Annotated in this window: 53 protein-coding genes and 1 pseudogene (1 of these 54 only partly in view); 22 read left to right on the forward strand and 32 right to left on the reverse strand. The window is 62.7% G+C overall.

The features are described from left to right. The first annotated feature begins 116 nt into the window (after window positions 1–116). Window positions 117–893: an ABC transporter permease gene (locus NKI85_RS24635; protein WP_352528151.1), complete on the forward strand. Its 777-nt coding sequence runs from the start codon at window positions 117–119 to the stop codon at window positions 891–893. After that, window positions 890–1,675 (forward strand): ABC transporter ATP-binding protein, encoded by a 786-nt coding sequence (locus NKI85_RS24640; RefSeq protein ID WP_352528153.1) that lies wholly within the window; start codon window positions 890–892, stop codon window positions 1,673–1,675. The genes NKI85_RS24635 and NKI85_RS24640 overlap by 4 nt, the downstream gene beginning before the upstream one ends. A gap of 33 nt (window positions 1,676–1,708) precedes the next feature. Here the strand turns inward: NKI85_RS24640 and NKI85_RS24645 are convergent, their stop codons facing one another. From NKI85_RS24645 to NKI85_RS24655, 3 genes are all read right to left on the reverse strand, one after another. Then, entirely contained in the window at window positions 1,709–2,647 is a 939-nt protein-coding gene (locus NKI85_RS24645; RefSeq protein ID WP_352528211.1) for a GlxA family transcriptional regulator, read from the reverse strand. A gap of 349 nt (window positions 2,648–2,996) precedes the next feature. Further along, window positions 2,997–3,131 (reverse strand): hypothetical protein, encoded by a 135-nt coding sequence (locus tag NKI85_RS24650; RefSeq protein WP_013894968.1) that lies wholly within the window; start codon window positions 3,129–3,131, stop codon window positions 2,997–2,999. 332 nt (window positions 3,132–3,463) lie between these two features. After that, window positions 3,464–3,649 carry a hypothetical protein gene (locus tag NKI85_RS24655; RefSeq protein ID WP_352528155.1) on the reverse strand — a complete coding sequence of 62 codons (186 nt, stop codon included), beginning with the start codon at window positions 3,647–3,649 and terminating at the stop codon, window positions 3,464–3,466. A gap of 231 nt (window positions 3,650–3,880) precedes the next feature. Between NKI85_RS24655 and NKI85_RS24660 the strand changes: the two genes are divergently transcribed. Continuing rightward, window positions 3,881–4,780 (forward strand): LysR substrate-binding domain-containing protein, encoded by a 900-nt coding sequence (locus tag NKI85_RS24660; RefSeq protein WP_352778463.1) that lies wholly within the window; start codon window positions 3,881–3,883, stop codon window positions 4,778–4,780. Between the two features lie 6 nt (window positions 4,781–4,786). Here the strand turns inward: NKI85_RS24660 and NKI85_RS24665 are convergent, their stop codons facing one another. From NKI85_RS24665 to NKI85_RS24705, 9 genes and pseudogenes are all read right to left on the reverse strand, one after another. Next, on the reverse strand, window positions 4,787–5,770 hold the full coding sequence (locus NKI85_RS24665) for an alpha/beta hydrolase (protein WP_352528161.1): 984 nt from the start codon (window positions 5,768–5,770) through the stop codon (window positions 4,787–4,789). Window positions 5,771–6,002: 232 nt separating this feature from the next. Next, window positions 6,003–6,185 carry a hypothetical protein gene (locus NKI85_RS24670; RefSeq protein ID WP_352528163.1) on the reverse strand — a complete coding sequence of 61 codons (183 nt, stop codon included), beginning with the start codon at window positions 6,183–6,185 and terminating at the stop codon, window positions 6,003–6,005. A 302-nt stretch (window positions 6,186–6,487) separates the two neighbouring features. Further along, the gene (locus NKI85_RS24675) at window positions 6,488–8,557 is read right to left on the reverse strand and encodes an ASKHA domain-containing protein (protein ID WP_352778466.1); all 2,070 of its coding nucleotides are present in this window, start codon (window positions 8,555–8,557) and stop codon (window positions 6,488–6,490) included. Between the two features lie 113 nt (window positions 8,558–8,670). Continuing rightward, a complete protein-coding gene (locus tag NKI85_RS24680; RefSeq protein ID WP_023719929.1) occupies window positions 8,671–9,645 on the reverse strand; it encodes a methyltetrahydrofolate cobalamin methyltransferase in 975 nt (324 codons plus the stop codon). Window positions 9,646–9,725: 80 nt separating this feature from the next. Next, window positions 9,726–10,817: a methylenetetrahydrofolate reductase gene (locus NKI85_RS24685; RefSeq protein ID WP_352528167.1), complete on the reverse strand. Its 1,092-nt coding sequence runs from the start codon at window positions 10,815–10,817 to the stop codon at window positions 9,726–9,728. After that, window positions 10,814–11,437 carry a methylenetetrahydrofolate reductase C-terminal domain-containing protein gene (locus NKI85_RS24690; RefSeq protein WP_352528169.1) on the reverse strand — a complete coding sequence of 208 codons (624 nt, stop codon included), beginning with the start codon at window positions 11,435–11,437 and terminating at the stop codon, window positions 10,814–10,816. Before NKI85_RS24690 ends, NKI85_RS24685 begins: the two co-directional genes overlap by 4 nt. Continuing rightward, entirely contained in the window at window positions 11,430–11,732 is a 303-nt protein-coding gene (locus NKI85_RS24695; RefSeq protein ID WP_352528171.1) for a virulence factor, read from the reverse strand. Before NKI85_RS24695 ends, NKI85_RS24690 begins: the two co-directional genes overlap by 8 nt. Window positions 11,733–11,967: 235 nt before the next feature. Further along, window positions 11,968–12,879 (reverse strand): fatty acid desaturase family protein, encoded by a 912-nt coding sequence (locus NKI85_RS24700; protein WP_352778471.1) that lies wholly within the window; start codon window positions 12,877–12,879, stop codon window positions 11,968–11,970. A gap of 47 nt (window positions 12,880–12,926) precedes the next feature. Further along, a pseudogene (locus NKI85_RS24705) lies at window positions 12,927–13,648 on the reverse strand (formyl transferase). Here NKI85_RS24705 and NKI85_RS24710 point away from each other — a divergent pair. Next, a complete protein-coding gene (locus NKI85_RS24710) occupies window positions 13,596–13,754 on the forward strand; it encodes a hypothetical protein (protein WP_352778596.1) in 159 nt (52 codons plus the stop codon). The pseudogene NKI85_RS24705 and the gene NKI85_RS24710 sit on opposite strands and share 53 nt — an antisense overlap. 32 nt (window positions 13,755–13,786) lie before the next feature. Here the strand turns inward: NKI85_RS24710 and NKI85_RS24715 are convergent, their stop codons facing one another. Next, window positions 13,787–14,362, reverse strand: coding sequence for a DUF4893 domain-containing protein (locus NKI85_RS24715; RefSeq protein ID WP_352778474.1), 576 nt, complete (start codon window positions 14,360–14,362; stop codon window positions 13,787–13,789). Between the two features lie 123 nt (window positions 14,363–14,485). On the opposite strand from NKI85_RS24715, the gene NKI85_RS24720 reads away from it, so the two are divergent. Further along, window positions 14,486–15,409: an NAD-dependent epimerase/dehydratase family protein gene (locus tag NKI85_RS24720; RefSeq protein WP_352778476.1), complete on the forward strand. Its 924-nt coding sequence runs from the start codon at window positions 14,486–14,488 to the stop codon at window positions 15,407–15,409. Window positions 15,410–15,417: 8 nt separating this feature from the next. Here the strand turns inward: NKI85_RS24720 and NKI85_RS24725 are convergent, their stop codons facing one another. After that, entirely contained in the window at window positions 15,418–16,047 is a 630-nt protein-coding gene (locus tag NKI85_RS24725; RefSeq protein WP_352528179.1) for a DUF1638 domain-containing protein, read from the reverse strand. Window positions 16,048–16,111: 64 nt separating this feature from the next. Between NKI85_RS24725 and NKI85_RS24730 the strand changes: the two genes are divergently transcribed. Next, the gene (locus NKI85_RS24730) at window positions 16,112–16,252 is read left to right on the forward strand and encodes an EncA/B family entericidin (protein WP_292654758.1); all 141 of its coding nucleotides are present in this window, start codon (window positions 16,112–16,114) and stop codon (window positions 16,250–16,252) included. An 81-nt stretch (window positions 16,253–16,333) separates the two neighbouring features. Here the strand turns inward: NKI85_RS24730 and NKI85_RS24735 are convergent, their stop codons facing one another. Continuing rightward, entirely contained in the window at window positions 16,334–17,032 is a 699-nt protein-coding gene (locus tag NKI85_RS24735; RefSeq protein ID WP_023676506.1) for a cobalamin B12-binding domain-containing protein, read from the reverse strand. 308 nt (window positions 17,033–17,340) lie between these two features. Between NKI85_RS24735 and NKI85_RS24740 the strand changes: the two genes are divergently transcribed. From NKI85_RS24740 to NKI85_RS24760, 5 genes are all read left to right on the forward strand, one after another. After that, the gene (locus NKI85_RS24740; protein ID WP_352528181.1) at window positions 17,341–18,915 is read left to right on the forward strand and encodes a trimethylamine methyltransferase family protein; all 1,575 of its coding nucleotides are present in this window, start codon (window positions 17,341–17,343) and stop codon (window positions 18,913–18,915) included. A 107-nt stretch (window positions 18,916–19,022) separates the two neighbouring features. Further along, on the forward strand, window positions 19,023–19,694 hold the full coding sequence (locus tag NKI85_RS24745) for a hypothetical protein (protein ID WP_352778479.1): 672 nt from the start codon (window positions 19,023–19,025) through the stop codon (window positions 19,692–19,694). Window positions 19,695–19,798: 104 nt separating this feature from the next. After that, window positions 19,799–20,554 (forward strand): dienelactone hydrolase family protein, encoded by a 756-nt coding sequence (locus NKI85_RS24750; protein ID WP_352778481.1) that lies wholly within the window; start codon window positions 19,799–19,801, stop codon window positions 20,552–20,554. 67 nt (window positions 20,555–20,621) lie between these two features. Next, window positions 20,622–21,182 (forward strand): RNA polymerase sigma factor, encoded by a 561-nt coding sequence (locus tag NKI85_RS24755; RefSeq protein WP_352528215.1) that lies wholly within the window; start codon window positions 20,622–20,624, stop codon window positions 21,180–21,182. Between the two features lie 2 nt (window positions 21,183–21,184). Continuing rightward, window positions 21,185–23,305, forward strand: a complete 2,121-nt coding sequence (locus NKI85_RS24760) for a vWA domain-containing protein (RefSeq protein ID WP_352778483.1) — start codon at window positions 21,185–21,187, stop codon at window positions 23,303–23,305. Between the two features lie 149 nt (window positions 23,306–23,454). On the opposite strand, the gene bmt is transcribed toward NKI85_RS24760, so the two are convergent. Beyond that, entirely contained in the window at window positions 23,455–24,471 is a 1,017-nt protein-coding gene (gene bmt / locus NKI85_RS24765) for a betaine--homocysteine S-methyltransferase (protein ID WP_352528187.1), read from the reverse strand. A gap of 88 nt (window positions 24,472–24,559) precedes the next feature. Beyond that, on the reverse strand, window positions 24,560–25,402 hold the full coding sequence (locus tag NKI85_RS24770; RefSeq protein ID WP_352528189.1) for a helix-turn-helix domain-containing protein: 843 nt from the start codon (window positions 25,400–25,402) through the stop codon (window positions 24,560–24,562). Between the two features lie 228 nt (window positions 25,403–25,630). Here NKI85_RS24770 and NKI85_RS24775 point away from each other — a divergent pair, with 228 nt between their 5' ends. Both NKI85_RS24775 and NKI85_RS24780 read left to right on the forward strand, forming a co-directional pair. Beyond that, window positions 25,631–26,641, forward strand: coding sequence for a fatty acid desaturase (locus tag NKI85_RS24775; protein ID WP_352778487.1), 1,011 nt, complete (start codon window positions 25,631–25,633; stop codon window positions 26,639–26,641). A gap of 82 nt (window positions 26,642–26,723) precedes the next feature. Next, entirely contained in the window at window positions 26,724–27,524 is an 801-nt protein-coding gene (locus NKI85_RS24780) for a phosphate/phosphite/phosphonate ABC transporter substrate-binding protein (RefSeq protein ID WP_352528193.1), read from the forward strand. Between the two features lie 6 nt (window positions 27,525–27,530). Here NKI85_RS24780 and NKI85_RS24785 read toward each other — a convergent pair whose 3' ends face one another. From NKI85_RS24785 to NKI85_RS24800, 4 genes are all read right to left on the reverse strand, one after another. Further along, entirely contained in the window at window positions 27,531–28,844 is a 1,314-nt protein-coding gene (locus tag NKI85_RS24785; protein ID WP_352778582.1) for a M24 family metallopeptidase, read from the reverse strand. 22 nt (window positions 28,845–28,866) lie between these two features. Then, window positions 28,867–30,450 carry an ArnT family glycosyltransferase gene (locus NKI85_RS24790; RefSeq protein ID WP_352778490.1) on the reverse strand — a complete coding sequence of 528 codons (1,584 nt, stop codon included), beginning with the start codon at window positions 30,448–30,450 and terminating at the stop codon, window positions 28,867–28,869. A gap of 78 nt (window positions 30,451–30,528) precedes the next feature. Then, on the reverse strand, window positions 30,529–33,114 hold the full coding sequence (locus NKI85_RS24795; protein WP_352778492.1) for a GcvT family protein: 2,586 nt from the start codon (window positions 33,112–33,114) through the stop codon (window positions 30,529–30,531). Between the two features lie 205 nt (window positions 33,115–33,319). Beyond that, a complete protein-coding gene (locus NKI85_RS24800) occupies window positions 33,320–34,897 on the reverse strand; it encodes a trimethylamine methyltransferase family protein (RefSeq protein WP_352528199.1) in 1,578 nt (525 codons plus the stop codon). A 229-nt stretch (window positions 34,898–35,126) separates the two neighbouring features. Between NKI85_RS24800 and NKI85_RS24805 the strand changes: the two genes are divergently transcribed. The 4 genes from NKI85_RS24805 to NKI85_RS24820 all read left to right on the forward strand — a co-directional run bounded on the left by NKI85_RS24805 (window position 35,127) and on the right by NKI85_RS24820 (window position 40,060). Then, window positions 35,127–36,287 (forward strand): MFS transporter, encoded by a 1,161-nt coding sequence (locus NKI85_RS24805; protein WP_352778494.1) that lies wholly within the window; start codon window positions 35,127–35,129, stop codon window positions 36,285–36,287. Between the two features lie 96 nt (window positions 36,288–36,383). Beyond that, window positions 36,384–38,453, forward strand: a complete 2,070-nt coding sequence (locus NKI85_RS24810) for a prolyl oligopeptidase family serine peptidase (protein ID WP_352778496.1) — start codon at window positions 36,384–36,386, stop codon at window positions 38,451–38,453. 47 nt (window positions 38,454–38,500) lie between these two features. After that, on the forward strand, window positions 38,501–38,626 hold the full coding sequence (locus NKI85_RS24815; protein ID WP_352778497.1) for a capsid protein: 126 nt from the start codon (window positions 38,501–38,503) through the stop codon (window positions 38,624–38,626). Between the two features lie 54 nt (window positions 38,627–38,680). Next, window positions 38,681–40,060: an aspartate aminotransferase family protein gene (locus tag NKI85_RS24820; RefSeq protein ID WP_352778499.1), complete on the forward strand. Its 1,380-nt coding sequence runs from the start codon at window positions 38,681–38,683 to the stop codon at window positions 40,058–40,060. 1,149 nt (window positions 40,061–41,209) lie between these two features. Here the strand turns inward: NKI85_RS24820 and mmsB are convergent. Together mmsB and NKI85_RS24830 are read right to left on the reverse strand one after the other, a co-directional pair. After that, the gene (gene mmsB / locus NKI85_RS24825; RefSeq protein WP_352778502.1) at window positions 41,210–42,094 is read right to left on the reverse strand and encodes a 3-hydroxyisobutyrate dehydrogenase; all 885 of its coding nucleotides are present in this window, start codon (window positions 42,092–42,094) and stop codon (window positions 41,210–41,212) included. Window positions 42,095–42,119: 25 nt separating this feature from the next. Continuing rightward, window positions 42,120–43,286: an isobutyryl-CoA dehydrogenase gene (locus NKI85_RS24830; protein WP_352778504.1), complete on the reverse strand. Its 1,167-nt coding sequence runs from the start codon at window positions 43,284–43,286 to the stop codon at window positions 42,120–42,122. Window positions 43,287–43,423: 137 nt separating this feature from the next. On the opposite strand from NKI85_RS24830, the gene NKI85_RS24835 reads away from it, so the two are divergent. Next, the gene (locus tag NKI85_RS24835) at window positions 43,424–44,038 is read left to right on the forward strand and encodes a dimethylsulfonioproprionate lyase family protein (protein ID WP_352778506.1); all 615 of its coding nucleotides are present in this window, start codon (window positions 43,424–43,426) and stop codon (window positions 44,036–44,038) included. Continuing rightward, window positions 44,038–45,507: a cobyric acid synthase gene (locus NKI85_RS24840; RefSeq protein WP_352778509.1), complete on the forward strand. Its 1,470-nt coding sequence runs from the start codon at window positions 44,038–44,040 to the stop codon at window positions 45,505–45,507. The genes NKI85_RS24835 and NKI85_RS24840 overlap by 1 nt, the downstream gene beginning before the upstream one ends. On the opposite strand, the gene NKI85_RS24845 is transcribed toward NKI85_RS24840, so the two are convergent. The 3 genes from NKI85_RS24845 to NKI85_RS24855 all read right to left on the reverse strand — a co-directional run bounded on the left by NKI85_RS24845 (window position 45,504) and on the right by NKI85_RS24855 (window position 47,133). Next, window positions 45,504–45,926, reverse strand: coding sequence for a VOC family protein (locus NKI85_RS24845; protein WP_352778511.1), 423 nt, complete (start codon window positions 45,924–45,926; stop codon window positions 45,504–45,506). The genes NKI85_RS24840 and NKI85_RS24845 overlap by 4 nt on opposite strands. A gap of 73 nt (window positions 45,927–45,999) precedes the next feature. Then, entirely contained in the window at window positions 46,000–46,770 is a 771-nt protein-coding gene (locus tag NKI85_RS24850) for a helix-turn-helix domain-containing protein (RefSeq protein ID WP_352778584.1), read from the reverse strand. A 192-nt stretch (window positions 46,771–46,962) separates the two neighbouring features. Then, window positions 46,963–47,133 carry a hypothetical protein gene (locus NKI85_RS24855; RefSeq protein WP_352451984.1) on the reverse strand — a complete coding sequence of 57 codons (171 nt, stop codon included), beginning with the start codon at window positions 47,131–47,133 and terminating at the stop codon, window positions 46,963–46,965. A gap of 200 nt (window positions 47,134–47,333) precedes the next feature. On the opposite strand from NKI85_RS24855, the gene NKI85_RS24860 reads away from it, so the two are divergent. After that, window positions 47,334–47,765 carry a TerB family tellurite resistance protein gene (locus NKI85_RS24860; RefSeq protein ID WP_352778513.1) on the forward strand — a complete coding sequence of 144 codons (432 nt, stop codon included), beginning with the start codon at window positions 47,334–47,336 and terminating at the stop codon, window positions 47,763–47,765. Window positions 47,766–47,846: 81 nt separating this feature from the next. After that, entirely contained in the window at window positions 47,847–48,269 is a 423-nt protein-coding gene (locus tag NKI85_RS24865) for an NUDIX domain-containing protein (protein WP_352778586.1), read from the forward strand. Between the two features lie 57 nt (window positions 48,270–48,326). Here NKI85_RS24865 and NKI85_RS24870 read toward each other — a convergent pair whose 3' ends face one another. From NKI85_RS24870 to NKI85_RS24895, 6 genes are all read right to left on the reverse strand, one after another. Next, on the reverse strand, window positions 48,327–49,079 hold the full coding sequence (locus NKI85_RS24870) for a CPBP family intramembrane glutamic endopeptidase (RefSeq protein WP_352778515.1): 753 nt from the start codon (window positions 49,077–49,079) through the stop codon (window positions 48,327–48,329). Between the two features lie 52 nt (window positions 49,080–49,131). Continuing rightward, window positions 49,132–50,754 (reverse strand): ABC transporter ATP-binding protein, encoded by a 1,623-nt coding sequence (locus tag NKI85_RS24875; protein WP_352778517.1) that lies wholly within the window; start codon window positions 50,752–50,754, stop codon window positions 49,132–49,134. After that, entirely contained in the window at window positions 50,751–51,620 is an 870-nt protein-coding gene (locus NKI85_RS24880; protein WP_352529781.1) for an ABC transporter permease, read from the reverse strand. The genes NKI85_RS24875 and NKI85_RS24880 overlap by 4 nt, the downstream gene beginning before the upstream one ends. Further along, on the reverse strand, window positions 51,617–52,564 hold the full coding sequence (locus NKI85_RS24885; protein WP_352529779.1) for an ABC transporter permease: 948 nt from the start codon (window positions 52,562–52,564) through the stop codon (window positions 51,617–51,619). Before NKI85_RS24885 ends, NKI85_RS24880 begins: the two co-directional genes overlap by 4 nt. Window positions 52,565–52,988: 424 nt before the next feature. Then, window positions 52,989–54,467, reverse strand: a complete 1,479-nt coding sequence (locus NKI85_RS24890; protein ID WP_352778521.1) for an ABC transporter substrate-binding protein — start codon at window positions 54,465–54,467, stop codon at window positions 52,989–52,991. Between the two features lie 130 nt (window positions 54,468–54,597). Continuing rightward, complete coding sequence (locus NKI85_RS24895; protein WP_352778523.1) at window positions 54,598–55,887, reverse strand: acetylornithine deacetylase/succinyl-diaminopimelate desuccinylase family protein; 1,290 nt, start codon at window positions 55,885–55,887, stop codon at window positions 54,598–54,600. Between the two features lie 222 nt (window positions 55,888–56,109). Between NKI85_RS24895 and NKI85_RS24900 the strand changes: the two genes are divergently transcribed. Continuing rightward, window positions 56,110–56,187, forward strand: the 5' end (the start) of a protein-coding gene (locus tag NKI85_RS24900; protein WP_352778588.1) for a L,D-transpeptidase. It continues 351 nt past the right edge of the window; the window shows 78 of its 429 coding nt (coding positions 1–78); it begins with the start codon at window positions 56,110–56,112; its stop codon lies off the right edge, out of view.

Consider the following 56,187-nt stretch of genomic DNA (forward strand, 5'->3'; position numbering starts at 1 on the left):
TGCCGGCTCTCCGCTGGTCGACACCCGCGCGTGCGCGCACTCACCAGAAGTAAGTATCGCGCGGCGGGGGCGCCCCCGCGCCGCCGCTTTTCATTTAGATCAAAGGACGGTTGACGATGCCGCGCCCCTTGCATCCGGTCTCGCCGGGTCTCCGAACCGTGCTCGGCATCTCGTTCTTCGTGCTGTTCGTGGCGTTCTGGGCCTGGATCACGCTTGGCGGTCACGTCAATCGCATCTTCCTTGCCGATCCGCTGTCGATGGTGAGAGACGGCTGGCGGCTGCTGGTCGAGGACCGCTTCTGGCTGGACATCCTCATCACCATCTGGCGCGTCTTCGGCGGGTTCCTGATGGCGGCCATCGTTGCCGTGCCGCTCGGCATCGTGATGGGCGCCTGGAAGCCGGTGGAGGCGTTCCTGGAGCCGTTCGTCTCCTTCGCCCGCTATCTGCCGGCATCGGCCTTCATTCCGCTGCTCATCCTGTGGGCGGGCGTCGGCGAACTCGAGAAACTGCTGGTGATCTTCGTCGGCTCGGTATTCCAGATTATCCTGATCATCGCGGTCAAGGTCGGCGGCACACGGCGCGACCTGGTCGAGGCGGCCTATACGCTTGGCTCGTCCGACAACGGCATCGTGCGGCGGGTGATCATGCCGGCCAACGCGCCGGAGATTGCCGAGACGCTGCGGCTGGTGCTCGGCTGGGCGTGGACCTATGTCATCGTCGCCGAGCTGATCGGCTCGTCGTCGGGCATCGGTTACATGATCATCAACAGCCAGTCGCGGCTGGCGACGGGGCAGATCATCTTCGGCATAATCGTCATCGGCCTGATCGGTCTTTTGTCGGACTTCGCCTTCAAGGCGCTCAACCGCTGGCTGTTTCCGTGGAGCTTGGCGTGAGCAAGCTTCTCATCGAAGGCGTCTCGCGCACATTCGCCGGTGTCGGCGGCGGGCAGCCGGTCCAGGCGCTGATGCCGATCGATCTGGCGATCGCCGCCAACGACTTCATCACCATCCTCGGGCCGTCCGGCTGTGGAAAGTCGACGCTGCTCAGGATCGTCGCCGGCCTCGAAGCTCCAAGCCAGGGTCGCGTGTTGCTCGACGGCAGGGTAGTGGACCGGCCGGGTCCCGATCGCGGCATGGTTTTCCAGTCCTATACGCTGTTCCCGTGGCTGACGGTCGCCGAGAATATCGCCTTCGGCCTGCGCGAACGCGGAATGGCCGAACGCGAGCGCAGCGACATCGTCGCGTCCTATGTCGATCTCGTCGGGTTGAAAGGGTTTGAGAACCATTGGCCGAAGCAGCTTTCCGGCGGCATGCAGCAACGCACGGCGATTGCCCGGGCACTGGCCAACGATCCGGAGATCCTGCTGCTCGACGAGCCATTCGGCGCACTCGACAACCAGACCCGCGGGCTGATGCAGGAGCTGCTTCTCGGCATCTGGGAGCGCCGGCAAAAAACGGTGCTGTTCGTCACCCACGACATCGAGGAGGCGATCTTCATGGCGTCACGCGTGGTGGTGATGACGGCGCGGCCCGGCCGCATCAAGTCGGACGTTGCCGTCGACCTGCCGCATCCGCGCCATTACACGCTGAAGACCAGCCCGGAATTTTCGGCGCTGAAGGCGCGGCTGACGGAAGACATCCGCGTCGAGGCAATGCGCACGGCCGAAGCGCAATGACTCAATGCGCTCCTCCCTGCTGACTGTGCTGGATCAAGCCGCCAGAAGCTGCTTGCGGTCGACGCGTTCTTGTTGAGGTGAGCGGGCGTAGAGCTCGCGATAGCATTTGGAGAAATGTGAGGCGGAAACAAAGCCGCAGGCGACCGCCACCTCGACTACCGGCAAAGACGACTGGATCAACAGGTGCCGGGCGCGGTCAAGCCGGATCTCCAGATAATAGCGGGCAGGCGAGCGCCCCATCTCGGTGCGGAACAGGCGCTCGATCTGGCGGCGCGACAGGTCGACATGGTCGGCGATCTCGATCAGCGACAGCGGTTCGGAGAGATTGGCCTCCATCAGTTCGATGATGGTCAGCACCTTGGAATTCTGCACGCCAAGGCGCGCCCGCAGCGGCAGGCGCTGGCGGTCGGTCGGGCTGCGCACGCGATCGGTCAGCACCTGCTCGCACACACGGTTGACGAGGCTCTCGTCGAAATCGTCGCCGATCAGCTTCAGCATCATGTCGAGCGCGGCAGTGCCGCCGGCGCAGGTGTAGATGTTCTGGTCGATCTCGAAGAGGTCGGCGAAGACGTTGGCCTTGGGGAACGCCTCGGAAAACCCCGGCAGGTTCTCCCAATGGATGGCGCAGCGCTTGTTGGACAGCAGGCCGGCGGCGGCCAGGATATGCGCGCCGGTGCACAGGCCGCCAACGGCAACGCCGCGATTGTACTCCTCGCGCAGCCAGGCAAAGGCCGATTTGTTCTGGTAGCGCTCGACATTGATGCCGCTGCAGACGATGGCCATGCTCGGCCGGTCCGGTCCGGACATTTTCTTGCGCTCTTCCTCCAGCGAGGTGTTGACGGCGCATTCGACGCCGTTCGAGGCGCGCACCGGCTTGCCGTCTATGCTGGCGAGCCGCCAGCGATAGGCCTCATAGCCGAGCATGCGGTTGGCCGAACGCAACGGATCGAGCGCTGTCGCGAAGGCGATCATGGTGAAATCGGGGACCAGGAAGAATACAAACGATCGCCGAATCGGATGTTTTACGACGTTCACGGGTAGATCCTTACGCTGCAATGGCGCGAACAGGATGTCGCGATCAGCATAGCGACATCAGGAAAAACGTTTCCTGTCAATTGGCTAGACGGCAGCGGAAAGACTTTATTTGCGACATGGGTCGCAAATGGGCAATCGCTATGCGGCGAAGGACACGACATGCCGCCGGATTGACCAGACGTGGCGGATACGGTCGTCGCACACGAAAACGCCGCCTCGGCAAAACCGAAGCGGCACTGGATCGACTTCGAAGCAGCGTTAGGCTGCTTCCGTCAAGATTGCTGTCTCAGGCGACGAAGCCGAGGCGCGCGGCGGCCATGGCGCCGGTCTGGCCGGGCATGGTGTTGGCGAGGCGCTGGCGCTCGAGCGCGGTCGTCAGGTTCATTTCGCGGCGGGCAAAGAGGCGGGCAAAAAGCTTCATGATCATCTCCATTCGGTTGCTCAGACGGGTCGCCTTCGCTTGATGGAGTGGGGCAGCTCGTTTGTTGATGATGATATAGGCTTACGTGAGGGGAAACTAAATCGCAAAAGCGAAGCACTTGATATGAAAAGCGACACGGAATGCGACATATTTGAGCATTCTGACCAGGATTTACGTTTATTTACAACGTGTTGATTGCCGGCGCGGCCTTCTATGCAACTTGCTCATATGCGTCATGCTGCGGCGACATGGCTCGGGAAATCATTTGAATACAAAAAAAGGCCTGCCGGGCTGATCTGCGCGGCAGGCCTTCAGCTGTTGATACACACGGTTTACTTTGCTCCAGCCCACGATCCCACACCATGGCGACTGCCGGTCTTGGCATCGGCAGCTTCGGGCCAGCCGATATCCTTCTGCAGTTCGATCGGCAGCGCGCGGATGGCGCGTTCCGTCTGGTAGCGCGCGCGGGCCTCGCTGAATTCGGTCGCGATCCGACCGATGGATGACAGGATAGACATCTCATTCTCCTTCGCGTTGGGCCGGGATTGTCCCGGCGCTTGCAGCGTCAGGCGGTACACCGGGTTTGTTTCAGCTTCATTTCGTGTCGATTGCAGGTCCGTGTCATGGTTGTTTCGGGACCAACTTCGATGCAGCCTGCCTTCGATGGAGTTGACTATCCAGCCAATCTGATGTTCAATCAAACGAAATGGAATGATGGTTTGCATCAGAAAAATTGAAGGTCGGTTCCGATGAACGCCCCACTCAATCATCCACTGCCGCTGCTCGATCTGGATGTTCTGCGCACTTTCGTTGCAATCGCCGAGACCGGCAGCTTCACCACTGCGGCCAACGCGGTCTTCCGCACGCCATCGGCCGTCTCCATGCAGATCAAGAAGTTGGAGGACATTCTCGGCCGCTCGGTGTTCGCGCGCGACGCGCGTTCGGTGACGCTGACCACCGATGGCGAGATGCTGCTCGGCTATGCGCGCCGGCTGCTGTCGATCAATCGCGAGGTGGTGTCGAAGTTCATCATTCCAGACATTGTCGGGGTGGTGCGGCTCGGCTCGCCGGACGATTACGGCGAACGTGTGCTGCCGCATGTGCTGAAGCGGTTTGCACAGTCGCACCCATCGATCGCGGTCGACGTGACCATCGACCAGAGCAGCAACCTGCGCCGGCGCATGGACGACCGGGCACTCGACATCACGCTGCTCACCAACTCCTACAAGACAAGCGCGCTCGGCGCCGAAGTGCTGCTGACCGAGCCGATCGTCTGGGCCGGTGCCAAGGGTGGCTGTGCGCATCTGCGCGAGCCGCTGCCGGTTTCATTGTGGGAAGAGGGTTGCGCCTGGCGGGCCGGGGCACTCGAAGCGCTCGGCCGTGAGGGCCGCAACTACCGTATCGCCTATATGAGCGCGCACACGGCCGGCCAGCGCGCCGCGATTATGGCGGATCTTGCGGTGGCGCCGCTGCCAAAGTCGTTCCTCGGCAACGATATGGTCGAGCTGTGCCCGAAGGACGGCATGCCTGACATCGGCACCTATAACCTCGCCATGGTGGTGACGCCGGATGCCAGCGCACCGGTGAAGGCGGTCGCCGACCACATCCGCGCGACGTTCGAGGTGTTCAGGGAAACTGGGAAGTTCTGAGCTGAACTACGACCGGAGCGGCGCGACCATGTCGCGAGCGGGCAGGTCGCGCGCTGTCCTTTGCAAAGACAACTCGCCAGCCTTGATTTGATATCCATCGGTGTCGCTGGTCAAGAACGCCACGATGCTGTCTCGCGCGCGCCGTGCCTCGGGCATGTCGATCAACGGCCAGACATGGAACATGCCTTGCTCGTGAACGACCTCCATTTCGACGCCAGCCGCACGTGCTTTTTCCGCGAAGATCAGATTGTCGGGTGTCAGCAGATCGCGCGAGCCGGTCAGGAGCAGCGTTTTGGGCAACACCGACAGGTCGCCGTAAAGCGGGCTGATGCGCCAGTCGGTGGGATCCATGCCGGCGCTGTAAAGCCGGATCGCCTCGCGCCCGCCGGCAATGCCCAGCCAAGGATCGTTGCGTTCAGCCTCGAACATTTCGGGGTTGGCGAGCGACACGTCGAGGCCGGGCGAAATCAGCACGTGGCGTGACGGCAAGGGCAGGCCGTCTTGCGCAGCCATCATGGTCAGCACGACGGCCATGTTGCCGCCGGCGGAATCACCCATGAAGATGATGTCATTCGCCCTGGTTTCGCCGAACATCTGGCGGTAGACGGCACCGACCATACCGAACATGGCGTGGAAATCGTGTTCAGGAGCAATGGGATAGATCGGCACGGTGATACCGAACCCGAGACGGTCGGCCATGTCGGCGATCAGCCGCCAATGATAGGGCGTTATTTCAAAGACGTAGGCGCCGCCATGCAGGTAGAGTATCCGCCTTCGTTCACCTGCCTTGGGCGCGATCTCGTAGACGGGAAAGCCGTCGACGGCGCGGGTCGTGATTTCCAAGCGCGACCGCAGCGATGCGGGCGGCTGGTGGTTTTCCGTCTTGCGCGCATAGGCAATCCAGCGCTGCAGGTTTTCCGGACTGGAAAACGCCTTCTTGCGGCTGTACCTGAGGACGAAAGACACCACGTGGCTTTTGAAACTGGGCATGCGGATACACGGACTCGGCTGAGCCGACTAAGAGAACCCCTACTACCTTCGAAGATTGTGTCTTCGTCCAAAATGTCAAGATTTGCGCAGTCTCAACACGCTGGTGTGATCCCGGCTTATGTTGAAAGAGGCAAGTTCTTTTGGCGTCTCAGGTGCACCGCTGCACTGCTCAGCGCCGCGGCAGCAATGCGGCCCCGGCGAATGCCAAGCAGCTTGCATTTGTCGGCGAATTTCATCCGCGCCGCATGCCCCAGCCAACCGAAAGCTTCTTTTCGCTCGACCGCGGCGACACCGGCCAGCCAATGTCCTTCTGGATCTCAGGCGGCAGGCTGTTCAGGATGCGCAGCGACTTGCGCGCTTCGCGTGTTTTCATGAAGGCCGCACCATAGCGGCCGAGGGTTTCGAACATCGACATCGTGCTCTCCCTTGAGTGTTGCGGCGGGACAAGAGATGTTCTCTAACTGCCGTCGATGCGGTTAAATGCGCCGCGTATGTATCTGGCGGATTTCACGAAAACGCATTTTCGTTTCCAGATCTGGTTGATCTGGAAACATTTGCATACAAATGAAAATGCATGGGCGCTGCCTGGCATCTGGCAGCCTTCGGCACTGGTGTTGGTGGAAGCCGAGCGACATCCAATCTCCCCAGCCCGGGTCGGCAAGGGTGAGATCGACTTCGCCGACGGCACCTATTCCGGAATGGTTGAGGGTGTTCGCACTACCCTCGGCCGCGCCGCGCGGCGTGGCCTTCGCGCGAACGCCGCCGCGGGGCGGCGTCGCCGGCAATACCGTCTTCGCTCACCGTCTTGCGCGGCGGCAGTTTCACCGCCGCCGACAGCTTCGGGAACGGGTCGATCTTATTCGGCAGCGCCATGGCGTAGACGAAGTGCTCCTGGAATTTCGGCTCCAGCGCCGTCTCGATCTTTTCGATCTTGCTGACGGTTTCCTCGATCTCGCGGCGGTATCCGCGGTTCAACAGCGCCATGCGGGCGCCGGCACCGGCGGCATTGCCGACGGCCGAGACCTTGTCGAGATCGCAATCGGGGATCAGGCCCAGCACCATGGCATATTTCGGATCGATGAAGGAGCCGAAGGCGCCGGCGAAGTGGATGCGGTCGACATGATCGGTGTGCTGCTTTTCCATCAAAAGCTTGGTGCCGGCATAAAGGGCGGCCTTGGCAAGCTGGATGGCGCGCACGTCGGTCTGGGTGATGGTGATCTTGGGCTCGCCTTCCTTCAGCACATAGGAGAAGGTGCGGCCGTTGGCGACGACGCGAGAAGAGTGGGCGCTCAGCGATCCATCGACGACACCGTCCTCGGAGATGATGCCGGCGAGATACATCTCGGCGACCACTTCGATGATGCCGGAGCCGCAAATGCCGGTGACGCCAGTCGCCTGGACGCTGTCGAGAAAGCCTGGCTCGTCGGACCATAGTTCCGATCCGATGACGCGATATTTCGGCTCCAGCGTCTCAGGGTCGATGCGGACGCGCTCGATGGCACCCGGAGCGGCGCGCTGGCCGCCGGAGATTTCGGCACCCTCGAAGGCCGGGCCGGTAGGCGACGAGGCCGCCACGACCCGCGTGCGATTGCCGAGCACGATCTCGGCATTGGTGCCGACATCGACGATCAGCATCATCTCGTCCTGGCGGTGCGGGCCTTCCGACAGCGTCACGGCGGCCGCGTCGGCGCCGACATGGCCGGCAATGCAAGGCAGCATATAAAGCCTGGCGCCCTGGTTGAGCTTCAGGCCGATGTCCGATGCCTTGATGTGCACGGCACCCGAGACCGCCAGCGCGAAAGGTGCGCCGCCGAGTTCGGTCGGGTCGATGCCGAGGAACAGATGGTGCATGATCGGATTGCCGACGAAGACGGAATCCAGAATGTCATTGCGCTGGACGTTGCCCTCCGCGCAGACCTTGTCGACGAGACCCGAGATCGCCTCGCGCACCGCGACTGTCATGCCTTCGCGGCCGTCCGGGTTCATCATCACGTAGGAGACGCGGCTCATCAGATCCTCGCCGAAGCGGATCTGCGGGTTCGACGTGCCCGACGAGGCGGCGACACGGCCCGACAGCAGCGACACCAGATGCATGGCGATGGTGGTCGAGCCGATATCGCAGGCAAGCCCGTACGCCTCGTTCTTGAGGCCGGGCCACAAAGCGATGACCCGTGCGGTCTCGCTGTCGGCGTCCTTGTAGATGGCGGCGGTCGCTGTCCAGTTGCCCTTGCGCAAGATGCCTTGCACCTGCGGTAACAGATGGAAATCGAAATCGAGGCTCTTGAGGCCCCAGTCCTTCATCAGCGCGATCTTCAGGCGATCGAGATCGCCGAGCGGCTTGTGCATGTCGGGCTCTTCGATCTCGACATAGCACATGTGGATTGCCGAATCGCGGGCGATGACCCTGGTGTCGGCATCCTTGCGGATGGTCTGGGCGTTGATGACGGTGTCCTGCGGGACGTCGACAACGAGGTCGCCGAGGATCTGCGCCGAGCAGGACAGGCGGCGCCGTTCGGGAAGGCCGCGCACGCGTTCGTAGCGCTCTTCCTTGGCGCCCTTGGGCGAGATGTGGTCGTTGGAAGAGACGATCTTGTGCTTGGCGAAATTGCCTTCCTGCACCTCGATCTGACAGCGCCCGCAGGTGGCGCGTCCGCCGCACACGCTCTCGACATAGACGCCGAGCTGGCGCGCGGCATCCAGCACCGGTGTGCCCACCGGAAACCGCCCGCGCTTGCCGGACGGCATGAACAGCACGAGCGGATCGGTGATGTTGACGGGAGAGTTCATGCGTTCCAGACTTTACTTTCTACGCCGTTCGGGTCTTGGGCCACGGCAGCGATGCCGCTACGGTTCGGTTCTCCCCACTTCTAGGCCCCATATCGTGTCGGCCAAGCCATGGCTCAACCCCGGGCCATCCGCGCTTCGCGGCCGCCGCGGCGGCGTCCGCCATTGCCGTTGCCGTCGCCCGGCGCGTTGACCTGCGTCCGGGCGGCAACGGCCTGGCCGCCTTCGGCAGGCTTGTAGTCCTTGTAGGTCCTGATCCAGTTGGTGCAGTTCTCATCGGTGCCGTTCAGCACGTTGGCGCCGCGCACGGCTTCCATTTCCTGCGGCCGCACCGGGTTCATGATCGCCGAAGTCATGCCGGCGCCGATCACCATCGGAATGAAGGCGGCGTTGATGCCGTGGCGGTGCGGCAGGCCGAAGGAGATGTTGGAGAGGCCGCAAGTGGTGTTGACCTTGAGCTCTTCACGCAGCCGGCGCAGCAGTGCAAACACCTGGCGGCCGGCATCGCCCAGCGCGCCGATCGGCATGACCAGCGGGTCGACGACCACGTCATGCGCCGGAATGCCGAAGTCGGCGCAGCGCTGAACGATCTTCTTGGCGACGGCGAAGCGCACGTCGGGGTCCATCGAAATACCGGTCTCGTCGTTGGAAATGGCGACCACCGGAACGTTGTATTTCTTGACCAGCGGCAGGATGGCCTCGAGCTTTTCCTCCTCGCCGGTGACGGAATTGACCAGCGGCCGGCCCTTGGCAACCTTGAGCGCCGCTTCGATCGCCGCGGTCACCGAGGAGTCGATCGACAGCGGCAGGTCGACCAGGCCCTGCACGATCTCCAGCGTCTGCACCAGCAGGCCGGGTTCGGTCTCGTTCGGGTTGACCGAGGTGACGCCGGCATTGACGTCGAGCATGGTTGCGCCGCAGGCGGCCTGCTCCAGCGCATCCCGGATGACGGTCTCAAAATTGCCCGCGATCATTTCGGCCGCCAGTTTTTTGCGGCCGGTCGGGTTGATGCGCTCGCCGATCACGCAGAAGGGCTGATCGAAGCCGATGATGATTTCTCGTGTCGCCGAGGCGACGATGGTCCGGGTCATGAAATCTCTCCGTCGTGATATAAAGATTTCTTTATATCGTTATCTGTTTCTGATCAAGCGAATGCTGACAATTCGCGCCGTCAATGCGCGGTCTTGACCATGTCGACCTGGGTTTCGGTGAGGTCGTCATGCAGTATGTGGTCGAGCCGGTCGGCAACGAGCTGGTCGTCGCGGCGGATTTCGCGCTTCCACGGCTGGCGGCCCTTCAGCACGCCGGATTCGTCGACGATCTCGGCGACATATTCTTCCTGGCGATAGGCCATCACATGGACGCCGGACACACCGGGAATTTCCTTCACCTCATTGATTATGTCGATGCAGAGCTGCTTGCCTTCCTTCTTCTGATCCTGGGCGCCTTCCAGGCGCTTGATGATCGAGTCGGGAATGTGGATGCCCGGCACGTTGGAGCGGATCCATTTGGCCGTCTTGGCCGAGGCGAGCGGCCCAACGCCGCACAGGATGAAGCATTTCTCGGTGTAGCCGAGATCGCGGACCTTCTGCATGTAGGTGCGGAACATCGGCACGTCGAAACAGTACTGGCTCTGCACGAATTGCGCTCCGGCGGCGATCTTCTTACCCAGCCGATGGGGACGGAAATCGATCGGCGGCGCGAACGGATTGATCGCCGCGCCAAGGAAAAGCTGCGGCGGCGTCGTCAATTTGCGGCCGGACAGGAACTTGCCATTGTCGCGCATGATGCGGCAGGTTTCGAGCAGCGACATGCAGTCGAGATCGAACACCGGCTTGGCACCGGGCTGATCGCCGGCCTGCACGCCGTCGCCGGTCAAGCAGAGCATGTTGGCAACACCCATCGCCGCGCCGCCCAGCACATCGCCCTGGATAGCGATGCGGTTCCGGTCGCGGCAGGCGATCTGCATGATCGGGGCATAGCCCATGCGGGTCAGCAGCGCGCAGATGCCGACCGACGACATGTGGCAGTTGGCGCCGGAAGCATCGACGGCATTGATGGCGTCGACCCAGCCGTTGAAGATCCTGGCGCGGTTGTAGACGTCCTCGGGATCGGCGCTATCGGGCGGGTTGAGCTCGGTCGTCACGGCGAACTCGCCGCGCCGCAGGACCCGCTCCAGCCGGCCGCGCGAGGTGTGGCCGGGCAGGGGATCGAGCGGCAGATGGATGCCGGCCGGATTCTCGTCTGGCTGGCGGCCGATCATGCCGACGCTCCGGTGTTCGTAGTATTCTGGGCCGCATTGCGGGCGGCTGCGGCCTGCGCGGTGACCCGCAGCCAGGCGGAGGTTTCGCGCAAGGACTGGTCCACCGGCTTCTGCACGTCAAAAATCTTGTCGCCATGCACCATGTTTTGCGAGCCTTCCCAGGCCTTGACCCAGACGCAAGGCATATCAGGCTCGACCTCGCAATTGCCGTTGGCGCGGACACCGCCGCAAGGGCCGTTGCGCAATTGCTTGGGGCAATTCATCGGACACGACATGCCGGTCGAGGAAAGGACGCACTGGCCGCACATGCGGCAGTCGAACATGAAACCCTTGACGCGCTTTTCGACGAATTTCACCGGCCCTTCGACACGGCTGTAGCCGATGCCCTTCCATAGCGGGTGGAGAGCCAGGAACATGTCGGCGAATTTGGCGTAGAACCATTCAAGCAGCCGCGAATGCCGCACCGACCAAAGCCGCACCGCAAACGAGCGCTGCACGCGCCGCTGCGGCGACACGTCGGCCGGCTTGTAGTCGGATTTCGGCGCCGCCTTCTTGACGATGGTCGCTTGGGTCAGGCCGGTTTGAGCCGTCGTCACCGGCGTTGGCTGGAGATCAGACATTTTCTTTGCCGCCCGCCTTGACCAGAGCGACCAGCCGCTCGCGGTCGTATGTGGTATCGATCTCCTGAAGAGCCTTCTCGGCCTCGGCTTCAAGATCGTCACTGACTGGGATGGGCTCTGCCTTGCGCCATTCGGCAAGATAGTCGTCGGTGCCGCCGGCGCCGGTGCGCATGGCGCACATGTCGATCGCCTCGGTGAAGCGCAGCGGCAGTTCGCGCTTGGCGTTCTGCCGGCCCTTCTTGACGATGACTTGGGCGGGGATGTCGCGCCAGTAGACGACGATCAGATCGGCCATGAATTCCTGCTCCTGTAGAGCCCCGCGCGTCCAATCGAACGCACAAACGACGCTCTACCACTTAACTCCGCTGTATCGTGCCCTCCGAAGATCGATTCCGATCTTTAGGCCGATGCAGTGGTTTCGAGCATTGCCGAAAGCGCTGTTCGGCTGCTTGTTATGGGACGACGCGGGCGCCTTCAAAAGCGACGCAATCGACGACCGCCGATGAAAGCGATGTCTGTTTCAGCGCAGGTCAGCCGGCGCGACCATCGAAGCTGCCGACAAGTTTCCGGTGAAAGCGCACGTAACCCCGTTCCGTCGTGCGCAAATGCTCCGCGACAATCTGGTGGAAGCGCGGCAGGCGGTGGAAGGGAACGGCCGGATAGGAATGGTGCTCGGAATGGTACGGCATGTTCCAAGCCACGAAGCGCACCAGCCTTGTGGTGAAGGTGGTGCGGGTGTTCTCGAGCATGTTGGCGACATGCGGGCACAACGCGTGCTCGGCCAGCAGGTAGGCCCGCAAAAACGGCTGCCCGACCAGCACCGGCACGATCCAGATCCACAACAGCAGTGCCGACTGTACGGCGAGTGATGCGGTCAGCAACACCGCATAGCCGATCAGGAACAGCCGTGCTTCCGCAACCACCTTACTGCGGCCCTTTTCCGGTACGAAGCCGTCGCGGTTGCGGCCCGCCGCATTGGTTGCGACTACGCGGGCCATGCCTATCCAATAGGGGCCGCCGGACAGATAGCGCAGATATTGGCCGATGGTTTCCGGCTTCGGGGCCATCAGTTCGGGATCGTTGTCCGGGTCGTGCGTGTGACGGTGATGGGCGAAATGGAAATAGCGGAACCATGCCGGCGGCAGCAGGATCAGGAAGCCGGTCACGGTGGCGATAGCGCGATTGAGCGACGCCGTCCTGAACGCCGTTTCATGGATGGTCTCGTGCAGCAGCGTGAAGAAGAAGACGATCAAGATGCCCTGCGGCAAGACGAGAAGCGGCCAGAACGGAATGCGGGCGGCGATCAGCGCGCCCAGCACGATAACCAGCCCGCCATGGACGGCCAGCCGGACAATGCCTGGCCCGTCAAGCCTGGCGGTGAGGTCGCGACGTTCCTCGACCGAAAGGCCGGCAATGATGGTGCGGTGGTCGATGTCGCTCATGATGCAATGTTAGCGGCGGGTGGGTGTCCGGTAAATCGGCGCGCGTGTCACCAGACGCCGTTTCTTATCCCGGTCCAGAGATAGAACCAGATCGTTGGATGATACCATTGTTTCGAAGGCAGGCCGGGATCGACCGTACCGAGCTTGCCGGCCAGCACATCCCTGACCACCTCGACGCAGATGTCGCGCGAGAACGCCGCCTGCCGCAACGCGTAGCTTGAAATGGTATCGCCCGGCTGCGGTTTGCCGCGCGCCTGCCGTAGCACGCCGCCGGTGTCGACACCGGCGTCAACCAGATGCACGGTGGTGCCGAAGTTTTCCGCATCATCTGAAGCCAGCGCCCAGTAGCCGCCGTTCATGCCACGATATTTCGGGGCGATGCCGGCATGGTAGTTGAGGACCGGGCAACGGATTTTCGCCAGCGTCTGCCGCGACAGCAAGCGGCAGCCGGCGAGCAGTACGACACCCGGCTGGATTTCGTCGATCGCCTGCAGGCACTCCGGCGCGTTGGCCGACGGGACATGGATGATCTTTTGCCCAGGCTTGGGTTCGGTTTGCAGCTTCTGCTCGGCGCGAGCCGTGCTGCGTGGCCGGCGAAGAAGCGCTTGCCGAGCCGGGTCGGCATCATCGTGCCGAGTTGACCGATGGCCGAGGTCCAGCCTTGCCGCCGCGCCCGCCCGAGCAGCAATTGCTTTTTGGATTCAGGGGCTTCGAGGATGACGCTGACAGGCCCGAGTTGGTCGGCGATGGCGTTGACGATCGCCCAGATATGCGGACCGCCTTCGGTGACGACGACGATCGGCCGCTGGTTTGTTTTCGACCGTGCCATGCTTCGCGCCCCCCGCAAAGACCTGTTCTTTGCGCGCGAATGCTAGGCTGGCCGGGTTAATCCTTGGTGATCGGGGGCTCAGCGCTTGAATTCGAGGATGTCGAGCTTCGATTCGTAGTGGGGCGCCGGGAACTCGATGCGCCATTCGCTGGCGCTGTTGCGGAAGGCATAGCCGACCTGATCGCTTTCCGGGCCGCTGCCGTAGGGCTTTGCCGGATCGTCGTTGACGTAGAAGGAACCAAGATAGATCGCGCGTTTCTCGCCATCATCGAAGAAGCGGCCCTTGGTGCGCTGCGAACCGGTGATCTTTTCCAATCTCCAGCCGGAACCGTCGTCGCTCACCTTGCATTTGAACCAGCCATAGATGACCAGCGGGTTGAGCCCGCCGGCCTTGATGGTGCGGCATTGCCAATTGCCAGTCAGGTCCTTGTCGGAGAAGGAAACCAGGGGCTTTGCCAGCAATGCATCGAGTTGCTTGACCTCGGCGGGGTCGCCGGCCTTCGCCTCGTCAAGCGCTGCCTTGCGCGTCTCGCCATATTTGTCGAGCCGCGCCTTGTCGGCAGTCGTGATCAGCTTCTGCACTTCGCCGTCGGCGAACGCGGGCAGGGTCAAGCAGAGGACAGCTGCTGCGGCAAACATGAGGCGAGCGATCATTGGTGGCGTTTCCCGTTTAATGGCTGGAGCAGCCTGTTTTCTTGTCTGGCGCATACCTTAATGTCTCGCAGCGCTCTGTCATCCATGCTTGACAGCATCAACAGCAGAAACGAGGCGGAATGAATGCGGATCTTGCTGACGGGATCATCGGGTTGGCTGGGCAGCGCCTTGGCGCCGCGCCTGCGGGCCCTCGGCCATGATGTCACCGGCCTCGATCCCGTCTCATCCTCGGAAACGCGAATCGTCGGCTCAGTCGCCGATCGCGATCTGGTCATGCGGGCCGTCGAGGAGAATCGCATCGAGGCCATCATCCATAGCGGCGCGCTGCACAAGCCCGATATCGAACGCCATCGCAACGAGGAATTCGTCGAGGCGAATGTGCGCGGCACGCTCAACCTGCTCGACGCGGCCGCTGCATTCGGCGTTCAGCGCTTCGTGTTTACGTCGACGACGTCGCTGATGATTTCCCAGGCTATACGCGCCGGCTTTACCGGCGGCGCGCGCAAGGCGGCATGGCTGACGGAAGACACGTCGCCCGAGCCACGCAACATCTACGGCATCACCAAGCTCGCGGCGGAACATCTTTGTCGCCTCTACCAGCTCGAGTTCGGCCTTCCGGTGATTGTGCTGCGCACCGCCCGTTTCTTCCCCGAAACCGATGACATGGCGCATGTGATCGAACAGTCGGACGTCAACACCAAGGCAAATGAACTGCTGTTTCGCCGGCTCACGGTGGAGGATGCTGCCGATGCCCATATCGCCGCCTTGGAGAAAGCACCGCAATTGGGCTTCGACATCTTCATCATTTCGGCGCCAACACCGTTCCAACCCGACGATTGCCCGGCATTGATCGCCGACGCACCGTCGGTCGTGGCGCGCTATTTCCCGGATTATCCGGCGCTCTACGCGAAGAAAGGCTGGACGATGTTTTCGTCGATCGACCGGATCTACGATGCTTCGCGTGCGAGGGACCGGCTGGATTTCGTCTGCAAGACGAGCTTTGCCGATGTGCTCGCCGGGCTAGAAGCTGAAGAGGGCGTTACCTAGAAGTATCGTCAAGCCAGGACTGCAGCGCTGGCCAACTCCTTCGTCAGGTCGCCATAGCCGGTCGAGCGGCGCTCATAGGCGAGGCCGAGCATTTTCGCGGCCTTTTCGGCGACCTTGTCGAGCTCCGGATCGTCGGTCTGGGCGATATAGATCAGCTTCTCGTAATTGCCGAAATAGTCCTTGATCAGCTCCGGGTGCTTGTCGAGGCCGAGCGGCTTCATGAAGAAAGCATCGAATTGCCGGCATAGGAAGTCGGTCATATAGAACGACATCATGTCGTCATCGGCGACCTTCGCATAGGCATCCATGCCCTGATAGAAGGCAAAGCAATGCGGTCCGGCCATGCGCTCGACGCCGTGCTTCTCGCAGATGCGGTCAAGCAGGCCACCAGTGCCGCAATCGGCATAGCCGACGAAGATGTGTTTGTAGCCGTCGGTCTTGGCCTTCTCGATAGCCTTGTCCATGGCCGGCGGGATGCGGTCCGGATAGAAATGGAACTCCGCCGGCAGGCAGGTCAGGTCGAGATGGTCGAGCCCGAGCTGCTCCTTGACCGCCAGAACTTCGCGCGCAATCATCCCGCAGGCGATGACGAGCAGCTTGTCGCCTTGATCGGATTGTTGTTTTCGCGCGGTACTCATGGAACCAGTCTAATCGATCTTCGTTGCTGTCCAGCAAATTTATGTGCTGAGGGAGACACCAATCATGAAATTGTTCCGCGTTGCGCCAATCGCTATTCTCGCCTGCGCCTTGGCTGTTTCGGCTTGCGCCAACACGGTTCGAGGCGTCGGCAAGGATCTCAAATCCACTGCGAAGGCCGTTGACGATACCGTCAAGAAACCCTGATCTGCACGGTTTCAGACATTTGGGAATAAAAAAGCCGCACTGCAAGGCGCGGCTTTTCTCGTCGGAGCCGAATTTGTTGGCTCAGGCCGAAGCGCGGACGTTGTGCTTGCGCTTCATGAAGTCCTTGGCGGTCTCGACCGCCACCGCGGCGTCGCGGCAATAGGCGTCGGCGCCGACGGCCTTGCCGAATTCCTCGTTAAGCGGTGCGCCGCCGACCAGCACGACATAATCGTCGCGAATGCCTTTTTCCTTCATCGTATCGATGACGACCTTCATGTAAGGCATGGTCGTGGTCAGCAGGGCCGACATGCCGATGATGTCGGGCTGGTGCTTTTCGATGGCGTCGAGGTATTTTTCGACCGCATTGTTGATGCCGAGGTCGATGACATCGAAGCCGGCGCCTTCCATCATCATGCCGACGAGGTTCTTGCCGATGTCGTGGATGTCGCCCTTGACGGTGCCGATCACCATCTTGCCCTGCTTCGGCGCGCCGGTGGCGACAAGCAGCGGACGCAGGATGAACATGCCGGCCTTCATCGCGTTGGCCGATAGCAGCACTTCCGGAACGAACAGGATGCCGTCGCGAAAATCCTCGCCGACGATGCGCATGCCTTCGACCAGAGCCTCGGTCAGAACCTTGTAAGGCGCCCAGCCGCGCTCGAGAAGGATGTTGGTGCCTTCCTCGATTTCTTCCTTCAACCCGTCGTAAAGGTCGTCGTGCATCTGCTGCACCAACTCGTCGTCGGAGAGTTCCGAAAGGATGATCTCGTCGTCGGCCATTTTTTCTCAGGCTCCTTGCCGGCTACAACTATCGCGGCAGCTTAAAAATATCGCGTCAATACCTAACCCGCGCGGGCCGGTTGTCCATAGCTGATTTGCGACTTCCCGCAAAAGGAAAGCGACCGTAAATCTCTTAGAATTCTTGTCGATTTTGCGACAGGCGTTGGCGCTGGCGGGCCGTTTCGAATAGGGTGCATGGCTACGATCCGGCCAGAGACCGCAATATGCGGCCGCAAACGGATTTCAGGCCGGAACAAGAGCCCGGCCAAAGCAAATCAGGCCAGAACGAAAGCCAGGGAAGAACGATTATGAGTGAGAACGCGCCGGTCGATCAGGAAGCGTCAAACGCACGGCGCGGGCGCGCTGCCAGCGGTGGCGCCGCAGCCCGACGAGCTGCACGTTCGGGCGGCGGCCCCGGCACACAGCTCACCTATATCAAGCGCAAGATCAACGTCTATGAAGTGTTGGACGAGGAAGGGCTGGCGCTGATCGAAAAGAACACCGACACGGTGCTGGAAGAGATTGGCATCATCTTCCGCGACGACGCCGAGGCACTGCAGCTTTGGAAAGAGGCGGGCGCCGACGTCAAGGGCGAGCGCGTGCATTTCCCCAAGGGCCTCTGCCGCTCGCTGTTGAAGACCGCTCCGTCCGTCTATACCCAGCACGCCCGCAACGGCGAGCGCTCGGTGCAGATCGGCGGCAACGCGACCGTGTTCGCGCCGGTCTATGGACCGCCCTTCGTGCGCGATCTCGACGGGGTCAGGCGCTATGCGACGATCGAGGATTTCCGGAATTTCGTAAAACTCGCCTATATGGCGCCGTCGATCCACCATTCGGGCGGCACGGTTTGCGAGCCGGTCGACGTACCGGTCAATAAGCGCCATCTCGACATGGTCTACAGCCATATCAAATATTCCGACAAGCCGTTCATGGGTTCGGTGACTGCGCCCGAGCGCGCCGAAGATACGGTGGCAATGGCCAAGATCGTGTTCGGCGACGATTTCGTCGAGAACAACACGGTGCTGACCAGCCTGATCAATGCCAACTCGCCGATGGTGTTCGACGAAACCATGCTGGGAGCGCTGAAAGTCTATTCGCGCCACAACCAAGCCTGCATCGTCACGCCGTTCATCCTTGCCGGTGCGATGAGCCCGGTGACGGTCGCCGGTACGCTGACGCAGGTTTTGGCCGAAGTGCTGGCCGGCGCGTCGTTCACGCAGCTGATCCGGCCGGGCGCGCCGGTGCTGTTCGGCACCTTCGCCTCGTCGATCTCAATGCAGTCTGGCGCGCCGACCTTCGGCACGCCGGAGCCGTCGCTGGTTTCCTATGGCGCCGCCCAGCTTGCCCGCCGGCTCGGCCTGCCGTTCCGCACGGGCGGCTCGCTTTGTGCTTCAAAAATCCCCGATGCGCAGGCGGCCTATGAGAGCGCCAACACGCTGAACTCGACGATCCTCGCCGGCACCAATTTCGTGCTGCATTCGGCCGGCTGGCTCGAGGGCGGTCTGGCCTCCTGCTACGAAAAGTTCGTGATGGACATCGACCAGCTCGGCATGACGCAGAAGTTCTCCGAAGGTGTCGACCTGTCGGAAAATGGCCAGGCGATGGATGCCATCCGCCAGGTCGGCCCGGGCAGCCATTATCTCGGCTGCGATCACACCCAGGCCAATTTCCAGACCGCGTTCTACCGTTCCAACATCGCCGATAACAATTCCTACGAGCAGTGGCTGGCCGAAGGCGAAAAAACCGCGCCGCAGCGGGCCAACGAGCTCGCCCGCCGCTGGTTGGAGAGCTACGAGGCGCCGTATCTCGACCCGGGCATCGACGACGGGCTGAAGGACTTCATCGCCAGGAAGAAGGCGTCGATGGCCGACGCCTTCACCTGAAAGGAGCCCGAATCAGGCGGGGCTAAAGTCGCCGACATCATCCACAAAGAAGTCTGGCGGAGCGCCTTCTCCGACCCGGACAAGAAGGGATGATCCTCGAGGGCAGCATGATCGAAACCATCGCGGCTGCGCTTTCCGCCCACGGCCTCATCCTGCGCGGCGGCTTCAATTTTGCGGGCGGTGAGGAAACACCTTCCGGTCTCTCCGGCGCTGCTGCCAGATCCGTCCTGCTGGTGGGGCAGGCGGGTGCCGCACCTTGGCCGCACTTCCTGCGCTGGCTGGAGAAACGATCACAATCCTTCGCCAATCCGCTCGACACATGGTCGCGCGAAGCGATCGGCGCGGTGGCCGAAAAATTCGGGGCACGCGCGGTGTCGCCGTCCGATAGGCCTTATCTGCCGTTCCAGCAATGGGCGATGCGGGCGGAGGGGCTGAAGCCGTCGCCGCTCGGCATCCTCGTGCATCCGCTATACGGGCTCTGGCATGCCTATCGCGGCGCGCTGCTGTTCGAAAACGAGATGGCGCTTCGAGAACCTCGCGACGCGATTCACCTTTGCGACACATGTGCCGAAAAGCCTTGCCTGAAATCCTGTCCGGTCGAGGCTTATTCTGCGGATGGTTTTGCGCATGAAACTTGTCTGGCGCATGTGCGCGGAGACCATGGCGCGCCTTGCCGGACCGGCGGCTGCCTTGATCGCAACGCCTGTCCTTACGGCGCCGATTATCGCTATCCGGCCAAGGTTCAGGCCTTTCACATGGCAGCATTCGCGCGTATTTAGCGTCGCCGAATGCCGCACGAAATCTTGAAGGAGATCGCCTCATTACGGCTTGCCGCGACGGTCACCGCAGATATCTATCGCACGACACGTCAACGGAGCGGATGATGGCCAAGCAAGCGATGCAGATCAAGACAAGTGACGGCGTGGCCAAAGCCGGGCTGTTCCGCTCGGCAGCCCCGGCCAAGGCAGCGATCATCCTCTACATGGACGCTTTCGGCCCGCGACCGGCGCTCGATCAAATGGCAGAGCGGCTCACGGACGAGGGCTACGCGGTGCTGGTGCCGGATCTTTTTTACCGCAATGCGCCCTACGGCCCCTTCGATCCCAAGACTGCGTTCAGCGAAGAGAAGAGCAAGGCGGCGGTCACAGCTCTCGTCGGCGGCACGACCCAGGAGATGACAATCCGCGACAGCGGCGCTTTCCTCGATGCGCTTGCTGCCCAAGGCCTGACCGGGCCGGTCGGCATTGTCGGCTACTGCATGGGTGGAGCGCGGGCGTTGAACGCGGCGGCCAGCCATCCCGACCGCATCGTTGTGGCGGCCAGTTTCCATGGCGGCAATCTGGCTGGTGACGCTGCCGACAGTCCGCACCGGAAGGCCGCCTCGGTGAAGGCAAAGGTCTATATCGGCACTGCGGGTGTCGACCGCAGCTTTCCGCCCGCACAAGCGGCGCGGCTGGCCGAAGCGCTGCGCGCGGCTGAGGTCGACCATGTGATAGAGAACTATGCCGGCATGGCGCATGGCTGGTGCGTGCCGGACCACAGCGCCTTCGATGCAGCCGGCGCCGAGCGCCACTGGAAGCGGCTGACGACGCTGTTCGCGGAGACGCTCGGTCAGGGCACGCCAACCGTTACGACGTGACGGCGCGCCAAAAAATTCTTTCCATCGCCCCAAGGAACAGCCATTAGCCTTCGTCCAACAGGCAATGATGGCGATGATGCTGGACGAAAGCGAAGCCTCCGACGCTGAACTGATCGGGCGGGCGAAGGGCGGAGATCGGGGTGCTTTCGGCAAGTTGCTCGAAAGGCACTACGGTTTCGTCTATCGCGCCGCCTATCGCTGGTGCGGGAAAAAGGCCGACGCCGAGGATATCGCCCAGGAAGTCTGCGTCCGGCTTGGCCGGGCGATCCGCGACTATCATGGCAGCGGCGCCTTCACGACATGGCTCTACGCCATGACGCTGAATGCGGCGCGTGACGTGATGCGCAAGACCGCCCGCGACACTGCCAAGACCGAGGCGTATGGCGCCTATGCGCTGATTTCGGGGGGAACCTCGGTCGAGCCGGAAGATCCGGCCGAGGCGCTCTGGGCAGCGGTGCGCAAGCTTCCTGACAAGCAGCGCGACGCGGTGCTGCTGGTCTATGGCGAAGGGCTGAGCCACGCGGCCGCCGCCGAGGCGATGGCGATCTCGGAGACGACGGTTTCCTGGCACATCCATGAGGCGAAGAAACGGTTGAAGACGCTGATGCGTTCAGCCGGGGAAGTGTGACCATGGTCGACGACAACCAACTGAACAGGCTGCGCGATATCGCGGCACCGGCGCCGGACGCGGACGCAAAGGCGCGTGCCTTCCATGCCGCCATGCGCGCCTATGACATGGACGAAAAAACTTCACCTGCCGCCCAAGGATCGGTGAGCGGGCTTCGTCTCACAGAGCGAGCACGAAAGCTCTGGAGCGAAATCATGCAAAAGAAACTCTTCGCCACGCCGGCCATTGCCGGGCTCGTTGCCCTGCCGATCGCCGGATATGCCACCATCTATATGCTCGGGGAATCCAAATTCGGTGGACCCGAATTCGGCGGGGACGATAAGATCACCGAAACGCTGGCTGACAAGCCGGCGACCGTCAAACCGCCGGTCGTGGCCGAAGCGGACAAGCAGAAGAAGGCGGATGCTGACAGTGAAAATCGCGACGTCGGCGAGGCGCTTGTGGCGCCGACATCGCCGCCGAAAGCGGAATCGACCGCAGTCGGTGGGCTGACGCAGCAGGAGGCGCTCACCCGCAATGCTCCCGAACCGGCGCAGAGTGGCGAGTTTGTGCTGAATGGCGGCACCCGCACCGCGGCTCCGGCCGTCGATGGCGGCGCGCGGGTCGGACGCATGCCTGGCACGGTTGCCGATTCCAAGCTGATGGCACAGCAGCCTGCCGCTGCGCCGGCCGACCAGATGCTTCCGCAAGAGGAAAACCGCGATCGCGTCGAGAATTTCAAGACCAATCCGGTGCATGCCGCAATGGAAGACCCGGTCTCGACCTTCTCTATCGATGTCGACACCGCTTCCTATTCCTTCGTGCGGCGCTCGCTGAAAGAAGGTTTTATTCCGCAGGCCGATACGGTGCGCGTCGAGGAGATGATCAACTATTTCCCCTACGACTGGAAAGGCCCGGACTCCGCGTCGACGCCATTCAACTCGATCGTCAGCGTCATGCCGACGCCGTGGAACGAGCACACTAAATTGATGCATGTCGCCATCAAGGGGTTCGACGTGAAGCCAGCTGAGCAGCCCAAGGCCAATCTGGTCTTCCTGATCGATGTGTCCGGGTCGATGAACGAGCAGGACAAGCTGCCGCTCCTGCAGTCGGCCTTCCGGCTGCTGGTCAACAAGCTAAGACCCGACGATACCGTCTCGATCGTCACTTATGCTGGCGATGCCGGCACCGTGCTGGAGCCCACCAAGGCTTCGGAGAAGAACAAGATCCTCGCCGCCATCGATAATCTGACGTCTGGCGGCTCCACGGCGGGCGAGGCGGGCATCAAGGAAGCCTACAGGCTGGCGCAGAAATCCTTCGTCAAGGACGGCATCAACCGTGTGATGCTCGCCACGGACGGCGACTTCAATGTCGGCCAGACCGACGACGACGATCTGAAGCGGCTGATCGAAAAGGAGCGCAAGACAGGCGTGTTCCTGTCGGTGTTCGGCTTCGGCCGCGGCAATCTGAATGACCAGATGATGCAGACCATCGCTCAGAACGGCAACGGCACCGCCGCCTATATCGACACTTTGGCGGAGGCCGAGAAGGTGCTCGTGGAGGATGCCTCCTCGACACTGTTCACCATCGCCAAGGACGTGAAAATCCAGGTCGAGTTCAACCCGAACAAGGTCTCGGAGTACCGGCTGATCGGCTATGAAACCCGTGCCTTGAACCGCGAGGATTTCAACAACGACCGCGTCGACGCCGGCGAGATCGGCTCAGGCCATTCGATCACCGCGATCTACGAGATCACGCCTAAGGGCAGCGGCGGCGAACAGATTGATCAGCTGCGCTATGGTCAGGCCTCGGTGAACAATGGCGGTGTCGCCAATGCCGACGAATATGCCTTCCTCAAGATCCGCTACAAGCTGCCGAACGAGGACACTTCGAAGCTGATCACCACTCCGGTGACGTCAGCCAACGAGGTGGCGTCGTTCGACCAGGCCAGCACCGACCAGCGTTTCTCCGTTGCCATCGCTGCCTTCGGCCAGAAGCTGCGCGACGAGGATGCGACCGCGAAGTTCGGTTACGACAAGATCACGGAGATTGCCACCGCCGCCAGAGGAGCCGACCCGTTTGGGTACCGGTCCGAGTTCCTCTCGCTCGTGCGCCTTGCCTCGGCGATCGGCGGTAACCGGTAGTGGCAATGACGGCCGGTTTCTTTCAGATGGGATCGTTCTGATAGGGGGAGCCGGCCTACGGGCGGGTGAGGCAGGCCGGCGAGGGAAACCTTGCCGGCCTTTTTTTGTGGCAGCACCGCTTCGCGCGGAATGCTGCGCAGCCGAAAGCATCAGGCGCGTCCGCGGCGGCGCTCGCGGCGGGCTTCGCTGGTCTCGGCGACGTTTGCTGTCGCCTGCTTGTTGCGCATCGGGCCGATACGTTCGACGATCTGCTCGACGGTCGGGCGATCCGACTTCATGTGTGTATCGAGCGCCTTGCGCATGGCGGCGAGGTGCTGGAACGAGGTGCCGCAGCAGCCGCCGACGATCTTGGCGCCGGCATCGACGGCGAGGCGCACATAGTCGGCCATCAGCTCGGGCGTGCCGGAATAGTAGATCTCAGCGCCGCGAAATTCGGGAATGCCGCAATTGCCCTTGACGATCACCGTTGCCTCCGGCTTCGCCTCGGTCATGTCGAGCAGCGAAGCAAGAATATCGGAGGCGCCGACACCGCAATTGGCGCCGACACCGAGCGGCGTCTGCGACAGGCCGTCGACGACACCGTGGATGTCCTTCGGCAGCAGCCCCATCATGGTGCGGCCGGCGGTGTCGAAGGAGCCGGTATAGGTATAGGGCAGGCCGACGCGGATGGCGGCTTCGGCGGCGGCGCGGATCTCGTCCGGCGCCGACATGGTCTCGATCCAGGCGACTTCGGCGCCGCCAGCCTTCAGGCCCTCGATCTGTTCGGCAAAGGCCTCGACCGCCTCGTCGTAGGTCATGGCGCCGAGCGGCACCAGCAGCTCGCCGGTCGGACCGACGGAGCCGGCCACGATCACCTTGCGGCCGGCCTTTTTTGCAACGGCGCTTGCGATCTCGGCGGCGCGCTTGTTCAGCGCGTAGACCCGGTCCTGTGCATGGTGCAGCTTGAGCCGATGGCGGGTGCCGCCAAAAGAGTTGGTCAGGATGATGTCGGCGCCGGCATCGACAAAGTTCTGATGCAGGCTGGTGATGGTGTCGGGCGCGGTCTCGTTCAAGAGCTCGGGGGCCTCGCCGGCTTCAAGTCCCATGGCGAACAGATTGGTGCCGGTGGCGCCATCGGCGAGCAGGACGCCCTTTTCGGCAAGCAGCGCGTCGATCGGATTGGTCATGATGAAATACGCCTTCCCGGAGAATAACTGAGATAAAGATATAAAGAATTCTTTATGTGGCGTCAATGTCGGCGCGAGAAACAACCGGTCAAAATCGCATCTCCGCGAGCTTTCGTGTGAAGCTGGCCGCCTCATGAGCGTTGACGTCTGCGGCGCGGATCAGATTGTCGAAATGGCTGGTCAGGGTGCGGATTGGCTGGGTGGCGTTCAGCACCAGATACATGTCGCCGACATAAATGGCGGCGCGATAGGGTCCGAAGATGGTGTAGGGGATCGAATAGCGCATCCGCCCGTCATAGAGAAACAGGCGGAAGGTGGGATAAAGGTCGTCGAGCAGCGTCGCCATGTGGAGGAGCTGCTGGTGACGGTCGGCCTCCGGGAAACGGTCCCACACGCCCAGCCCGCGCGCGAAGATCTCCAGCGTATGGCGCGGCATACAGACTTCCATGTCGGTTTCGGGCCGTCGGTTGTAGTCGATGCGGTACTGCGTTTCGCCGGCCTGTGCCTCGCGGCTCTTGTTGGCGATGACGGCTTCGTAGTCGACAAGCGCCTCGGTGCGCAGAAGATCGGGAATGCCGGCCGGCACGTAGCGGATTTTCGTTCCGGCCGCCTCGGCATGCCAGCGAGCCAGCAGCGTGCGGTCGAAGCCGTCCGGCGCCTCCTCGATCTCGAGGCTCTCGCGGATTTCGCCGGTGACGCCTTCGTCCTGGCTGAGACCGAGCAGCCAGTCGAGCGAGACTTTGAATTCGGCGGCGATGTTGAGCAGCGTTTCGGCTCGGGGAAGGCGGGTCGAGGCGCCGGAGAGCAACTGCGACAGCGCCGAACGGTCGATGCCAACCGCTGCGGCGAAGGCCGACTGGTTCAAATCGGACCTTGTCAAGAGCATTTTCAGGCGTTCGCGAAAGATCGTCGACAGGTCGCGCTTGTCCAAATTGCCACTCCACTCGATAGGAGGAAAAATTTGCGCCGAAGCCGTCAATAGTGCCTTGTGGGCGCAAATGAATCCGGAAGCTTGTTCACAATAGATAACATCTGCGGCTGAAAATGCGCAATCGCAACAGTTTGTGCGCTTTATCGCGTTGCAGTAAGGCAACGCTCCTGACACAATGCTGTCAGGAATCAAACGGGTTCCGGCGACTGGAAGGCAGTGGTCGATAGCATGACGAGTACGGGCAATAGGCGACGCGGTGCAGCGGCCATCGAATGGCCGACCGTGGTTCTTGCATTTTTCTGCTACGGCGGCTGGCTCGCCACCGGTTTCCTGCTCTGGCCATCCTACCCGCTGCTGGCGCTCGCCCTTCTGACCCTGATTGCGGCGCTGCAATCCTCGCTGATGCACGAAGTGCTGCACGGCCACCCAACCCGGAATGCGCGGCTCAACGAAGCCTTCGCGTTCTTGCCGATCGGTCTTGTCTGGCCGTTTCGCCGGTTCAAGACCATTCATTTGCGCCACCATGCAGACGAACGGCTGACCGATCCGCTCGACGATCCCGAAAGCTATTACAAGGCGCTCTGGCAGCACGAGGAGCTGCCGTCGGCGATGAAGTTCCTGCTGAAGATCAACAACACGATGCTCGGGCGCTTGGTGCTCGGCCCGTGGCTTTCCTGCATCGGCTTCTTCATCGACGATGCCAAGCAGGTTGCCGCGGGCGACAAGACCATCCGCAAGGCGTGGCTGCTGCACGCGATCGGCCTCGCCGTGGTGTTGCCTGTCGTGCAGTTCGGCTTCGGCATGCCGTTATGGCTCTACATACTGGTGCCGGTATGGCTTGGGCAGTCGCTGATTTCGATCCGCACCTACGCCGAGCACCAATGGTCGGAACATCCGGAAGGCCGCACGATCATCGTCGAGCGCTCGCCGCTATCCTTGCTGTTCCTCAACAACAATTTGCATTTCGTCCATCACAAGAGCCCGACGGTGGCCTGGTACAGGCTGCCGAAGCTGTTTGCCGACCGCCGCGACGAGTGGCTGCGGATGAACAATGGCTACGCCTATCCGAACTATTTCGTGCTGCTCAAGGCCTATGCCTTCAAGGCGAAGGAGCCGATCGTCCATCCCGTGCTGCGGCGTACGCCGGATCTGGGACGCGCGTTCAAGCCGCGCGTCAGGGCGCGCAGCCTCAATGGGCTTGGCAGCGCACCGGTACCTGCCGAGCCGCCGAAGGAATGATTTTTGCGGCATTGCAAGCGGCGCCGCGGAGCGACGCTTTCCTGAACTTGTCAATTTCCCCGCATAACGGTCAAATCTCGGCATGAGCGAATTCATTGCGGCTTTGCCGATGTATGACTGGCCGGAAGCGCGGGACGAGGTCGACGCAGAATGGGCGCGGCTGCGCGATGTTTTCAGACAAAAAGGCATCGATGCGCCGGAGACGATCATCCGCCGCAACGGCGATTTGCCGCCGGTGCCTGGCGGTATCCGCGATGATCAGGGAAAACTCATCGCGCCCGATCCGGCGACATTGCCGCCGGACGTGCTGGATTTTCACCGGCTCTGGCTGCATCCGGCGCTGCTCTTTGCGCAAACCTGCTGGGGACCGATGGAACTCGGCCTGTCGCAGCGTGTCCACCTCGTCGGCCAGCCGCGCTACGACGCATTCGAGGGCGGACAGGGCGAACTCTATTCGAGCGCCATCGTCATGAGGGCGGGTGAGGCACCGCCGGCAAGGTCGCCGGACGACGGCGGCGCCGTCATTCCGCTCGATCTGCTGCGCAGCAAGCATTTCACCTTCAACAGCCTCGATTCCATGTCGGGCATCATCGCGCCAACACGCGACCTGCAAGCATTCGGCGAGAGTTTGGATATCTTTTCCGCGCTGAGCGAAAGCTGTGGGCACCGCGCTTCGATCGTTGCTGTTGCCGAGGGCAGGGCCGACGTCGCGGCGATCGACTGCAAGAGCTGGGCGCTGGCGCAGCGTTTCGAGCCTGCGGCGCAGAAGGTGACGGTCGTCGGCTGGACAAGGCGGCGCAAAGGCTTGCCGTTCATCACCGCCAGGACGACGCCAGAAGCGATCGTCGCCACGATGCGCGAGGCGATCGCGGCGCTGACGTAGATTCGCTCAGCCGCCAAGCAGCCGATTATCGAGCGGGTAGGTCGAAAGCTTCTCGTTGCCGGTCTCGGTGATCAGAATCTGTTCCTCGATCTTGACGCCTTCGTAGCCGCCAAGCCGGCCGATATAGCTCTCGACGCACAGCACCATGCCTGACACGAGCACGCCGTCGGGTGTGTCGTCGGTCCAGTCGCTGGCATGCGGCAATGTCGGGTATTCGTCGGCAAGGCCGACGCCGTGATAGAGCACCCCGTAACGGGCTGGGAAGCAGTCTCCCGGCGGCACTGACGAGCGCTCGACGAGGTCGCGGAACGATACGCCCGGCCGCATCAGCTCTGTGTTATGGGCGATCTGGTCGGCGGCGATGCGGAACAGGCCGCGCTGCTCCTGCGACGGCGGCGCGTCACCGCAAAGCCAGGTGCGCGAAAGGTCGGCGCAGAAGCCGTAAGGACCGATCAGGTCGGTGTCGAAAGCGACGAGATCGCCAGCCTCGATCGTCCGCGAAGAACATTCCTGGAACCATGGATTGGTGCGTGGGCCCGACGACAGGAGCCGGGTTTCGATCCATTCGCCGCCGCGCGCGATGTTGCCGCGATGGAGTTCGGCCCACAATTCGTTCTCAGCGATGCCGGGCCTCAGCGCCTGCTCCATCTCGTCCATCGCCGCCTCGCAAGCGACGATCGCCCGGCGCATGGCAAGGATCTCGTCGGGCGATTTGATCAGCCGCGCATTTTCCATCACCGCCTCGCCATTGCCGGTCGAAATGCCGAGACGGGCGAGCTCTTCGATGCCCTCGGGATTGATGTGATCGACGGCGATACGGCGATTGCCGCCGCCATGTTCCGATACGAGCTCGGCAATGCCGGATGCCCAGCGGCGCACTTTTTGACCGGTCAGCTCGCCGCTATAGAGATATGCCCACGATACAGCCGGCCGCACCTCGTCGACGACGCCGGAATGGTCGGAAAGGTGCTCGCATGAGAAATAGTCGAACAGCACCACCGGGCCATCGGTGGCGACGAAACAATGCCTGGTCGGATTGTGCGCGACCCAGAGCTGCATGTTGGTGGCATCGGTAGCGTAGCGGATGTTGACCGGATCGTAGAGTAGGGCTCCAGCATAGTCGCGGCGCTTCAACCCGGCGCGGATGCGGTCTAGCCGGTATCGGCGCATGGCGGGCAGGTCGGGCGCGGCAATACCCGCCGCTTGCCACTCGGCTTCCGCCAGCGCTCCATAGCCCAGCACATGCTGGTTGAGTTTGGCGGCCTTCAGGCGCGATTTTTTGCGCAGCGCATCGATCGAGCTGTCCGGCTCGAACGGCATGATCTTGCGATGACGGGGCCGATCAGTCGGGTTCTTGTCCACCCTCGGCTCCTCCGCTAGCCTTGGGCGCCGTGGCTCCTCCCACCACCATTCTCTTCAATCTTACATACGCGCCGGGCCGGGCAGATTTGCCGGTGCCACGCAACAGCGGAACCATGATTTGCCGCGGTTGGCCGTCCGGCTCATAGCCGGCCGCTTTGAGCTGGTCCAAAATGACCGGCCTCGGATCGTCACGGTCAAGCCAGACGAGTACGGCCGGCTCCTGCATCAGCGTTTCGAAATTAGGCACTTCCTGGTCAAGCGCGACCAGCTTTTCGTCGACCAGCCGCAGGTTTCCGACCCATGCACCGTCGGATATTGCGGTTTTCACCGGTCCGTCCGCAGTCAGTTGGCGATAGAGAGCCGGGTAATCCACGCGGATCATGCGCGAGAGGCCACTGGTCCCGTTTATCTGGACGTACCAGGTAGCGGGCGCGAGCAGCACGGCGATGATCGCTCCAGCAGCGATCACCAGGAGCTGCGCATTCCTGCCGCGCGGCGCCAGCCGTTCCATAGTGGCGACGATGGCCAGCGGCAACATGAACAGGACCGGCAGCAGCCAGCGGTCCTTGACCACCGTCACGCCGGTGGCCAGTACAAGTATTGCCAGCATGGCCAAACCGAGCGCCAAGGTACGCCACAACAGAATTTCCCTAGCCGGACCTTTCGGGTGCCGCTCGGAGAAACGGAACCCGGCCAGCCCGAAAGCCAGCGCGGAAACGAACACCGGCAAGACCGCGAAATTGAAGGTCCCCATGATAAACTTGCCGGCGCCGACAAAGGCCGCCGCCATGCGCCCTTGTTGCGAGTCTATTCCGAACTTCTCGCCTCTCGACAATAAATCGGCGGGATGCATGAGGCTCCAATAGGTGGTTGGCGCCAGCACCAATATCGCGACCGCTATGCTGATTGCGAACTTCGGATCAAGGATCGCGCTGCGCAATTCGCGCAGCGACAGCATTGCCGCAACAAGGGCCACCACAAGGAAGACATCGTTGTATTTGGCAAGAATTGCCGCCGCCGTGGCCAGGCCAAACGCCGCATAGGCGATCATGCTTCGCCGCTCGAGAAGATAGGCCATGGCGAGCAGGAGCAGCGAGCAGAAGCCGACGACGGCGACGGAATGCGACAAAGCGCGCTGCGATTCCCAGACGACCTGCGGGATCGTAAACAGGCCGAACATGGCCGCCGCGGCTGTCGCCTTGGTGTAGCCGAACCGCCGCATGGCGGCGAACACGCTGCAGGCGGCGAGGAACAGCACGGAGTATTTGACGAGCTTCAGCGTGAAGATACTGGTGCCGAAAACATGCGCGGCCAGCCAATTGATCCAGGTATAGAGGGGTGGTTGCGAGCCGCCATATCCGGCCCAGAGATACGGAACATAGATCAGCTGCTCCGCATCATCGATGCCGACACCGGTTCCCCCCCAAGAGCTCAACAGGGACAGTATGATGGTCTGCAAGGCGAAGTAAGCCGCGACCATGACGATCGCCGCCGGGAAGGGGCCGATCCGCCCCTCGGCAAGCCACTTGGCCCATTTCAGATTGTACTTCAATGAAAATCTCATCGCCCTTGCCGGCATAGTGTTGCCGGCTGCGCTAGCATGAAGAGTATGCTCCGCACAATGCGACCGCGTTGTGTGGGCTTACGTCCGCATCTTCTCGCCACTTGGGTCGAAAGGCGGCTCAACATTGATGCGCGCCGGCCGCCGGTGGCCAAGGATTTCGATCTCGAACAGTCCGGCGCTCTCGTTTTCGGCAAGGGCCGCCGGCACATAGCCTTGCGCCATCGACTTCTCGACGTAATGCGCATAGCCGCCGGAGGTGACCCAGCCGACCACGCGCCAGTCGCCATCGACGATGCCGCGCACGGCGGACGCGCCTTCCGCGGCCTTCGAGCCGCGCACTTCCTTGCCGCCAGCGTCGAAGCGCGGCGCGCCGTAGCCATGCGGCCTTTCCACCGTGCCGTAATCCTTGCCGCCGACCTTGGCCCAGATCGGCTCGTCGCCCATCACGTCGGCGTCCGCTGCATCGACGATGAAAGAGACGCGGCGCAGCTTCGGCCCTGCCGCCTGTTCCTTGGCCGCTGCCTCCCGGCCGATGAAGTCGTTCTTCTCGAGCTTGATGAAGCGGTCCATCGAGCCCTCGAACGGTCCGTAGATCGGACGAAGCTCGCGGAACCAGGTCGGAAAGTTCTTTTCAAGCCGCATCGACAGCAGAGCGCGCATGCCGAAATCGACAAGGCCGAATTCTTCGCCGGCCTCCTTGATCGCCTTGTAGACAAGGCGCTGGTAGGCCGGCGCCATCCAGATCTCATAGCCGAGGTCGCCGGTGTAGGTGATGCGGTTGACCATGCAGGGCGCGCCGCCGACCGCCATTTCGCGGAAATCCATGAAGCGGAAGGCCTTGGTCGAGATATCGACATCGACCAGTTTCTGCAGCAGGTCGCGGGATTTCGGCCCGGCGATGGAGAGGCCGACCAGCGTCTGGTCGAAGCGGTGGATGCGGACCTGCGACCCCCTTGGGCCGTCCTTCGGCAGGTGCTTTTCGAACCAGCGCATATGGTATTTCTGCGCAGCTGACGAGCCCCAGATCATGAAGCGGTCGTCTCCGGCCTTAGCGATGGTGAAGTCGCCGATCAGCCTGCCGAACTCGTTCAGCATCGGAGTCAGCACGATGCGGCCGGTCTTCGGCATGCGGTTGGTCATCAGCCGATTGAGAAAGTCTTCGGCCCCTGGTCCGGAGACTTCATATTTGGCGAAGTTGGCGATCTCGGTGACGCCGACCTTCTCGCGGGTAGCGCGTACCTCCTCGCCGATCGGGCCGAAATCATTGGAGCGGTGGAAGGACACGATGTCCTTCGGCTCGGAGCCTTTCGGCGCGAACCAGAGCGGAGTTTCGAGGCCCCAGCTATCGCCCATGACCGCATTGTTGGCGAGCATTGTGTCGTAAACCGGGGTCGTCTGCGCCGGTCTGGCTGCCGGCAATTCCTCATTGGGAAAGCGGATGGAAAAGCGGCGCGAATAGTTTTCGCGCACCTTGGCGTTGGTATAGCGCAGCGTTGCCCATTCGCCGAAGCGCGCAACGTCCATGCCCCAGACGTCGAAGCCGGGGTCGCCATGGACCATCCAGTTCGACAGCGCCAGGCCGACGCCGCCGCCCTGGCTGAAGCCGGCCATGACGGCACAGGCGCACCAGAAATTGGTCAGGCCCTGCACCGGGCCGACCAGCGGATTGCCGTCCAGCGCGAAGGTGAAGGGGCCGTTGATGATCTGCTTGATGCCGGCCTTTTCGATGCCGGGAAAATGCTTGAAGCCGATCTCGAGCGACGGCGCGATGCGGTCGATGTCGGGCTGCAGCAGCTCGTGGCCGAAATCCCACGGCGTGTTGACCGGCGACCACGGCTTGCAGGCCTTTTCATAGGTGCCGAGCAGGATGCCGTTGCGCTCTTGGCGGGTGTAGATCTCGCCCTTGAAATCCATCACGCCGATCATCTCGCGGCCAGTCGACTTGTTGAATTCCTCGACCTCCGGCATCGGCTCGGTCAGAAGATACATGTGCTCCATCGCCAGCACCGGCAGTTCGACACCGACCATGCGGCCGATCTCGCGCGCCCACAGGCCGCCGCAGTTGACCACATGCTCGGCTTTGACCGTGCCTTGCTCGGTGACGACGTTCCAAGTGCCGTCGACCTCCTGCGTCAGTTCGACGACGCGGTTGCGCAGCACGATCTCGGCGCCGAGTTTCCTGGCGGCCTTGGCATAGGCGTGGGTGGTGCCGGAGGGGTCGAGATGGCCCTCGACTGGATCCCACATCGCGCCGACGAAATTCGTCTCGTCCATCAGCGGGAACATCGCCTTGGCCTCGGACGGCGTGATCAGTTCGGTGTCCATGCCGAGATAGCGGCCCTTGGCGTGGGCGAGCCGCAAGAAGTCCATGCGCTCGCGCGTGTCGGCCATCATGACGCCGCCGGTCAGGTGCAGCGAGCAGGACTGGCCGGAAATCTCCTCGATCTCCTTGTAGAGCTGCACCGTATAGGCCTGCAGCTTGGCGACGTTGGGATCGCCGTTCAGCGTATGGAAGCCCCCTGCCGCATGCCAGGACGAGCCGGAGGTGAGCTCCGAACGCTCGATCAGCATGATGTCGGTCCAGCCGGCCTTGGCCAGATGATAGAGCACCGAGCAGCCGACGACGCCGCCGCCGATAACAACCGCTTTTGCGTGAGATTTCATAAGGATAGGTCCGTTTTTGAAGAGGTTGAATCGAGTGAGCGGGGCGCGAAAACAAAGCGGAGATCGGATACAGCAATGGTTTCGGCCAGCCTGCCATCAAGCGCAGCAAGGATGGTTTCACAGACGACCCCGTCGATCGGGGGAGAGGTGTCGAGCGAAGCTCGACGGAGTGGGGGTCGACTGTTCATCAAACCAATACAGATGATCAAAAATCGGTCGGGGCGCCGCCTTCGGCCCGGCGCTTGTCGACGAAAGCGTTGAGCTCCTCGCGGATCGCCGGGTCCATATAAGGCTCTTCGTAGGACGCCAGCCGTTCCTTCCAGACGCGATTGGCCTTTTCGAGCGCCGTCGGCGACCCGGCCTCCGCCCAACTCTCGAAATTGCGCCAGTCGGAAAGGATTGGCGCGTAGAAGGCTGTCTTGTAGCGGTCCTGCGTGTGCTGGGTGCCGAAGAAATGGCCGCCGGGGCCGACCGACTGGATGGCGTCGAAGCCGAGCGCCTCCTCGGAAAGATCGAGCGGCGTCAGGAACTCGGCGACCATCTGCAACAGGTCTATGTCGAGGATGGTCTTCTCATAGGAGCAGCGCAGGCCGCCTTCGAGCCAGCCGGCCGCATGCATCATAAGATTGCCGCCGCCCTGGATGGCGCCCCATAGCGAGAATACGCTCTCATAGGCCGCCTGCGCGTCGACCGTGTTGGCGGCGCAGGTATTGGAGGTGCGGTAGGGGATGTTGTAGCGGCGGGCAAGCTGGCCGCCGACCAGCTGGGCTTTCATGTATTCCGGTGTGCCGAAGGCCGGTGCGCCGGACTTCATGTCGACATTCGAGGTGAAGCCGCCATAGCCGACAGGCGCGCCCTTGCGCACCATCTGCGCGAAGGCGATGCCGGACAGCGCCTCGGCATTCTGCTGCACCAGCGCGCCGGCAATCGTCACCGGCGCCATGGCCCCGGACAGGGTGAACGGCGTAATGACGACCACCTGGCCCTTGCTCGACATCTGGATGATGCCTTCCATCATCGGCACGTCGAGCTTGAGCGGCGAATTGGTGTTGATGATGGTGAACACCGACGGCTCTGCGAGCAGCTGCTCATGGCTGATGCCGCGTGCGATCCTGGTGATCTCGATACCGTCGACATTGCGCTCCTTGCCGAGCGAATAGATGTGGAACACCTTGTCGGTGAGCACGCTGAGGTCGCGGATGCATTCGAGGTGCCGGACGGACGGATGGATGTCGATCGGCTCGACCGGATAGCCGCCCGTGCAGTTCAGGATGTTGTGCATCTGCGCAAGCTTGAGGAAGTTGCGGTAATCCTGCTGGTTGCCCGGCCGGCGGCCGCGGTCGATGTCGGAACAGTTGGGTGCCGACGCCATCATCGAGATGATCAGATTGTTGCCGCCGAAGCGCACATTGTGCGCCGGGTTGCGGGCGTGGATGGTGAATTCCGGCGGGCAGTGCGCAACCAGTTCGAGGATCATGTCGCTGTCGAAGCGCACCCGCTCGCTGCCGTCGCGGACATCCGCGCCATGCGCCTTCATGATGCGCCGGGCTTCATCGTGCAGCACGTCGACGCCGATTTCCCTCAGCACGCGCAACGAGGCGAGGTGGATCGATTCCAGCTCGTCGTCGGAAACCAGCCGGGTCGGCGTCAGCGGGTTCTTCAGCTGCCGAAACGGCGGCTGCTCGAACGCCGCCGATCCGCCGGCACGCTTTCCCGCGCGGCCGCCGCGACGGGCGCGGTCGTTTGCCAGTGCCGGTTCGGCGGGCTGAAGGGCGGCGGTCATGATAGTCCTCGTACGCTGCGACAATGCGGCGGCATAATGGACTGCCGGCCGTCCGCCCATTGCGGAGGCGGCGACCACTAGGGCGAGGGAAGCGACATGCCCAAACGGCAGCCGGCGGGATCGTCAGGCTCTTGATCTCTTTCCGGCTGGCGCAAGCGGTTTTCGTTGCCGGTGCTTACCGCCACCGAACCGAAACGCTAATTCTGCAGCCCGATATTTGATGTGGATCATGGCCCGGGCGGAACAAAACAGCGGCGAGACGGTGCAGTGGGCGGCGATCACCGGCGTGATCGCGACCGTCTCGGTGTTCGCTATCGCGCAAGGGCTGAGCTATCCGCTGTTGAGCTTCATTCTGCAGCGCCAGGGTGTCTCTCCGGCCATGATCGGCCTGTCGGCGGCGATGACGCCGATCGGCTTCATCGTGTCGTCGCCGCTGGTCCCGGCGCTAGCGCGCCGCTTCGGGGCAGGGCGCACCGCGCTTACTTGCGCGGCACTTTCTGCGCTTGTGCTGGCGCTGATCGGCTGGACGCAAAACGTCTATCTGTGGTTTCCGCTGCGCTTTTTGATCGGCGCGGTCACCAACCCGCTCTACGTGCTGAGTGAGGTCTGGGTGATCGCACTGGCGCCGCCGGCACGCCGCGGCCGTGTCATGGGCATTTATTCGACGATCATTTCAGCAGGCTTTGCGGCGGGGCCGCTATGCCTGCTTGCGGTCGGCACCACGGGATGGCCGCCGTTTCTCGTCGGCATCGCCGCATTCCTGTTTTGCGGCGCCTGCCTGGCTTCGGTGTTGGGACGGCTGCCGAGCGTCGACGAGAGCGGGCATCGGGTTTCGGTGCTGGGGTTCGTTCCGCAGGCGTGGCTGCTGTTGTCGGCGGTCGTTGTGGCCGCCGGTTTCGAACAGGCAGTGCTTGCTTTGCTGCCGGTCTACGGAACGCATTACGGCATTGCGGAAGCGCGCATGTCGGCGCTGCTGTCGGTGATGATCGCCGGCAATATCGCGATGCAGGTGCCGCTCGGTTTGCTGGCGGAACGACTGACGGCGCGCCTGGTGCGGTTCATCTGTGTTTCGGTAACAGTGCTCGGATGCGTGCTGCTGCCGGTTCTTATCGAGACGCCGTTGATATGGCCATGCGTCTTCATCTGGGGTGCGGTTTCCTACGGCATTTACACGATGTCGATCATCGAACTCGGCGAGCGGTTCACCGGCTCGGCACTGGTCGCCGGCAACGCCGCCTTCTCGCTGATGTGGGGCGTCGGCGGCATCGCCGTACCGCCGCTGGCGGGCAGCGCCATGGATGTTCTTGGCGCCGGCGGCCTGCCGATCACGCTTGGCGCCATTTGCCTGGCGCTGGCGATTGTAACCGTCATTCGAAGGCGGATGGTGTGAATGCCAGAAGGTCGCCGTTTCTGACGCAATGACTTGAATATAAGCGGCCCTATGTCGATCTTGGCTATGCCAACGCCTGACTTAACCGGAGACTCCATGACCAAATCGAACACCAAGGGCCAGTTGGAGTTGGCGGCCGAAGATCCCTTTCTCTGGCTCGAGGACAGAAGGGGCAAGCAGGCGCTCGACTGGGTGCATCGCCAGAACGCGATCACGGTCGGGGAACTGCAAGGCGATCCGTCCTATCAGACGTCGTTCGAGACAGCGCTCGACCTGATGACGGCCGAGGACAATATTGCCGTCGGGGCCGCAATCAACGGCCATGTCTATAATTTCTGGCAGGACCGGACGAACGTACTCGGCCTCTGGCGGCGCACCACGGTCGCCTCCTACAAGACCGAGAAGCCGGAATGGCAGACGATCATCGACTTCGACAGTCTGGCGGCGAAAGAGGGGGTGAAATGGGTGTTCAGCGGCGCCAGCCGGCTCTACCCCGACTTCAGCCGCTGCCTGCTCAGCCTGTCGCCGGATGGCGGCGATGCCAGCGAGATGCGCGAATTCGACATCGAAAGCAGGTCCTTCGTCGATGGCGGTTTTCGCGCTCCTGCTTCGAAATCGAGCTTTAGCTGGCTGGACAAGGACACGGTTATCGTTTCCGCCGCCTTCGAGGAGGACGACAAGACCCAGTCCGGCTATCCGCGCGTGGTCAAGCTCTGGCGGCGCGGCACGCCGCTGGAAGCGGCGATGCCGATCTTCGAGGCGCTGAAGCAGGATCTCGCCGCCGGCGGGTCCGTCGAATTCGACGGCGACAAGCGCCACGTCTTCCTGGCCCGGACGCTCGACTTCTTCGCCTCGCACAGTTTTCTGCGGCTGCCTTCCGGCGAGAACAGGCGCATTCCGCTGCCGGACGACGTCACCGATACGGCGCTGTTCAAGGGCCAGTTTGTCTTCGGCGTGCGTACCCCGTGGACGGCGCCGGACGGCACGCTGTGCAAGCCCGACGGGCTCTATTCACTCGACTTTGAGCACTGGATCGAAACCAGTCTATTCGGATCCATCGATACCGTGCTCGAGCCAGCGCATCGCGTCTCGATCGCCGGCATCGCCCGCACGCAGGACCGGCTGTTCATCAATTTGATGGACAATGTGCGCGGCAAGATCGTCGCCGGCGAACGCAGCGACAGTGGCTGGGAGTTCAAGCCCGTTGCGTTGCCCGAAAACGGCAATGTCGGCATCAGCCATGCCGAGCATTTCGGCTCCAGCGTCTCCTTTTCCTTCACCGATTTCCTGACGCCGAGCTCGATCATCTGGTCGGACGACAATGCTGCGACGCTGGCAGCGGTGAAATCGCAGCCGGCGCGTTTCGATGCGTCGTCCCTGGTCTCCGAACAGTTCGAGGCACGTTCGAAGGACGGCACGATGATTCCTTACTTCGTCGTCAGGCGGCGCGACCAGGACGGGCCGGTGCCGACATTGCTTTACGGCTATGGCGGCTTCGAAGTGCCGCTGTTGCCCGGCTATGCCGGCGTGCGCGGCAGGCTGTGGCTGGAAAAGGGCAATGCCTATGTGCAGGCCAGCATCCGCGGTGGCGGCGAGTTCGGCCCGAATTGGCATCAGGCCGCGCTGAAGGCCAATCGCCAGAATGCCTTCGACGATTTCGCCGCGGTTGCGCAAGATCTGGTGAAACGCGGCATCGCCACGCCGGCCACGCTGGGCATTCAGGGCGGCTCGAACGGTGGTCTGCTGACTGGCGTCTCGTTGACGCAGCGCCCGGAACTGTTCGGCGCGGTGATCATCGACGTGCCGCTGCTCGACATGCTGCGCTACACCGAGCTGCCGCCCGGCGCATCCTGGATGGCCGAGTATGGCGATCCGGCGAAGCCGGAAGAGGCCGCCTGGCTCGCCGCCTATTCGCCCTATCAGCATGTAGACACCGATACAGCCTATCCGCCGGTGCTGCTGACGACATCGACCGCCGACGATCGCGTCCATCCCGGCCATGCCCGCAAGATGGCGGCGCGGCTGCAGGCGACCGACCATGGCAAGACGCTGTTCTTCGAAGAGACCGACGGCGGCCATGGCGGGCGCGGCGATCGGCGGCCGCAGGCGGCACAGGCGGCGATGAAGTACGTCTTCCTGCAGCGCGCGCTGAACGGCATCGCTTGACCGGCACGGCTTGAACTGAGGGCTCGAGGCAGCCTAAGGTGCAGTCCATGGCTCGGCTGGCGAAATCGGGTTGCGCATTTGGGGTCGCGGTGACGCCGTCGCCGCGCACGCTTCGCGCCGAGCTGTTGCGGCTGTGCGCCCGCATCGGCTATTCGCCGCCCGCCTTCCTCTGACGAATCCGCCCCGGCGCGAAAGCTGCCGGATTGGTTCAAGAGGAAAGATCAGACATGACCTACCAGAATTATTCGCTGAAGCAGCTTCAGCAGATCGATGCCGCGCATCACCTTCATCCGTTCACCGACCACAAGGAGATGCGCGAGACCGGCTCGCGCATCATCACCCACGCCAACGGGCCGTTCATCTACGATTCCGAAGGCACGGAAATCCTCGACGGCATGGCCGGGCTGTGGTGCGTGAATATCGGTTACGGCCGCGACGAGCTGGCCGACGCCGCGTATGCCCAGATGAAGGAATTGCCCTACTACAACTCCTTCTTCAAATGCTCGACCCCGACGCCGGTGCTGCTCGCCAAGAAGCTGGCGGAGATCGCGCCGAAGCACATCAACCAGGTGTTCTACGGCTCGTCCGGCTCGGAGGCCAACGACACGGCGCTGCGTCTTGTCCGTCATTACTGGGTGCTGGAAGGCCAGCCCGAGAAGAACCGCATCATCTCGCGCAAGATGGGCTATCACGGCTCGACCGTCGCCGGCGCTTCGCTCGGCGGCATGGATCTGATGCACAAGCAGCTCGGCGGCGCCGTGCCCAACATCGTCCATGTGATGATGCCCTATGCCTATGAGCTGGCACTGCCCGGCGAAAGCGACCATGATTTCGGCCTGCGCGCGGCAAAGGCGGTCGAGGACGCCATCCTCGAAGCCGGTGCCGACAAGGTGGCCGCCTTCATTGGCGAGCCGGTGATGGGGGCAGGCGGCGTGAAGATCCCGCCGATGAGCTATTGGCCCGAGGTGCAGCGCATCTGCCGCAAATACGATGTCCTGCTGATGCTGGATGAGGTCATCACCGGCTATGGCCGCACCGGCGAATGGTTCGCGGCACAGGCGTTCGACGTCGAGCCCGACACCATAACCACGGCCAAGGCGCTGACCTCCGGCTACCAGCCGCTGTCGGCGCTGCTGGTCGGCGACCGCATCGCGTCAACCCTGGTCGAGAAGGGCGGCGAGTTCTATCACGGCTACACCTACGCTGGGCACCCGGTGGCCTGCGCGGTGGCGCTGAAGAACCTTGAGATCATCGAGCGGGAAGGCCTGGTCGAGCGCGTCAGGAACGACACCGGGCCGTACTTCGCCAGGGCGCTTCAGGAACGTCTCGGTGGGCACGATCTGGTTGGCGAGGTGCGTTCGTTCGGGCTGATGGGGGCGATCGAGATCGTCAAGGACAAGGCAACCAAGGAGCGCTTCCTGCCGGCCGGCAGTGCGGCGGTGATCGTTCGCGATCACGCGATTGCCCAGGGCATGATGCTGCGCGCCACCGGCGACACGATGATCCTGTCGCCGCCGCTGATCTGGACGCGCGAGATAATCGACATGGCCTGCGACCGCATCGCCAAGGCGCTTGATCTGGCGCAAGCGGATTTGCGCAAGCGGTAAGATAAAACGATCGCCGGGCGTCCTGCAGTCGGGCGCCCGGCGATTGGATGCCGCATTCTGCCGAAGAGCTCGCCAGGCGTCCTAGGAGTACCAGCCGGAGGAGCTGCTCACGAAGGGTCGCCACGAGGCGATCACTGGGTCGAACGTCCGTGCAGGGAAGCGAGTGGCGCGACTGAATTTGCCACAGCTGCGCACCTTGCCGATGTCGATTCCGGCCGCGACGCGCAGTATTTACCTTAATGTGGGAGAAGTAGAGAGACATTGGCACGAGGTGCGAAAAAGCAACGCCAATACAGCTGATTAGTTACGACGTAGGTATTCTCGCAGATATGGTATTGGCCGTCAGGGGACTCCTGTACACGGTCCCGTGGGATGGTGAAATTATGCGGCAAATAAGTGTAACCACCGTCTATCCTGGACCGCACCGAAGACTGAGGTATGGCGCGGCAATCAGAACCACCGCAACACTTCAATTTCGTCTGTGGGTCAATCTTGTCTTCGTACCAATCATGGGCGCTGGCGGCTGTTGCGCCGGCGATACACATTGCCGTGAAGATGAACCTTCGCATGCATTCCTCAAGGATTTGGCAGGCGCTGCTCGTTGGAACGTCCATGTATATTAGCGTTCCGTTAAAAACGCCATTGGCCTCCGACTGGCTAACGCAGTTCCAGCCAGCGACGCTCGCAACTGAAAGACCGCATTGGATGGGGTGCTCGATGCTCTATCGTCGTAGAGCAAGGTCGGAAAAGGGGCCGAAACGCGCCCTACTAGGCACTGCCGTTCCAGCTTTGGCGCACTAAGCCTGCCCTCACTCTCCCGGCCGGCAAACCTCGTCCCTGTCGAGCGTGGCAAGACGCGCCAGGGCGATCGCCTCATTGTCCTTGAAGAATGCGAAACGCAAAAACCGCGCTCCATCGGAACGCGGCTTTGCCAGATACGCATGGCGCTTCGCCAACAATACACTTGCGAAACTTACGGCGAAACTTAAGGGCTCCGGTACGCGAGACCTGATCCGGAGCGCCGGGCGGGTGTCCGCCTCGCCATCCGTTTTAAACGCACATCGTTACTGCAGGGTTAGCAAGAGCTTAAGCAAACCTAAATTTGTCGACTTTCCGCTTTGGGCAGATCGAAAACTACGAAATTGGAGCTTACGCCGGGTCACCACGGAGGAAATTGATGATGCCGGAAAAATCCGCACCAGCATTGCCTTGTGCGTTAAACAGCGCATAGAGCTGGGCTGCCTCGGCGCCGAGCGGCGTTACCGCACCGGCGCTCTGCGCGGCCTCCTGCGACAGTTTCAGGTCCTTCAGCATCAGTGCCGCTGCGAACCCAGGCTTATAGCCATTGTTGGCGGGCGATGTCGGCACAGGGCCGGGCACCGGGCAGTAGGTGGTCAGCGACCAGCACTGGCCGGACGACGTCGAGGCGACGTCGAACAGCGCCTGGTGCGACAGGCCGAGCTTTTCCGCCAGCACGAAGGCCTCGGCAACGCCGATCATCGAAATGCCCAAAATCATGTTGTTGCAGATCTTCGCCGCCTGTCCGGCGCCGTCGTCGCCGCAATGAACGATGCGGCCGGCCATCGGCTTGAGGATTGGTTCGGCCTTGGCGAAGGCGCCCTTCGAACCGCCGGCCATGAAGGTCAGCGTGCCGGCCGCCGCACCGCCGGTGCCGCCGGAGACCGGCGCGTCGATCGTCAGCAACCCGTGCTTGGCGGCGATGGCATGGGCTTTTCGGGCCGACTCGACATCGATGGTCGAGGAATCGATGAACAGCGCGCCTTTTTTCGCCTTGGGCGCGATGTCGGCGTAAACCGACAGAACATGCTTGCCGGCCGGCAACATGGTGATGACCGCATCGGCATCCTTCACCGCCGCAACGGCATTGGCCATGATGACGACGCCGTGCTCCCTGGCGATGACGAGGTTCTCCGGCACCAGGTCGAAGCCGTGCACGGCATATCCGGCCTTGACCAGGTTGGCGGCCATCGGATTTCCCATATTGCCGAGGCCGATGAAGGCGATGGTGGTCATCGTTTTCTCCCGGTGTTTGCTGGCCTCAGCGGCCGATCAGGGCGCGAGCGATGATGACGCGCATGATCTCGTTGGTGCCTTCGAGGATCTGGTGGACGCGCAGGTCCCGCACCAGCTTCTCGATGCCGTAATCGTGCAGGTAACCATAGCCGCCGTGCAGCTGCAGGGCATCGTTGGCGACGTTGAAGCCGGTGTCGGTGACGAAGCGCTTCGCCATCGCCGACCATTTTCCGGCATCCGGCGCCTTGCGGTCGAGCTTCGAGGCGGCGGTGTAGAGGAATATGCGCGCTGCCTGCAGTTCGGTCTCCATGTCGGCGAGCTTGAACTGCAGCGCCTGGAACTGATTGATCTTCGACCCGAAAGCCTTGCGCTCGGCCGTGTAGGCGAGCGCCTTGTCGAGCGCCGATTGCGCGCCGCCGAGCGAACAGGCGGCGATGTTCAACCGGCCGCCGTCGAGCCCGGCCATGGCGATGCCGAAGCCGGCGCCTTCGGCTGACAAAAGGTTTTCGGCCGGCACCTTGCAATCGTCGAAGACGACCTGGCGGGTCGACTGCATGTGCCAGCCCATCTTGTGCTCGTTGGCGCCGAAAGAAAGGCCGGGCGCATCGTTCGGCACGACGAAGGTGGAAATGCCCTTCGGCCCGTCGGCGCCGGTGCGCGCCATGACGACATAAAGGTCGCTGTCGCCGGCACCGGAGATAAACTGCTTGGCGCCGTTCAGCACATAATCGCCGCCGGTCCTTGTCGCGCGCGTCTTCAGCGCCGCCGCATCCGAGCCCGAGCCCGGCTCGGTCAGGCAGTAGCTTGCCAGCCATTCCATTGAGGTCAGTTTGGGCAGGAAGCGCCGGCGCTGTTCGTCGCTGCCGAAGCGGTCGATCATCGATGCCACCATGTTGTGGATCGAGATGAAGGCGGAAAACGCCGGATCGGCACGCGAAAGCGCCTCGAAGATCAGCACGGCGTCGAGCCGGCCGAGCCCCGAGCCGCCGACATCGTCGCGGACATAGATGCCGCCAAGACCGAGCGGACCTGTCTCGCGGATCACGTCGGCCGGGAAATGCTTGTTGCGGTCCCAGTCGAGTGCGTTGGGGGCGACGCGGTCGGCGGCGAAGGCCTTGGCCATCTCCTGGATGGCGCGCTGGTCCTCGTTGAGTTCGAACTGGCTGGTGCTCGCATCGACAGCGGCGTCCATGGCGTGCTCCCTGATGTTTCCGGCCTGCTGGCCTGTCGTTTTTGGCTTTGCGCGCCGTTCAATCTAGACCAATGATGCCGCCGCGCAACCCGACCGTCTGCGCAGCCGCTGTGCGCGAATGCGCTTTGGAGAAAAGTGTGACGACAAATTTCGACGAACTGCTTGGACGCTTCCATGCCTATCTCCAAACGTTTGATGATGCGCTGGTGCGCGACGCCGTGGCCCGGATCGGCTGGGATATGCCGGGCCGGCCGCTCGAACCGCATGCACTGCCTTGTCTCGTCCAGCTCGACCGTATCGTCGAACTCGCTCCCGCTGCCGCCAAGCCGCTGGCGCGGCTGGTTGCGGAGCGTCGTGGCGATCTGCGCTGGGGCCAGACCTACGGCGAAGCGGATTTCGGCAAGGTTTTCATGGAGAATTACGGCTGGCTGGAGGTGTTCGGCACGCGCGGCCATTTCGTCAACGACCAGGTTGCGGCCGGCCTGCTGATCCTTGGGCCTGACATCGTCTACCCCGATCACCACCATGTCGCCGAGGAGATCTACATTCCGCTGACCGGCGGCACCGAATGGCGCATAGGCGATGGCGGTTTTCGCCTTCGAGCGGCGGGCGAGGTGATCCACCATGCCCCTGATATCAGCCACGCCATGCGCACCGGCAAAGAGCCGCTGCTGGCGCTCTATCTGTGGCGCGGCGGGCCGCTGGCAGCCAAGTCGACGATCACCGGAACGGTTGCGCAGGGCAGGGGCTGATGGCCAAAGCGATCATGCTGCAAGGCACGGGTTCGGACGTCGGCAAGACGGTGCTCGTTGCCGGCCTCTGCCGCGCGGCAAAGAAGCGCGGGCTGAAGGTGCGGCCTTTCAAGCCGCAGAACATGTCGAACAACGCCGCCGTTGCCGACATTCCCGGCGATTCAGGCGGTGGCGAGATCGGTCGCGCCCAATGGCTGCAGGCGATCGCCTGCGGCGTGGCGCCGACCGTCCACATGAACCCGGTTCTGCTGAAACCGCAGACCGATGTCGGCGCCCAGGTGGTGGTGCAGGGCAAGGTGTTCGGCGAGGCGCGGGCACGCGACTACCAGGCGCTGAAGGGCCGGTTGATGGATGCCGTGCTGGAGTCCTGGGCGAAGGTCGGCGAGGGCGCCGATCTGGTCATTGTCGAGGGCGCCGGCTCGCCGGCCGAGATCAATCTCAGGAGCCGCGACATTGCCAATATGGGCTTTGCGACGCGCGCCAACGTGCCGGTGATCCTGGTCGGCGACATCGATCGCGGCGGCGTCATCGCCTCGGTCGCCGGCACCCATCTGATCCTGCCGGATGAGGACCGGCGCATGATCGCCGGCTATCTCATCAACAAGTTCCGCGGCGACGTCTCGCTGTTCGACGACGGCATCAAGGCGATCGAAAAATTTACCGGCTGGCGCTGTTTTGGCGTCGTGCCGTGGTTGAAGGCGGCGGCGCGCCTGCCGTCGGAAGATTCCGTCGTCCTCGAACGATTGGCGTCCGGCGAGAAGCGCGCGCTGAAGGTCGCCGTGCCGGTGCTCTCGCGCATCGCCAATTTCGACGACCTCGACCCGCTCAAGGCCGAACCGCAGGTCGAGGTGGTGTTCGTGCCGCCTGGCCAACGCTTGCCGCAGGATGCAGGTCTGGTGGTCATTCCCGGCTCCAAGTCGACGATCGGCGACCTCCTGAAATTCCGCGAGAACGGCTGGGATCGCGACCTTGCCGCGCATAGGAAACGAGGTGGCCATATTGTCGGCATCTGCGGCGGCTTCCAGATGCTCGGCCATATAGTGCGCGATCCCGACGGCATTGAGGGCAGCGTTACCGAGACACAGGGCCTCGGCCTGCTCGACGTCGAAACGGTGATGGAGCCGGAAAAGACGGTGCGCAATGTCAGTGCGCGCTCGGTGCCGTTCGCCCTGCCGCTCGAGGGCTACGAGATCCATCTCGGCCGCACCACCGGTCCGGACACGCTGCGGCCATCCGCAATCATCAACGGTGCCGACGATGGCGCCATCTCCGCCGACGGCAAGGTATCAGGCACCTATATGCACGGGCTGTTTTCCGCCGACGCCTTCCGGGCGAAATTCCTGGAAAGCCTCGGCGTCAACGGCGGCGGCATCGACTACCGCGCCGAGGTCGAACGGGCACTGGACGAGATCGCAGCCGAACTGGAAACCCACCTCGACTGCGACGCGATTTTTGGGCAGGCGCGCTAGCTGGCGGGTTCGTCAGCCTTCGGCCAGTAGGTGCCGAGCGACCAGACATTGCCTTCCGGATCGCGGCAGATGAACTCGCGGCTGCCATAATCGCGGTCGGTGAGTTCTTCCAGAATCTCGGCGCCGGCCGCTTTTGCCCGAGCGTATGCCGCGTCGGCGTCAGCGACGGCAACATAGATCGACTTGCCGCCGCCCGAGCCGGGCGCGCCGACCATTTTGCCGTAGGCGTCATCGCGCACCGTGCCGAGCATGATGATCGAGGAGCCGAATGCGAGTTCGGCGTGGTGCACCACGTCGCCTTCGCCATAGCGGGCGCGGATGCTGAAGCCGAAGGCCCCGCACAGCCAATCGATCATCTTGCCGGCATTTCTGTAGCGCAGCGCCGGATAAAGCCGCGGCGGTTCGGTGGTGTTCGGCATGGCTGATCTCCTTTAGTGGGTTGGTTAATCAACCCAGTCTGGGCGAAGGCCGGCCGCGCGTCTTGAAGAAATGTTACCTCGCGGCAAGCGCTGTCGGCGCGACGCCTGCCAGGTCGCGAAACTCGCGCACCAGATGCGCCTGGTCGGCATAGCCGCAGTCGGCGGCGATGTCGGCCCAATCGCTGTTGGCCTGCCTCGACAGGCCAAGCGCATGGTTGAAGCGGACAATTCGCGACAGCGTTTTTGGGCCGGTTCCGATCGCATCCGAAAATTTTCCGGCAAGATGCTTGCGGCTCCAGCCAAGTTTTTCGGCCAGTGTCGAGATGCGGGTCCGGCCGCCCGTCGTGACGATCGTCTCATAGGCCCAGGCTATTTCGGCTTGAGTGCGGTCCGCGGTTGCCAACCGGTCCGCGACGAAGGCCTCGGCGATGGCAAAGCGTGTGCTCCAATCCGGCGCATTGCCAAGCCTTTCGCGAAGCGCGATGCCTTCAACGCCAAGCACATCGTCCAGGCCGACCATGCGGTCGGTCAGCTCGCTCATCGGCCGGCCGAAGAGCCGACGCGCGCCCAGCGGCGTGAAATTGACCTGCACACAGCAGGCGCCGCCGAAGGATTCGATCACCACCGGCCCGGCATAAAGGCCGGCGGCAAAACTGGCGAAGCGGTCGTTGTCGCCCGGGTCCTTGCCGAGTCCGATGGCAAAGGGTTCGGCAAAGCTGATGACCAGCGGCACGGTCAGGGAGGCATATTCGACGGCGCGGAAATGGCCTGGCATGGTTTCGCGAAAGCCGCATATGTCGGTGACGGCGCCCTGAAGCCGATGGCTGGGCGCGCGCCGCACCATCTCGAAGCGATCGAGGCCTGGCTCGAACCGATCGAGGCCTGGACTGTCGTGGCGGCTGCCGTCGTCGCTGTCGGCGGGCATGCGCTTTCCTTCCGCCAGGCGACTTTAACAGACCATCCTTCAGAATCAAAAGCGCCCGGCTTTTGGCCGGGCGCTCCGAGTTGCCTGAGATTCTGAGTTCTCTGGTTGTGTTTAAGCGCCGCGCATCAGACAGCCGGCGGCCAGCACGATGTAGGCGATGACGACAATCCACACGGCAGCCAAAGGGATGAACGCAAGAACGCCAAGCGCGGCGAGAACGCCGATGATGGCGATAACAAGGGATATGATGAAAATAAGCTGGGTAGGCGCACTGAGATTCATGTTCGGTCCCTCCTCAACATGATTCGTACAGCGACATACTATCAGGCGCGTGGTCACACACCAATGAGCACACGCAGCGGGTCGCCGGATTGGCCAGCAGTTTTCCGGCGAGAAAATATGGCGGGTTCCACCACGCGCACCCCGTTTGCGCCAGGCCGATTCCGCGCTACCTATCTCCGGACGAATCGGAGGGGACGCTGATGGCGATGGGATTGCTGGACCAGATACGCTCGATCTTCGACGGCGACCCCGGCGTGCGCAAGGTGGCGGACGATCCGGTGCTGTCGGCGGAGTTGCTGATGCTGTTCCGCATGATCCTGGCCGACGGTTCGGTCAGCGAAAGCGAGATGACCGCCTTCAGGCGTATCTGCCGTGAAGCTTTCGGCATTCCCGAAACCAGCATCGACAGCGTCATCGAATACCTCAACGAGTTCGGCTACGAGACCAACGGCTCGCAGGCCATTGCGCAGTTCCGCGACCTCGACGTCGAGCGGCGCAAGCTGCTCGCCCGCCACATGGCGGAAATCGCCAAGGCCGACTCGCAGCTTGCCGGGAACGAGATGCGGCTTCTTCGCCGCACGCTCGACCTGCTCGACATCAGCCCGGTCGATTTGGTCAAGCCACAAGACTGAGACATCGTGTGCTAACGATTTGCTGACGCCGACAGCTATCTGGGACGACTGCGGGAGCTGATCGGCGATCGTCTGGTGCTGATGCCCGATGCGCGGATCGCCATCGAGGGCGCCGATGGTCGCATCCTGCTGCAGAAACGGACCGATTTTGGTGTTTGGGGTCTGCCGAGCGGCAATGCTGAGGAAGGGGAGAACCTGGAAACGGTGGTAAGCCGGGAGGTAGCCGAGGAAACCGGGCTGATCGTCAGCGGCATCGAGCCGTTCGGGTTTGGCTGCGACCCGCAATATGAAACATTCCTGTTTCCGAATGGTGATCGAGCCCAGTTCTTCGCGCTGATCTTGCATACGCGCTCCTTTGAAGGCGAGCCGGCCGTTATCGATAACGAGAGCAGCGCCGTCGGCTGGTTTGCGGTCGACGGCTTGCCCGAAATGCTGCCCAATATGGCGCGCAGCATCGACGCCTATCTCCGGTTCAAGGCCACCGGGCAATTCCAGATGATCTGAGGGGCCTCAAACCTGTTCCTGCACCGCCGTACAATCGCGCGGTGCAGGTCTGGGGCGCTAGGCAAGCCCGAATGCTAGGACCAGGAAGCCCATTGCACCGAACCCGGCGTGGATAACGATCCCGGCCCATGTGCTGCGACGCCGCTGGACAATGTAGGGCAGGAGCAACGTGATCGGCACAAGGGTCAACAGGACTTGCCAAGGGAAGGCAGCGTGGAACAACAACCACAGGGTCCCATTGACCAGCCAAGCCCGCCTCCCGAAGGCAACCTCTTGCCGCGGCAGTGCGACACCCCGCCAGACAAACTCTTCCCCAACGATGTTCAGCACAAAAAACGGCAGCCACGCGCCGAGAATCCAGTACCGGCCGGGACCTAGCGGCTCGAAAGCCATGAACGAGGGATGAATATTCTTCCCGTCTTGCAGCATCCGGAGCGCGGTGCCGATGCCGCCGGTCAGCGCGCTGACAGCCGCCAGCCCGCCAACAGCCCAGAGCCAGTCGCCGCCATTCATCGGGCGAAGCCACAGCCGCGCGCCCAACGAACCCAGCCTTCCTGGACGCCGTTCTCGATACAACAGCAGGGCAGCCGTGAGGAGCAGGGGGCCAAAAAGGATGATGCTTGCGGCCAAGAACCACATCACCACAGTCTCAGCCCCGGTGGCGGAGACGAACGCTGGGACTGCTACCCGCGTTGTCAGGAACAGCAGCAGAGCACCCGCCCCGAACAGCGCAGCAGAGCCGCCCAGGCCCAGCGGCGGAACCCGATTGGGCTCGGGCCCTTCGCACCTTTCAAAACTGTTGGCTGTCAATGGCCATTCTCCCGCCCGTACGCCGACGAATAAGCCGTGCCACAAAGCTGCTCTAACCCTGCTCCTGCATCTTTTTCGCAATGGCCCGATGCAAATCGGGAGCGGCGGCGACCAGCGCCTTGGCCGCCTCGGACTGCGGGTGGTCGAGCACTTCGCTCGTCCTGCCGCGCTCGACGATCTTGCCGTCATGCATGACCATCACTTCGTCGGTGATGGCGCGGGCGACGGTCAGATCATGGGTGATGAACAGATAGGCGATGCCGAGCTTCTGGTTGAGCTCGGCGAACAGGTCGAGGATCTGGGCGCGGATCGAGACGTCGAGCGCCGAGACCGGCTCGTCGGCGACGACCAGCTTCGGCCGGGTGATGATGGCGCGGGCGATCGACAGGCGCTGGCGCTGGCCACCCGAAAACTCGTGCGGATACTTGTCCATGTCGCTTGGTGAGAGGCCGACCTCGTGCAGCGCATGCGCCACCATCTCGCGCCGCGCGGCGGGCGGCGGCTTCTTCTCCAGCACATGCAGCGGCTCGGCCACCAATCTTTCGACCTTCTGGCGTGGGTCGAACGAGCCATACGGGTCCTGGAACACGACCTGCATGTCGCGCCGTGCCGGCTTCAGCTCCGCCTCGCTCTTGCCGGTGAGGGTGTCGCCGCGGAAGCGGATCGTTCCGGCGGTCGGCTTGTCCAGTGCCAGAACCATGCGGGCGAGGGTCGACTTGCCGCAGCCGGAACGGCCGACGAGCGCCACCGACTGACCGGGCGCCATCGAGAAGGAGACATCGTCGACGGCACGGATGGGAGCAGCGCGTTTCAACAGCGATATGCGGCGTCCCGGATAATCGCGCGTCAAATTGTCGACTTGGAGCAGGGGTTTGCCTTGGCCGACCTCATGTGTTCGGGCGCGCGCCGGCACATGCATCGAGGCCTGCGCCAGTTGGCGCGTGTAGGGATGGAGTTGTTCGGACAGCGTGCGCGCCGTGTCGCCGGCCTCCATCACCTCGCCGTGGCGCAGGATGGTGATGCGGTCCGCCATCTCGGTCACCACAGCGAGGTCATGTGAGATCAGCAGCAGGCCCATGCGGTTTTCCGCTACGAGGTCGCGCAGCAGGTCGAGGATCTGCGCCTGCAGCACCACGTCGAGCGCGGTCGTCGGCTCATCGGCGATCAGCAGCTTGGGTTTTAGCGCACAGGCGATGGCGATGACGACGCGCTGGCGCTGGCCCCCGGAAAGCTCGTGCGGATAGCGCGACAAAGGGAACTGCGCCGCCGGCAAGCCGACCCGGTCGAGCATTTTTCGCGCCCGTTCCTCTGCGTACGCGCGGCTCGCCCTGGTGTGCCAGCGAATACCCTCGGCAACCTGCTCGCCGATGGTCTTAACCGGGTTGAGCGCCGTCATCGGCTCCTGGAACACCATGCCGATGTCGTCGCCGCGCAGCGCGCACATCTGATCCTCGCTCGCCGCCAGGATATCGATGCCGTCGAAGGTGACGCGTCCGGTGGCGTGCGCCGTCCAGGGCAGTAGCTGCATCACGGTGAGCGCCGTCATCGACTTGCCGGAGCCGGATTCGCCGACCAGCCCCATCACTTCGCCCGGCGCGACGGAAAGCTCGACGTCTCTGAGGATACGGGTGCCGCCGATGGTCAGCGACAGCTTGTCGATTTCGAGCAGGCTCATCGCTGCCGCCGCGATTTCGGATCGAGAATGTCGGCAATGCCGTCACCAAGGAGGTTCAAGCCAAGCACGGTGATGACGATCGCCATGCCGGGAAAGATCGCCATCCACGGCGCCACCACCATGCGGGTCTGGGCGTCGAACAGCATGCGGCCCCAGCTCGGCATCGGCGGCTGCGTGCCCAGCCCGACATAGGAAAGCCCGGCTTCGGCCAATATGCCCAGCGCGAACTGGATGGTGCCTTGTACCAGGAGCAGCGTGGCGATGTTGGGTAGCACATGTTCGATGCTGATCAGCGTCCTGCTCTTGCCGGCGGCGCGGGCGGCGAGGATGAATTCGCGGGGCCAGATCGCCAGGGCGCCGGCCCGGGCGACGCGCGCGAATACCGGGATGTTGAAGATGCCGATGGCAATGATGGCGTTGAACGCGCCCGGCCCGAAGATGGCGGTGATCATAATTGCCGAAAGCAGCGCCGGAAAGGCGAAGACCAGGTCGTTCAGCCGCATCAGCACGTCGTCGGCGGTGCCGCCGCGCGCCGCGGCAAAGGCGCCGAGCGGCACGCCGATGCCCATGCCGATGCCGACCGCCACCAGCGCCACGGCAATCGAGTTGCGGGCGCCGACCATGATCATCGACAGGATGTCGCGACCGAAATGGTCGGTGCCGAACCAGTGCGCCAGCGATGGCGCCTGGGTCTTGTCGGAAATGACCAGCTTGGTGACGTCGTAAGGCGTCCAGAAGAAGGAAAGGATGGCGACCGCGGCCACCAGTGCGGTGATGACGAAGCCGGCAAGGAACGAACGGTTTTTGAACGCCTTGGCCAGGATGCCGGCAAGGTTCTCGTCGGGGATGTCGATGTGCAGCGTCATTGCCGGCCTCTCAGGCGCGGATCGACCACCGCATAGGAGAGATCGACAACGAAATTGACGACGATGACGGCGGCGACCAGCAACATGACGACGCTCTCGACCACGATCAGGTCACGCTGGTTGATCGCCTGGAACACCAGCCGCCCGAGGCCGGGCAAATAGAAGACGTTTTCGATGATGATGGTGCCGGCAAGCAGGAAGGCGAATTGCAGGCCTAAAATGGTGACCACCGGGATCATGGCGTTGCGCAGTGCGTGCCGCCATAAGACAAGACGATAGGGCAGGCCCTTGGCGCGGGCGGTGCGGATGTAGTCCTCGTTCAGCACTTCGATCAGCGCCGAGCGGGTGACCCGGGCAAGGATCGCCGCCTGCGGCAGAGCGAGGGCGATTGCCGGCAGGAGTAGCGATTTCAGCGCCGGCCAGACGCCGGCGCTCCAGCCGGGAAAACCGCCCGCCGGCACCAACCGCAGCCAGACGGCGAAGAAATAGATCAGCATCAGCGCGAACCAGAAATTGGGCACGGCGACGCCAAGCTGTGCGGCACCCATCGCGATCGTGTCGCCGGCGCGGCCGCTTCGGCTGGCGGAAAACAGTCCGACCGGAATGGCAATGGCGGTGGACAACGCCAGCGCCATCAGCGTCAGCGGCAGCGAGACGACGAGGCGCTCGCGGACCAGATCGATGACCGGCACCGAATAGGTGTAGGAACGGCCGAAATCGAGGCTCATCAAGCCGCCGGCCCAATGCAGGTAGCGCAGCACGACGGGAGCGTTGAGGCCCATCTGGTTGCGCAGCAATTCGACCTGATCGGCGCTCGCGTTCAGGCCAAGCATCAGCCGCGCCGGGTCGCCGGGAATGATCTCCAGCACGGCAAAAACGACCATCGAGGCCAGAACCAGCGTGACGACGGCGATGACGAGGCGCTTGAAGAGGTAGGCGGTCATCGCACACGGACCGCTGCGTTGCCTGTCGCGGAGACCAGGTGACAGTGCTCTTTCACGCCCGTCTCTGTCCTACCGGACGCTACGGGTCTCGGCAGGGCAGTCGCTTCAGACAAAAGGTAGCGCTCGACCGGCCAATAGTCGAAGTCGGCGCCGCCCCTCATCTGCCTGCCGGCATCTTCTCCCCGTATAGAGACGGGGAGAAGGGGGCTGGCCGCAACCTCAGCACCCTTTCTGCACCGCTGAAGATTGGCGAAATCCTTTGCGAGGGCGTTCTTCTCCCCGTCACTATACGGGGAGAAGATGCCGGCAGGCAGATGAGGGGCAGCGCAGACCTGAAGCGATTGCCCTGCGGCTCGGGCCAAGCAGCCCGGCAGGGCAGAGGGGGGCGCGAAGGAGTGCAACTTTCGCCTATCTGCCCAGCGGCTCAATCCGTCCACTTCACCTTGGTCAGGTCGTTGGCCTGGATCGGGGCGTTTTCCCACAGGCCCTGCAGTTTAGCGTCCCAGACGCCGACCTTCGGCAGTTCGTAGAGGAAGCCGACCACGGCGTCATCGGCCAGGACCTTCTGCGCCTCGCCGAGCAGTGTCGTGCGCTTGGCTTCATCCGAGGTAAGGTTCAACTCGTCGATGATCTTGTCGAAGGCCGGGTTGTCGTAGTTGAAGTAATAGTCCTTGCGCGAATAGATATCGATGTCGTTGGGCTCGGTGTGGGAAACGATGGTCAGGTCGTAATCCTTCTTGGTGAAGACCTGGTCCAGCCATTGCGCCCATTCGACCGGGATGATCTCGAGATCGATGCCGATTTCGCGAAGCTCGGAGGCGATGATCTCGCCGCCAAGCCGCGCATAGGAGGGCGGCGGCAGCTTCAGCGTCGCCTTGAAGCCATTCTCCAGGCCGGCTTCCTTCAGCAACTCCTTGGCCTTCGCCACATTGTGCGGGTAGAGGCCGGTGAGGTCGACATAGGCCTTGCTGGCGGGCGACATGTGCGAGCCGATCGGCACGCCGAGGCCGGCCGAGGCGCCGTCGATGATCGCCTTGCGATCGAGTGCAAAGGAAATAGCCTGCCTTACCTGCAGCTTGTCGAAGGGCGGCTTCTTGTTGTTGATCGACAGGATGGTTTCACCTTCGGTCGAGCCGATCACCACCTTGAAGCGTGGGTCGTCCTTGACCTGGGCGACGCTGTCGGGATCGAAGAACGGAAAGGCCTGGATGTCGCCCGACAGCAATGCCGGAACGGCGGCGGCGGCATCCGGAACGATGCGGAACTCGGCCTTGTCGAGGAATACCGGTGCGCCCCAGTAATTGTCCGACTTGACCAGCGTGATCGACGAACCCTTGGCCCAGTTCTGGAACTTGAACGGGCCGGTGCCAACAGGTTTTTCCTTGTTGGTGTCGGCTGTCTCAGGCGCGACGATCACCGCGTCGCCCCAGCCCATATTGTAGAGGAAGGAGCCTTGCGGGTTCTTCAGCGTGACCTTCACCGTGGCGGGATCGACGACCTCGACCTTGTCGATAGCGGCGAACAGGCCCTTTTGCGCGTTGACGGAATTGTCGGCGCGGGCACGGTCGAGCGAGAATTTCACATCGTCGGCGTTGAAGTCGGTGCCGTCATGGAATTTCACACCGGTATGCAGCTTGAAGGTGTAGACCTTGCCGTCGTCGGAAATACTCCAGCTTTCGGCGAGATCAGGCAGCACTTCGCCGTTCGGGCCGATGCGGGTCAGGCCCTCGAAGACATTGGCATAGAGCACCTCGTCGATCGCCGCCGCGGCACCCGCTGTCGGATCGAGATGCGGGGGTTCGAGCGGAATGCCGATGACCAGATCGGTGCGCGCGGCCATCGCCGAGGTCCCGGCGGCCAAGGCCAATGCCGCAGCGGCCAGAATGGTTTTCCACAATTTCATCGTGCAATTCCCCATATGCTAAAACACGTGTCCAAACCCGGCGGATAGAAGCGTGGATTTGCCCCGGAGTAAATTGCGTTTCGTACCGTCGGCCGACATCGGGAGGAATGTTTTTCCGCCCACGCCCGGATCATCGCGGGCCGGCGCCCCTCAGCAGAACGCCGAGGCCGATCGCCATCACCTTTGCCGAGTCCAGCATATCGGCAATGCCGACCCATTCGTCGGGCCGGTGGGCGAGGTCGAGAATGCCGGGGCCATAGGCGATGCAGTCATAGATGTGGCCGATGCGGGCGATGTGCTTCTGGTCGTAGGTGCCGGGCGAAATCACGTAATCCGGTTCGCGGTCGAATATCTCCATGATGCCTTGCGCGACCGCCTTAACCACCGGCGCGTCGCGCTCGGTCATCAGCGGCAGCACCTCCATCAGGTCGCGGATTTCGTAGTCGAACTTTTTGCGCTCGCGCTTCAGCCGTTCGAGGATATCGGTCACCTCGCTCTTGACCGTAGCGAGATCCTCTTCGAGCAGGAAGCGGCGGTCGATGGTCAGCCGGCAGGAATCGGGCACGTTGGGCGAGGGCAGGCCGGGCCGGAAATCCTCGGTCTGGCCGCCATGGATCGAGTTGATGTTCATGGTCGAGCGCTTTGCCCCTTCGGGCACGACCGGCATGCGCGTCATCTTGCGATCGAGCGCCGGAAACAGCTCATCCTCGAAGGCCCGCAGCACCGCACCCATATGGCGCACCGCATCGTCGCCGAGGAACGGCATCGAGCCGTGCGCGATCTCACCCTTGGTCTCGATCTCCGCCCACCAGACGCCGCGATGGCCAAGGCAGATGCGGTCCTTGTTCAGCGGCTCGGGAATGATGACGTGGTCGACCTTCGGCCTGGAGAAATAGCCGAGCTTCGCCAGATGGGCGACGCCGCCAAAGCCGCCGGACTCCTCGTCGACCGTGCCCGAAATCTCGATGGCGCCGGGAAAATCGGGAAAGACCTCCATGAAGGCTTCAACGGCGATGATCGAGGCGGCAAGCCCGCCTTTCATGTCACAGGCACCGCGGCCATAGACCTTGCCGTCGCTGACGATCCCGGCGAAGGGATCGAGGCTCCAGCCGTCGCCGGGTTCGACCACGTCGATGTGCGAATTGAAGTGCACGCAAGCACCCGGCGCCCGGCCATCGAAGCGGGCGATGACGTTGACGCGCGGATAGCGGTCGGTGTCGCCGGGCGTGCCTTCGGCACGGATGAATTCAATCTCGAAACCACGCTTCTTCAGCCGCGCGCCGATATATTCGGCGCATGGCCGATAGGCTTCGCCGGGCGGATTGATGGTCGGAAAGCGGATCAGCTCCGCGGTCAGCGCAACCAGGTCATCGGCTCGGTCGTCGATCGCCTTGAGGAGCCGTTCGTTCGGTTCGTTCATTCGGCCAATTGAGCAACGGACGGTGTGGTTTTGCAAGCCCGGCGGCGAATTGCGCCTTGATTACGTGTCGTTACGGCAACTATCGCGGGAAATCGTTCAAATTCGCTGCTTTAGATTGGTGAAATCGTCAAGGAGTAGGTGTTAGCTCGCTGGCTTGCCATCAAAACGCTGGAGAACGGCGTGAGGGCAGGCATGCAAGGGGCATCAAAGGGGTTTGATCGCATGAAAAACACTGTTCTCATGGCAGCGGTATTGATGGCGATGCTGTTCGGTTCGTCGTTCGAGAGTCGCGCGGCCAGC

Origin of the sequence: Mesorhizobium sp. M0571, from assembly GCF_040320985.1 — a bacterium.
GTDB lineage: Bacteria > Pseudomonadota > Alphaproteobacteria > Rhizobiales > Rhizobiaceae > Mesorhizobium.

Coding starts and splice junctions, on each gene's coding strand:
- NKI85_RS24635 (WP_352528151.1), top strand. CDS start 117: ATGCCGCGCCCCTTGCATCCGGTCTCGCCGGGTCTCCGAACCGTGCTC.
- NKI85_RS24645 (WP_352528211.1), bottom strand. CDS start 2,647: ATGATCGCCTTCGCGACAGCGCTCGATCCGTTGCGTTCGGCCAACCGC.
- NKI85_RS24650 (WP_013894968.1), bottom strand. CDS start 3,131: ATGAAGCTTTTTGCCCGCCTCTTTGCCCGCCGCGAAATGAACCTGACG.
- NKI85_RS24655 (WP_352528155.1), bottom strand. CDS start 3,649: ATGTCTATCCTGTCATCCATCGGTCGGATCGCGACCGAATTCAGCGAG.
- NKI85_RS24660 (WP_352778463.1), top strand. CDS start 3,881: ATGAACGCCCCACTCAATCATCCACTGCCGCTGCTCGATCTGGATGTT.
- NKI85_RS24665 (WP_352528161.1), bottom strand. CDS start 5,770: ATGCCCAGTTTCAAAAGCCACGTGGTGTCTTTCGTCCTCAGGTACAGC.
- NKI85_RS24670 (WP_352528163.1), bottom strand. CDS start 6,185: ATGTCGATGTTCGAAACCCTCGGCCGCTATGGTGCGGCCTTCATGAAA.
- NKI85_RS24675 (WP_352778466.1), bottom strand. CDS start 8,557: ATGAACTCTCCCGTCAACATCACCGATCCGCTCGTGCTGTTCATGCCG.
- NKI85_RS24680 (WP_023719929.1), bottom strand. CDS start 9,645: ATGACCCGGACCATCGTCGCCTCGGCGACACGAGAAATCATCATCGGC.
- NKI85_RS24685 (WP_352528167.1), bottom strand. CDS start 10,817: ATGATCGGCCGCCAGCCAGACGAGAATCCGGCCGGCATCCATCTGCCG.
- NKI85_RS24690 (WP_352528169.1), bottom strand. CDS start 11,437: ATGTCTGATCTCCAGCCAACGCCGGTGACGACGGCTCAAACCGGCCTG.
- NKI85_RS24695 (WP_352528171.1), bottom strand. CDS start 11,732: ATGGCCGATCTGATCGTCGTCTACTGGCGCGACATCCCCGCCCAAGTC.
- NKI85_RS24700 (WP_352778471.1), bottom strand. CDS start 12,879: ATGAGCGACATCGACCACCGCACCATCATTGCCGGCCTTTCGGTCGAG.
- NKI85_RS24710 (WP_352778596.1), top strand. CDS start 13,596: ATGACGCTGACAGGCCCGAGTTGGTCGGCGATGGCGTTGACGATCGCC.
- NKI85_RS24715 (WP_352778474.1), bottom strand. CDS start 14,362: ATGATCGCTCGCCTCATGTTTGCCGCAGCAGCTGTCCTCTGCTTGACC.
- NKI85_RS24720 (WP_352778476.1), top strand. CDS start 14,486: ATGCGGATCTTGCTGACGGGATCATCGGGTTGGCTGGGCAGCGCCTTG.
- NKI85_RS24725 (WP_352528179.1), bottom strand. CDS start 16,047: ATGAGTACCGCGCGAAAACAACAATCCGATCAAGGCGACAAGCTGCTC.
- NKI85_RS24730 (WP_292654758.1), top strand. CDS start 16,112: ATGAAATTGTTCCGCGTTGCGCCAATCGCTATTCTCGCCTGCGCCTTG.
- NKI85_RS24735 (WP_023676506.1), bottom strand. CDS start 17,032: ATGGCCGACGACGAGATCATCCTTTCGGAACTCTCCGACGACGAGTTG.
- NKI85_RS24740 (WP_352528181.1), top strand. CDS start 17,341: ATGAGTGAGAACGCGCCGGTCGATCAGGAAGCGTCAAACGCACGGCGC.
- NKI85_RS24745 (WP_352778479.1), top strand. CDS start 19,023: ATGATCGAAACCATCGCGGCTGCGCTTTCCGCCCACGGCCTCATCCTG.
- NKI85_RS24750 (WP_352778481.1), top strand. CDS start 19,799: ATGGCCAAGCAAGCGATGCAGATCAAGACAAGTGACGGCGTGGCCAAA.
- NKI85_RS24755 (WP_352528215.1), top strand. CDS start 20,622: ATGGCGATGATGCTGGACGAAAGCGAAGCCTCCGACGCTGAACTGATC.
- NKI85_RS24760 (WP_352778483.1), top strand. CDS start 21,185: ATGGTCGACGACAACCAACTGAACAGGCTGCGCGATATCGCGGCACCG.
- bmt (WP_352528187.1), bottom strand. CDS start 24,471: ATGACCAATCCGATCGACGCGCTGCTTGCCGAAAAGGGCGTCCTGCTC.
- NKI85_RS24775 (WP_352778487.1), top strand. CDS start 25,631: ATGACGAGTACGGGCAATAGGCGACGCGGTGCAGCGGCCATCGAATGG.
- NKI85_RS24780 (WP_352528193.1), top strand. CDS start 26,724: ATGAGCGAATTCATTGCGGCTTTGCCGATGTATGACTGGCCGGAAGCG.
- NKI85_RS24785 (WP_352778582.1), bottom strand. CDS start 28,844: ATGCCGTTCGAGCCGGACAGCTCGATCGATGCGCTGCGCAAAAAATCG.
- NKI85_RS24790 (WP_352778490.1), bottom strand. CDS start 30,450: ATGAGATTTTCATTGAAGTACAATCTGAAATGGGCCAAGTGGCTTGCC.
- NKI85_RS24795 (WP_352778492.1), bottom strand. CDS start 33,114: ATGAAATCTCACGCAAAAGCGGTTGTTATCGGCGGCGGCGTCGTCGGC.
- NKI85_RS24800 (WP_352528199.1), bottom strand. CDS start 34,897: ATGACCGCCGCCCTTCAGCCCGCCGAACCGGCACTGGCAAACGACCGC.
- NKI85_RS24805 (WP_352778494.1), top strand. CDS start 35,127: ATGGCCCGGGCGGAACAAAACAGCGGCGAGACGGTGCAGTGGGCGGCG.
- NKI85_RS24810 (WP_352778496.1), top strand. CDS start 36,384: ATGACCAAATCGAACACCAAGGGCCAGTTGGAGTTGGCGGCCGAAGAT.
- NKI85_RS24815 (WP_352778497.1), top strand. CDS start 38,501: ATGGCTCGGCTGGCGAAATCGGGTTGCGCATTTGGGGTCGCGGTGACG.
- NKI85_RS24820 (WP_352778499.1), top strand. CDS start 38,681: ATGACCTACCAGAATTATTCGCTGAAGCAGCTTCAGCAGATCGATGCC.
- mmsB (WP_352778502.1), bottom strand. CDS start 42,094: ATGACCACCATCGCCTTCATCGGCCTCGGCAATATGGGAAATCCGATG.
- NKI85_RS24830 (WP_352778504.1), bottom strand. CDS start 43,286: ATGGACGCCGCTGTCGATGCGAGCACCAGCCAGTTCGAACTCAACGAG.
- NKI85_RS24840 (WP_352778509.1), top strand. CDS start 44,038: ATGGCCAAAGCGATCATGCTGCAAGGCACGGGTTCGGACGTCGGCAAG.
- NKI85_RS24845 (WP_352778511.1), bottom strand. CDS start 45,926: ATGCCGAACACCACCGAACCGCCGCGGCTTTATCCGGCGCTGCGCTAC.
- NKI85_RS24850 (WP_352778584.1), bottom strand. CDS start 46,770: ATGGTGCGGCGCGCGCCCAGCCATCGGCTTCAGGGCGCCGTCACCGAC.
- NKI85_RS24855 (WP_352451984.1), bottom strand. CDS start 47,133: ATGAATCTCAGTGCGCCTACCCAGCTTATTTTCATCATATCCCTTGTT.
- NKI85_RS24860 (WP_352778513.1), top strand. CDS start 47,334: ATGGCGATGGGATTGCTGGACCAGATACGCTCGATCTTCGACGGCGAC.
- NKI85_RS24865 (WP_352778586.1), top strand. CDS start 47,847: ATGCCCGATGCGCGGATCGCCATCGAGGGCGCCGATGGTCGCATCCTG.
- NKI85_RS24875 (WP_352778517.1), bottom strand. CDS start 50,754: ATGAGCCTGCTCGAAATCGACAAGCTGTCGCTGACCATCGGCGGCACC.
- NKI85_RS24880 (WP_352529781.1), bottom strand. CDS start 51,620: ATGACGCTGCACATCGACATCCCCGACGAGAACCTTGCCGGCATCCTG.
- NKI85_RS24885 (WP_352529779.1), bottom strand. CDS start 52,564: ATGACCGCCTACCTCTTCAAGCGCCTCGTCATCGCCGTCGTCACGCTG.
- NKI85_RS24890 (WP_352778521.1), bottom strand. CDS start 54,467: ATGAAATTGTGGAAAACCATTCTGGCCGCTGCGGCATTGGCCTTGGCC.
- NKI85_RS24895 (WP_352778523.1), bottom strand. CDS start 55,887: ATGAACGAACCGAACGAACGGCTCCTCAAGGCGATCGACGACCGAGCC.